General features: G+C 65.1%; 57 protein-coding genes, 2 tRNA genes and 1 pseudogene (1 of these 60 cut by a window edge). 24 read left to right on the top strand and 36 right to left on the bottom strand.

What is annotated here, in order from left to right:
* The 16 genes from HNS34_RS16510 to HNS34_RS16435 form a co-directional block, all read right to left on the bottom strand.
* Positions 1-430 carry the 5' portion of a taurine ABC transporter ATP-binding protein gene (locus HNS34_RS16510; protein ID WP_172321201.1) on the bottom strand. It extends 377 nt beyond the left edge of the window, so 430 of the gene's 807 nt are visible here — the first part of the coding sequence; the start codon lies at positions 428-430; its stop codon lies beyond the left edge, outside the window.
* Positions 431-512: 82 nt separating this feature from the next.
* A complete protein-coding gene (locus HNS34_RS16505; protein ID WP_172321200.1) occupies positions 513-1514 on the bottom strand; it encodes a taurine ABC transporter substrate-binding protein in 1002 nt (333 codons plus the stop codon).
* Between the two features lie 146 nt (positions 1515-1660).
* Positions 1661-1852: a DNA gyrase inhibitor YacG gene (locus HNS34_RS16500; protein ID WP_172321199.1), complete on the bottom strand. Its 192-nt coding sequence runs from the start codon at positions 1850-1852 to the stop codon at positions 1661-1663.
* Positions 1849-2889 carry a ribonuclease E/G gene (locus HNS34_RS16495; protein WP_172321198.1) on the bottom strand — a complete coding sequence of 347 codons (1041 nt, stop codon included), beginning with the start codon at positions 2887-2889 and terminating at the stop codon, positions 1849-1851. The genes HNS34_RS16500 and HNS34_RS16495 overlap by 4 nt, the downstream gene beginning before the upstream one ends.
* Positions 2886-3461: a Maf family protein gene (locus HNS34_RS16490; RefSeq protein WP_172321197.1), complete on the bottom strand. Its 576-nt coding sequence runs from the start codon at positions 3459-3461 to the stop codon at positions 2886-2888. The genes HNS34_RS16495 and HNS34_RS16490 overlap by 4 nt, the downstream gene beginning before the upstream one ends.
* 68 nt (positions 3462-3529) lie before the next feature.
* A complete protein-coding gene (infA, locus tag HNS34_RS16485; protein WP_008186030.1) occupies positions 3530-3748 on the bottom strand; it encodes a translation initiation factor IF-1 in 219 nt (72 codons plus the stop codon).
* A gap of 68 nt (positions 3749-3816) precedes the next feature.
* A complete protein-coding gene (locus HNS34_RS16480; RefSeq protein WP_172321196.1) occupies positions 3817-4713 on the bottom strand; it encodes a carbon-nitrogen hydrolase family protein in 897 nt (298 codons plus the stop codon).
* Positions 4714-4716: 3 nt separating this feature from the next.
* Positions 4717-5301 carry a GNAT family N-acetyltransferase gene (locus tag HNS34_RS16475; protein WP_172321195.1) on the bottom strand — a complete coding sequence of 195 codons (585 nt, stop codon included), beginning with the start codon at positions 5299-5301 and terminating at the stop codon, positions 4717-4719.
* Positions 5298-5696 (bottom strand): ketosteroid isomerase-related protein, encoded by a 399-nt coding sequence (locus tag HNS34_RS16470; RefSeq protein ID WP_172321194.1) that lies wholly within the window; start codon positions 5694-5696, stop codon positions 5298-5300. Before HNS34_RS16470 ends, HNS34_RS16475 begins: the two co-directional genes overlap by 4 nt.
* A complete protein-coding gene (locus HNS34_RS16465; RefSeq protein WP_407925875.1) occupies positions 5693-6094 on the bottom strand; it encodes an arsenate-mycothiol transferase ArsC in 402 nt (133 codons plus the stop codon). Before HNS34_RS16465 ends, HNS34_RS16470 begins: the two co-directional genes overlap by 4 nt.
* A gap of 68 nt (positions 6095-6162) precedes the next feature.
* On the bottom strand, positions 6163-6645 hold the full coding sequence (locus HNS34_RS16460; RefSeq protein ID WP_172321193.1) for a UPF0262 family protein: 483 nt from the start codon (positions 6643-6645) through the stop codon (positions 6163-6165).
* 4 nt (positions 6646-6649) lie between these two features.
* Positions 6650-7957 (bottom strand): histidinol dehydrogenase, encoded by a 1308-nt coding sequence (gene hisD / locus HNS34_RS16455; RefSeq protein ID WP_172321192.1) that lies wholly within the window; start codon positions 7955-7957, stop codon positions 6650-6652.
* Positions 7958-8007: 50 nt separating this feature from the next.
* Positions 8008-8526, bottom strand: a complete 519-nt coding sequence (locus HNS34_RS16450; protein ID WP_172321191.1) for a GNAT family N-acetyltransferase — start codon at positions 8524-8526, stop codon at positions 8008-8010.
* Positions 8523-8999: a DUF2948 family protein gene (locus HNS34_RS16445; RefSeq protein WP_172321190.1), complete on the bottom strand. Its 477-nt coding sequence runs from the start codon at positions 8997-8999 to the stop codon at positions 8523-8525. The genes HNS34_RS16450 and HNS34_RS16445 overlap by 4 nt, the downstream gene beginning before the upstream one ends.
* Positions 8986-10257 (bottom strand): UDP-N-acetylglucosamine 1-carboxyvinyltransferase, encoded by a 1272-nt coding sequence (murA, locus tag HNS34_RS16440; protein ID WP_172321189.1) that lies wholly within the window; start codon positions 10255-10257, stop codon positions 8986-8988. The genes HNS34_RS16445 and murA overlap by 14 nt, the downstream gene beginning before the upstream one ends.
* Before the next feature lie 41 nt (positions 10258-10298).
* On the bottom strand, positions 10299-10463 hold the full coding sequence (locus tag HNS34_RS16435; protein ID WP_172321188.1) for a hypothetical protein: 165 nt from the start codon (positions 10461-10463) through the stop codon (positions 10299-10301).
* 111 nt (positions 10464-10574) lie between these two features.
* Between HNS34_RS16435 and HNS34_RS16430 the strand changes: the two genes are divergently transcribed.
* The 5 genes from HNS34_RS16430 to HNS34_RS16410 all read left to right on the top strand — a co-directional run bounded on the left by HNS34_RS16430 (position 10575) and on the right by HNS34_RS16410 (position 15257).
* Positions 10575-10649 (top strand) — tRNA-Thr (locus HNS34_RS16430).
* A 139-nt stretch (positions 10650-10788) separates the two neighbouring features.
* Positions 10789-11052 (top strand): type II toxin-antitoxin system ParD family antitoxin, encoded by a 264-nt coding sequence (locus HNS34_RS16425; RefSeq protein ID WP_172321187.1) that lies wholly within the window; start codon positions 10789-10791, stop codon positions 11050-11052.
* 422 nt (positions 11053-11474) lie between these two features.
* On the top strand, positions 11475-13946 hold the full coding sequence (locus HNS34_RS16420) for an NAD-dependent epimerase/dehydratase family protein (RefSeq protein WP_172321186.1): 2472 nt from the start codon (positions 11475-11477) through the stop codon (positions 13944-13946).
* 4 nt (positions 13947-13950) lie between these two features.
* Positions 13951-14985, top strand: a complete 1035-nt coding sequence (locus HNS34_RS16415) for a sodium:calcium antiporter (protein WP_172321185.1) — start codon at positions 13951-13953, stop codon at positions 14983-14985.
* A gap of 26 nt (positions 14986-15011) precedes the next feature.
* Complete coding sequence (locus tag HNS34_RS16410) at positions 15012-15257, top strand: hypothetical protein (RefSeq protein WP_172321184.1); 246 nt, start codon at positions 15012-15014, stop codon at positions 15255-15257.
* Positions 15258-15261: 4 nt separating this feature from the next.
* Here HNS34_RS16410 and HNS34_RS16405 read toward each other — a convergent pair whose 3' ends face one another.
* From HNS34_RS16405 to HNS34_RS16365, 9 genes are all read right to left on the bottom strand, one after another.
* Complete coding sequence (locus HNS34_RS16405; RefSeq protein ID WP_235952780.1) at positions 15262-17082, bottom strand: acetyl-CoA hydrolase/transferase C-terminal domain-containing protein; 1821 nt, start codon at positions 17080-17082, stop codon at positions 15262-15264.
* The gene (locus tag HNS34_RS16400) at positions 17075-19150 is read right to left on the bottom strand and encodes a 3-hydroxyacyl-CoA dehydrogenase NAD-binding domain-containing protein (RefSeq protein ID WP_172321182.1); all 2076 of its coding nucleotides are present in this window, start codon (positions 19148-19150) and stop codon (positions 17075-17077) included. The genes HNS34_RS16405 and HNS34_RS16400 overlap by 8 nt, the downstream gene beginning before the upstream one ends.
* Positions 19150-20439, bottom strand: a complete 1290-nt coding sequence (locus HNS34_RS16395; protein ID WP_172321181.1) for an acetyl-CoA C-acetyltransferase — start codon at positions 20437-20439, stop codon at positions 19150-19152. Before HNS34_RS16395 ends, HNS34_RS16400 begins: the two co-directional genes overlap by 1 nt.
* Complete coding sequence (locus HNS34_RS16390; RefSeq protein WP_172321180.1) at positions 20436-22676, bottom strand: acyl-CoA dehydrogenase; 2241 nt, start codon at positions 22674-22676, stop codon at positions 20436-20438. The genes HNS34_RS16395 and HNS34_RS16390 overlap by 4 nt, the downstream gene beginning before the upstream one ends.
* Positions 22677-22785: 109 nt before the next feature.
* The gene (locus HNS34_RS16385) at positions 22786-24678 is read right to left on the bottom strand and encodes an acyl-CoA synthetase (RefSeq protein WP_172321179.1); all 1893 of its coding nucleotides are present in this window, start codon (positions 24676-24678) and stop codon (positions 22786-22788) included.
* A 118-nt stretch (positions 24679-24796) separates the two neighbouring features.
* The gene (locus HNS34_RS16380) at positions 24797-26611 is read right to left on the bottom strand and encodes an ABC transporter transmembrane domain-containing protein (protein ID WP_172321178.1); all 1815 of its coding nucleotides are present in this window, start codon (positions 26609-26611) and stop codon (positions 24797-24799) included.
* 94 nt (positions 26612-26705) lie between these two features.
* Complete coding sequence (locus HNS34_RS16375; RefSeq protein WP_172321177.1) at positions 26706-27503, bottom strand: metal ABC transporter permease; 798 nt, start codon at positions 27501-27503, stop codon at positions 26706-26708.
* On the bottom strand, positions 27500-28225 hold the full coding sequence (locus HNS34_RS16370; RefSeq protein WP_172321176.1) for an ATP-binding cassette domain-containing protein: 726 nt from the start codon (positions 28223-28225) through the stop codon (positions 27500-27502). Before HNS34_RS16370 ends, HNS34_RS16375 begins: the two co-directional genes overlap by 4 nt.
* Positions 28222-28704: a helix-turn-helix domain-containing protein gene (locus tag HNS34_RS16365; RefSeq protein ID WP_172321175.1), complete on the bottom strand. Its 483-nt coding sequence runs from the start codon at positions 28702-28704 to the stop codon at positions 28222-28224. The genes HNS34_RS16370 and HNS34_RS16365 overlap by 4 nt, the downstream gene beginning before the upstream one ends.
* A 90-nt stretch (positions 28705-28794) precedes the next feature.
* On the opposite strand from HNS34_RS16365, the gene HNS34_RS16360 reads away from it, so the two are divergent.
* On the top strand, positions 28795-29721 hold the full coding sequence (locus HNS34_RS16360) for a zinc ABC transporter substrate-binding protein (protein WP_172321174.1): 927 nt from the start codon (positions 28795-28797) through the stop codon (positions 29719-29721).
* 13 nt (positions 29722-29734) lie between these two features.
* Here the strand turns inward: HNS34_RS16360 and HNS34_RS16355 are convergent.
* From HNS34_RS16355 to HNS34_RS16335, 5 genes are all read right to left on the bottom strand, one after another.
* Positions 29735-29808 (bottom strand) — tRNA-Gly (locus HNS34_RS16355).
* A gap of 314 nt (positions 29809-30122) precedes the next feature.
* Positions 30123-30995 carry an aromatic amino acid exporter YddG gene (yddG, locus tag HNS34_RS16350; RefSeq protein ID WP_172321173.1) on the bottom strand — a complete coding sequence of 291 codons (873 nt, stop codon included), beginning with the start codon at positions 30993-30995 and terminating at the stop codon, positions 30123-30125.
* Entirely contained in the window at positions 30992-31666 is a 675-nt protein-coding gene (locus HNS34_RS16345) for an SOS response-associated peptidase (RefSeq protein WP_172321172.1), read from the bottom strand. The genes yddG and HNS34_RS16345 overlap by 4 nt, the downstream gene beginning before the upstream one ends.
* Positions 31667-31713: 47 nt before the next feature.
* The gene (locus tag HNS34_RS16340) at positions 31714-31875 is read right to left on the bottom strand and encodes a hypothetical protein (protein WP_172321171.1); all 162 of its coding nucleotides are present in this window, start codon (positions 31873-31875) and stop codon (positions 31714-31716) included.
* 185 nt (positions 31876-32060) lie between these two features.
* The gene (locus HNS34_RS16335) at positions 32061-33659 is read right to left on the bottom strand and encodes a bifunctional metallophosphatase/5'-nucleotidase (RefSeq protein ID WP_172321170.1); all 1599 of its coding nucleotides are present in this window, start codon (positions 33657-33659) and stop codon (positions 32061-32063) included.
* A gap of 124 nt (positions 33660-33783) precedes the next feature.
* On the opposite strand from HNS34_RS16335, the gene HNS34_RS16330 reads away from it, so the two are divergent.
* Together HNS34_RS16330 and HNS34_RS16325 are read left to right on the top strand one after the other, a co-directional pair.
* Positions 33784-34125 (top strand): DUF952 domain-containing protein, encoded by a 342-nt coding sequence (locus HNS34_RS16330; RefSeq protein ID WP_172321169.1) that lies wholly within the window; start codon positions 33784-33786, stop codon positions 34123-34125.
* Positions 34125-35177, top strand: a complete 1053-nt coding sequence (locus tag HNS34_RS16325; RefSeq protein WP_172321168.1) for a quinone-dependent dihydroorotate dehydrogenase — start codon at positions 34125-34127, stop codon at positions 35175-35177. The genes HNS34_RS16330 and HNS34_RS16325 overlap by 1 nt, the downstream gene beginning before the upstream one ends.
* Before the next feature lie 59 nt (positions 35178-35236).
* On the opposite strand, the gene HNS34_RS16320 is transcribed toward HNS34_RS16325, so the two are convergent.
* From HNS34_RS16320 to HNS34_RS16305, 4 genes are all read right to left on the bottom strand, one after another.
* Positions 35237-36169 (bottom strand): Hint domain-containing protein, encoded by a 933-nt coding sequence (locus HNS34_RS16320; RefSeq protein ID WP_235952779.1) that lies wholly within the window; start codon positions 36167-36169, stop codon positions 35237-35239.
* 102 nt (positions 36170-36271) lie between these two features.
* On the bottom strand, positions 36272-37585 hold the full coding sequence (locus HNS34_RS16315) for an MATE family efflux transporter (protein ID WP_172321167.1): 1314 nt from the start codon (positions 37583-37585) through the stop codon (positions 36272-36274).
* Positions 37578-38105, bottom strand: a complete 528-nt coding sequence (locus tag HNS34_RS16310; protein WP_172321166.1) for a PaaI family thioesterase — start codon at positions 38103-38105, stop codon at positions 37578-37580. Before HNS34_RS16310 ends, HNS34_RS16315 begins: the two co-directional genes overlap by 8 nt.
* Positions 38102-38563 (bottom strand): PaaI family thioesterase, encoded by a 462-nt coding sequence (locus HNS34_RS16305; protein WP_172321165.1) that lies wholly within the window; start codon positions 38561-38563, stop codon positions 38102-38104. The genes HNS34_RS16310 and HNS34_RS16305 overlap by 4 nt, the downstream gene beginning before the upstream one ends.
* A gap of 95 nt (positions 38564-38658) precedes the next feature.
* Here HNS34_RS16305 and HNS34_RS16300 point away from each other — a divergent pair, with 95 nt between their 5' ends.
* The 7 genes and pseudogenes from HNS34_RS16300 to HNS34_RS16270 all read left to right on the top strand — a co-directional run bounded on the left by HNS34_RS16300 (position 38659) and on the right by HNS34_RS16270 (position 46053).
* Positions 38659-39033, top strand: coding sequence for a MerR family transcriptional regulator (locus HNS34_RS16300; protein ID WP_172321164.1), 375 nt, complete (start codon positions 38659-38661; stop codon positions 39031-39033).
* Between the two features lie 170 nt (positions 39034-39203).
* Positions 39204-39574, top strand: a pseudogene (locus tag HNS34_RS16295) (MerR family transcriptional regulator); the annotation flags it as partial.
* A gap of 90 nt (positions 39575-39664) precedes the next feature.
* Positions 39665-41440 carry an acyl-CoA dehydrogenase C-terminal domain-containing protein gene (locus HNS34_RS16290; protein WP_172321163.1) on the top strand — a complete coding sequence of 592 codons (1776 nt, stop codon included), beginning with the start codon at positions 39665-39667 and terminating at the stop codon, positions 41438-41440.
* Positions 41441-41451: 11 nt separating this feature from the next.
* Positions 41452-41664 (top strand): hypothetical protein, encoded by a 213-nt coding sequence (locus HNS34_RS16285; protein WP_172321162.1) that lies wholly within the window; start codon positions 41452-41454, stop codon positions 41662-41664.
* 306 nt (positions 41665-41970) lie between these two features.
* Positions 41971-42612, top strand: coding sequence for a glutathione S-transferase family protein (locus tag HNS34_RS16280; RefSeq protein ID WP_172321161.1), 642 nt, complete (start codon positions 41971-41973; stop codon positions 42610-42612).
* Positions 42613-42624: 12 nt separating this feature from the next.
* Complete coding sequence (locus tag HNS34_RS16275) at positions 42625-43836, top strand: acetyl-CoA C-acetyltransferase (RefSeq protein ID WP_172321160.1); 1212 nt, start codon at positions 42625-42627, stop codon at positions 43834-43836.
* A gap of 12 nt (positions 43837-43848) precedes the next feature.
* On the top strand, positions 43849-46053 hold the full coding sequence (locus tag HNS34_RS16270) for a 3-hydroxyacyl-CoA dehydrogenase NAD-binding domain-containing protein (protein ID WP_172321159.1): 2205 nt from the start codon (positions 43849-43851) through the stop codon (positions 46051-46053).
* A 59-nt stretch (positions 46054-46112) separates the two neighbouring features.
* On the opposite strand, the gene HNS34_RS16265 is transcribed toward HNS34_RS16270, so the two are convergent.
* The gene (locus tag HNS34_RS16265) at positions 46113-46847 is read right to left on the bottom strand and encodes a helix-turn-helix transcriptional regulator (protein ID WP_214647516.1); all 735 of its coding nucleotides are present in this window, start codon (positions 46845-46847) and stop codon (positions 46113-46115) included.
* Between the two features lie 79 nt (positions 46848-46926).
* Between HNS34_RS16265 and HNS34_RS16260 the strand changes: the two genes are divergently transcribed.
* Positions 46927-47283 (top strand): VOC family protein, encoded by a 357-nt coding sequence (locus tag HNS34_RS16260; protein ID WP_172321158.1) that lies wholly within the window; start codon positions 46927-46929, stop codon positions 47281-47283.
* 29 nt (positions 47284-47312) lie between these two features.
* Here HNS34_RS16260 and HNS34_RS16255 read toward each other — a convergent pair whose 3' ends face one another.
* On the bottom strand, positions 47313-48230 hold the full coding sequence (locus HNS34_RS16255; protein WP_328700557.1) for an AraC family transcriptional regulator: 918 nt from the start codon (positions 48228-48230) through the stop codon (positions 47313-47315).
* A 138-nt stretch (positions 48231-48368) separates the two neighbouring features.
* On the opposite strand from HNS34_RS16255, the gene HNS34_RS16250 reads away from it, so the two are divergent.
* The 8 genes from HNS34_RS16250 to HNS34_RS16215 all read left to right on the top strand — a co-directional run bounded on the left by HNS34_RS16250 (position 48369) and on the right by HNS34_RS16215 (position 55697).
* Positions 48369-49316, top strand: coding sequence for an SDR family oxidoreductase (locus HNS34_RS16250; RefSeq protein WP_172321157.1), 948 nt, complete (start codon positions 48369-48371; stop codon positions 49314-49316).
* An 84-nt stretch (positions 49317-49400) separates the two neighbouring features.
* Positions 49401-50342: a LysR family transcriptional regulator gene (locus HNS34_RS16245; protein ID WP_172321156.1), complete on the top strand. Its 942-nt coding sequence runs from the start codon at positions 49401-49403 to the stop codon at positions 50340-50342.
* 91 nt (positions 50343-50433) lie between these two features.
* Positions 50434-52062, top strand: a complete 1629-nt coding sequence (locus tag HNS34_RS16240; protein ID WP_172321155.1) for an AMP-binding protein — start codon at positions 50434-50436, stop codon at positions 52060-52062.
* Between the two features lie 290 nt (positions 52063-52352).
* Positions 52353-53246 (top strand): SIR2 family protein, encoded by an 894-nt coding sequence (locus HNS34_RS16235; protein ID WP_172321154.1) that lies wholly within the window; start codon positions 52353-52355, stop codon positions 53244-53246.
* Positions 53247-53289: 43 nt separating this feature from the next.
* Positions 53290-54333 carry an IS5 family transposase gene (locus HNS34_RS16230; RefSeq protein WP_172321153.1) on the top strand — a complete coding sequence of 348 codons (1044 nt, stop codon included), beginning with the start codon at positions 53290-53292 and terminating at the stop codon, positions 54331-54333.
* A gap of 197 nt (positions 54334-54530) precedes the next feature.
* The gene (locus HNS34_RS16225; RefSeq protein ID WP_172321152.1) at positions 54531-54749 is read left to right on the top strand and encodes a hypothetical protein; all 219 of its coding nucleotides are present in this window, start codon (positions 54531-54533) and stop codon (positions 54747-54749) included.
* 65 nt (positions 54750-54814) lie between these two features.
* Positions 54815-55183: a hypothetical protein gene (locus HNS34_RS16220; RefSeq protein ID WP_172321151.1), complete on the top strand. Its 369-nt coding sequence runs from the start codon at positions 54815-54817 to the stop codon at positions 55181-55183.
* Between the two features lie 160 nt (positions 55184-55343).
* Entirely contained in the window at positions 55344-55697 is a 354-nt protein-coding gene (locus HNS34_RS16215; protein ID WP_172321150.1) for a hypothetical protein, read from the top strand.
* The last annotated feature ends 44 nt before the right edge of the window (positions 55698-55741 follow it).

The raw sequence follows: 55741 nt of genomic DNA, 5'->3' as shown, positions 1-55741 counted from the left end.
CGCGCTGCTGCATGCCGCCGGACAGCTCATAGACGGCCTTTTCCTTGAATTCCTGTAGGCCCACGACCTCGAGCAGGTGATCGGTGATCTGGTCACGCTCGGGTTTGGCCATGCCCTTCATGCGGGGGCCGAAATCGACGTTCTGGCGCACGCTCATCCATTCGAAAAGGGCGCCTTTCTGGAACACCATGCCGCGTTCGGCGTCGGGGCCGGTGACGTAATGGCCATTGAGTTCGATGGTGCCCTCGGTCGGCGCAAGGAAGCCCGCGAGGATGTTGAGAAGCGTGGTCTTGCCGCAGCCCGAGGGGCCGAGGACCGACATCAGCTCGCCTTCCTGGATGGTCAGGGTGATGTTCTTGAGCGCCTGCACCGCGCCGCCGTCGGGCAGGTCGAAGCGCATGGAAATCTTGTCGAGCACGAGTCCCGTCATGGCGGCCATTCCCCTTCAGGTGTTCGGCGTGGGTCGAAAAGGCGGCGCGGGAGGAAGCCCCCGCGCCGCCCGTTTCAAGGGTTTACATGTCGCCATTCGCGGCCATCAGCGGGCCGGTATTGACCGCGCTTTCATAGCTGTCGCGGGCGGCGTCGATATTGCCGGTCTCGACGAAGAAGTTGGCCACTTCCAGCAGGAACTCCTGCGTGCCGCCGCCAAGCCAGGTCTCGGAGAGCTGATCCTCGATGGAGGGAAACTCGAAGCCCGCCAGCGTGGCCGCCGTGGCCTCCTCGTCCATGCCGGCATCCTGGGCGATGACCGGCAGCATCTCGTCGGTGTTCTCGCCCGAGTTCCACATGTCGTTCATGCGGCCCGTGATGGCGAGGAAATCGGCCAGAAGCTCGGGCTCTTCCTCGGCGAAGGAGGCGGGGACGGAGGTGACGTCGAAGACATAGATGCCAAGCTCCTGCTTTTCGGCCCCCGAGAGCAGCACGTTGCCATGTTCCAGCATCCGGCGCAGCGCCCCGCCCCAGCCGCAGGCCATGTCGAGCGAGCCCTGCGCCAGAGCCGCGGCGCTGTCGGCCGGTGCCATGTCGACCACTTCGAGGCTGCTGACATCGACGCCGAAATGCTCCATCTGGCGCAGGAAGCCGTAATGCGCGGCGGTGCCGATCGGCACGCCGACGCGGGCGCCTTCCAGGTCGGCCACGTTGCTGGCGTCGATCTCCTGATCGGCATGGACGACGCAGTTGTCATTCTCGGAATAGCTGACCGCCACATCGACGACCTGGATATCCTGACCGGCGGAGGCCGCGACAACGAAGGGCGGCACGCCCTGGCTGATCGAGATGTCCACATCGCCCGAGGCCATTGCTGCCGACATCGCGGTGCCGGTGTCGAAGGCGCGCCAATTGATGGTGATGCCCAGTTCCTCTTCGTAGATGCCCATCTGCTTGGCATATTGGAACGGCATCGGCCATTCGAGGAAATAGGCAACGGTCAGTTCGTCCATGCCTTGCGCGACGCTGGCGGTCGCGGACATGGCTAGGCCGATGGCGGCCCCGGAAAGAAGCGTCTTTTTCATGAAAATCTCCCTGTGTGGTGCGGGACCGATTTCCCTGCCCGGCCCTTCGCGTGCCGTAGCTTGCGAGGGCAACTTGCCCCGCGTCAAGAAATTCGTGGAAACTGGACTGATCGTTGCCCCGGTCTGGACTGATCCGGCCACCCCGATCAGTGCAGGCGCGAAGTGTCCGTGGTCGCGGCCCCGGCGGCCTCAGCCGCCTCCTCGATATCGTCGGGATCGTCCGAGGGCACCGCGTAGCTGCCCGTCATCCAGCGCCCCAGATCGACATCGGCGCAGCGGCGCGAGCAGAAGGGGCGGTATTCGGGGTCGGTCGGCTTCTTGCAGATCGGGCAGGTCATCGCATCATCAGGTCGGTCAGGGGGGCGCGGTCGCGTTTTCTCTGCAGTTCATAAAGCCCAAGCGGGGTCCATCCCGCAAGCACTGTATCGGTGCCGTCGAGGCGAAAGGCGCGGCGCAGCGCATCCTCGAACCCGCGGCGATCCTTCTTGGGCATGGGCGCCACGTCCAGCGTGATCTGCCCGCCAAGCCCGCGCAGGCGCAACTGGCGCGGCAGGTCGCGGGCGGCGGCGAGGTTGGCCTTGAGCCCGGCGGCAAGCGAAGTATCGTTGCCGGTATTGATATCGACCGCGACGAGGGCCGAGGTCGGCTCGATGATCATCGACGCGCCCGAAATCAGCGGGACGTGCGGGCTGAGGGCCGCATCAAGCGCCTCCAGCACGCCATGCGGGCCGAACCCCTCCTCGACCGCATCGGGCGCGGGGGCGGCCCAATCGCGCCAGGCCAGGTGATGCGCGTCCGGCGCATCGACGAGCAGTTCGGGATCGCCTTCGGTGTCGGCGGTCACCGTCAGGGCGAGATCCCGCATCGCGGCAATGTCCTCGGCCAGTGCGGCCTCATCGGCGTTTTCGGCGGCAGAGCGCAGGATCAGCCCGAAATGGTCGGGGGCCGCGGCCATTTCCTCATGCGCGATTTCCAGCAGGCGATCCCGTTCCGCGTCATCCTTGATCGAGCGCGCGATGTTGAAGCCGCGCGCCTCGGGCGTGACGATGGCATAGCGGCTCTTGAAAAGAAGACGCGTGGCGACGGGCGTGGCCTTGCCGCCCTCGCCGATCCCGGTCACTTGCACCAGCAGCGTCTGGCCGGGGGCCAATCCCTTGGCCTGGCGCAGGAATCCAGGGATCCCGTCGGCCATGCGCAGCATCATGCCGCCCTGCCCCTTCATGGGCCGGTCGCAGACCGCGCGCAGGATCGCACCGGGTTGCGGCGGGGCGTCCTCGGGCGGGTCGATGCGGACATCCTCAAGACGCCCATCCACCATCAGCGCGGCGGCGGGGCGGCCGTTGAGATGATCCAGAACGACGATGCGGCCTTTCATGGTTGCCCCCAGACCGGCCAGCCCGCGGCGGCCAGAAGTTGCGCGGTTTCCGCCAGCGGCAAGCCCATGATGGCCGAATGACTGCCGGAAATCCACGGGATGAAAGCACCGGCGGGCCCCTGGATCGAATAGCCGCCCGCCTTGCCCTGCCAGTCGCCGCTGGCAAGGTAGCCGTTCAACTCGATATCGCTGAGCCGTTTCATCTGCACCCGGCTTTCCACCACCCGTTCCCGGAGCGTCCCGCCCTTGCGGACCGCAATCGCGGTATAGACCCGGTGGCGGCGTCCGGCCAGATCGGTGAGGAACTTGGCGGCCTCACCGGCATCTTGCGGCTTGCCCATGATGCGGCGGCCCATCGCGACGGTGGTATCGGCGCAGAGCACGATATCGTCGGACCCCGCCGCGACCGCCTGCACCTTGTCGCGGGTCACGCGGGCGCAATAGGCGCGCGGCAGTTCGCCTTTCAGCGGCGTTTCGTCGATATCGGGGGGCTGAATCGCATCGGGCTTGATGCCCAGAACGCCCAACAGCTCAAGCCGCCGGGGGCTTCCCGATCCCAGGATAAGACGCATTATTCAACGATCCCGCATCTTGTCCGAAAATCGGACCGCACGTTTCGGGGCGCGGGCATCCGCGCGCCTTACTTGAAGCGGTAGTTGATCCGACCCTTGGTCAGATCATAGGGGGTCATCTCGACCTGCACCTTGTCGCCTGCCAGAACGCGAATGCGGTTCTTGCGCATCTTGCCTGCCGTATGTGCGATGATCGTATGGCCGTTTTCCAGCTCGACCAGGAATGTCGCATTCGGCAGGAGTTCCTTTACGACGCCGGGAAATTCGAGCAGTTCTTCCTTGGCCATGGTTTCTCCTGAATATTATCGCCCCTTGGGGCGCGATGGCGGCTAGATGCGCCTCAACGTCAAGAATTTCAAGCTGTATTTGCGGTTTGAACGATTTCAACCCCCGATTTGGCGCGTGCGTCACTGTCGGGCCAGCGGGCATGGTTGAAAACCGCGCCACCCTTGCGCACGCGGGCAATCGCGGCGGGGTCGATATCGGCGAGTGTCCAGCCGGGGGCGTTGTGCGGGCCCAGGGCGATGATGCCGGTTTCGGGAAAGCCCAGGTCGGGGGGGCCGTAGATCGCGGCGGCGCCCTCGTTCTCATCAACGGCGGGCGACCAGGCGCAGGGGAGGACGGTGGGCGCGTGGATCACGACGCATTGGCCCTCCAGCGCGCGGGCCATCGCGCCGACGCGCACGCGCCAGTAGCCCGCGAGGGTGTCGGTGCAGGAGGGCACGGCGAGGATGTCGACACCCGCCTCGATCAGCGCGCGGGCAAGTGCTGGAAACTCGGCGTCGAAGCAGATCAGGATGCCGAGGGTGATGTCGCCGATGCGGAACGCGCGCAGGGGGCCGCCGGGGACCACATCCCAGGTCTCGGCCTCGAAACGGGTCATGATCTGCTTGTCCTGGTGACCGATAAGGCCACCGGGTCCGAACAGCATGGCGCGATTGACCGGGCGCGACCCCCCGTCGAAGACGGGGGCGGAGGCGGCGAGGATATGCAGCTTGTGCCGTGCGGCGAGGGTGGCGTGCAGCGCGGCGGCGTCCGCCATCCGGTCCGAGACGGCGTGCAGGCTGGCCTCCAGATCGGCGGCGGCCTCGCGCCCGGCCAGCGTGGCAAGCTCCATCGCGCCGTATTCGGGGAAGACCAGAAGCTCGGCCCCCTGCCCCGCGGCGTCACTGATCCAACGGGTAAGCTTATCCTCGTAAGCCTGCCAATTGTCTAGAAAATCCATGTTGTAGGCGGCGGCGGCGATGCGCATGGGTCAGAGCCTCATTGTCCAAAATTGCAGTGGCTTGGCGGTTTCGGTCTTGGAGCCGGTGTCGCGCCAGGAAAGCCGCGCGATGGCGCCCTCCAGCGGCGCATATCCCCGCGCGCGCCAGAAGGGACCAAGCGGGCGATAACCGGCGGGCCGTGCCGGGTGATCGTGGCGACGGATCACGGCGCAGAAGGCGGAATGGCTGAGGCCGAGGGCGCGGGCGTGATCCTCGCGCGCATCGAAGAAGGCATGGCCCGCGCCCTGGCCGCGAAAATCTGGCAGCAACACGGATTCGGCGCAGTAGAACACGTCCTCCAACGGGATGCCGCGAGCTTGCAATGTCGCCCCGAGCCCCTCGTCGTGATCCACCATCGGCATGCCGGTCGCGGCCCCCACCATGGTGCCGCCGTCAAAGGCGCCCGTGACGATGGCACGGGGGGTGGTATAGGCCGAGAGATAGCCTCGTTCATAAGCCGCATCGCCTTCGTAGAGATAGGGCCAGTCGCGGAAGACAGTGACGCGCAGGCGGGCGAGATCGTCCAGCACCTCGGCCACTTGCGCCCCTCGAAAGCTACGGAATTCCAGGCTCACGCCGAGACCTGGGCGATCCAGTCGGCGAGGTTGTAATAGGTGGTGACGCGGGCGATCTTGCCGCCCTCGATGTCGAAGAAGGCCCCGGCAGGCAGGCGGTAGCGCTGGCCGCGTGCGGGCGGCAGGCCCTCGTCATCGGCCAGGTATTCGCCGTTTACGGTAAATTCCGCCGCCGCGCGGGTGCCGTCCTCGGACACCATCACCACGATATCGCTCAACTCCTCGCGATAAGTGCGGGCCATGTGGTCGCAAAAGGCGCGAAACGCCTCCTGGCCGACGCGGATGCCACCCTCGTTGACGTGATGGGCCACATCCGGCGTCAGGCAGGCCAGCATCGCGTCGGTATCGCCTGCGTTGAAGGCGTCGTAATAGCGGTAGATCAAATCCCTGCTCATGTCTGCGGCTCCGTCGGTTCTCCGAATTTTCCGATCATGCGGGTGATCAGCAGGTCGCGCGTCTGCCGATAGGCGGCGAGCTTGGCCTCGCGCGTCTCGCCCAGGCCCGTGGGGTCCAGCATCGCCCAGTATTCCACGTCGACATGGAAATTCCGGGTCAGCTCCAGCGCCAGGCGCTGGCTTGCGGGCGAGAGGCAGATCACCAGGTCGAAGCCCGACAGGTCATCGCCCCATTGCTTCATCTCCTCGAAGCTGCGCGAGCGGTGGCGCGACAGCTCTACCCCCATTTCGGCGCAGACCGCGATGGCGAAGCCGTCGATTTCCAAGTCGTTATGCACCCCCGCCGATTGCACATAGGCGCGGTGGCCGTAGAATTTCTTCATCAGCCCCTCGGCCATGGGCGAGCGCACGGCGTTGTGGTCACAGCAGAACAGGACCGAACTGGGGAACTCCTCGTCATCCACGCTCAGCCACCGTAATGCAATACGCAGACCAGCGTGAAGAGGCGCCTTGCCGTGTCGTGGTCCACATCCGCCTTGCCGTCGAGCCGTTCCTGCAACACCCGCGCGCCTTCATCGTGGATGCCGCGGCGGCCCATGTCGATGGCCTCGATCTGCGAGGGGGGCAGCCGTTTCACCGCGTCGAAATAGCTTTCGCAGATCTGCCAGTAATCCTTGACCACCTGCTTGAACGGGCTGAGCGAGAGGTGAAATTCCGCCGCATCCTCGCCCGCCTCGGTGTCGATATCGAAGACAAGGCGGCGGTCGCGGATGCCCAGGTGCAGCTTGTAGGGGCCACCTGGCGCGGTACGCCCGTCCTGCGCGGGCAGCGCGAAGTTATTTGCCTCCAGCAGGTCGAAAATCGCCACCTTGCGTTCCTGCTCGATCTCGGGCGTGGGCGCAGGCAGCCCGCTGTCGTCAATCTCGATATGGCAGATATCGCCGCTCATCGTCTCACTCCCCCTCGTTCAGACGGTCCAGCCGCGCGCGGACCGAGCCCCCATGTGCCTGCAAGCTTTCGGAGTTTGCCAGCGTTTCCGCCGCCGGACCGATGGCCTTCAGGGCGGCAGGCGTCAGTTTTGCCACAGTCGTGCGCTTGAGGAAATCCATCACCGAGAGGCCGGAGGAAAACCGCGCCGAGCGTGCCGTGGGCAGAACGTGGTTGGGGCCGCCGACATAATCGCCGATGGCCTCGGGCGTCCAGGGCCCGAGGAAGAGAGCGCCCGCGTGACGGACCTTTGCGGCCAGCGCCTCCGCGTCGGCGACGCAAAGCTCCAGATGTTCGGGCGCGATCCGGTCCGAGAGGGTGGCGGCCTCATCGAGGTCGCGCACCGTGATGACCGCACCGAAATCCCGCCAGCTTGCGCCCGCGATGGCGCGCCGGTCGAGGGTTTCGAGGCGGTTTTCCACGGCTTGCGCAACGGCGCGGCCAAAATCGGCATCGTCTGTGATCAGGATCGACTGCGCGCTTTCGTCATGTTCGGCCTGGGACAGCAAGTCCAGCGCGATCCAGTCGGGGTCATTATCCTTGTCGGCGATCACCAGGATCTCGGAGGGGCCCGCGATCATGTCGATGCCGACCTTGCCGAAGACGCGCCGCTTGGCTGCCGCGACATAGGCGTTGCCCGGCCCGGTTATCTTGTCGACGGGCGCTATGGTTTCGGTGCCATAGGCCATGGCCGCGATCGCCTGCGCGCCGCCCAAGCGGTAGACGGTCTTCACGCCCGACAGATGTGCCGCCAGCAGGACCAGCGGGTTGACCTTTCCCTCCGGCGTGGGCGCGCAGATGACGAGTGTTTCGACCCCCGCCACCGCCGCCGGAATGGCGTTCATCAAGACGGAGGATGGATAGGAGGCCAGCCCCCCCGGCACGTAGAGCCCCGCCGCCGAAACCGGTGTCCAGCGCCAGCCGAGGGTGGCCCCGGTCTCATCGGTCCAGCTTTCGTCGTCAGGCATCTGGCGCGCGTGGTAGGCGCGGATGCGGGCGGCGGCCAGTTCGAGGGCGTCGCGTTCGGCCTGCGGCACCTCCTCGATGGCTTCCGCGATCTCCTCGGGGGTGAAGGCGAAGCGGTCGGGGGTCAGGGTCAGGCGGTCGAAGCGCTCGGTCAGCTCGATCAGCGCCGCATCGCCGCGCCTGCGCACATCCGCGATGATCGCGGCGACCGTGTCATCCACATCCGGCGCGTCCTCGCGCTTCATCTCCAGAAGGGCCTTGAAACGGGCATCGAAATCGGGGGCGGTGCTGTCGAGGAACTGGGGCATTTGTCTTTCATCCTTGGGCATTTGCCCAATAGCGCGCACGGCCCCCGGCCTCAAGCGCGGATGACGCGCGCCATGCGCACAAGCTCCAGCAGGCGCCCGTCACTGGCCAATGTGCGCGGTGCCTCGCCCTCGGAGCGGAACCCGGCCCGCTCGTAGAACCGGATCGCCGCCGCGTTGCTTGTGGCCACCGTCAGGCTGAGCCGGGTCATGCCCTGCGCCTTTGCCTCGACCTCGGCGGCCCGAAAGAGCGCCCGCGCAATGCCCCGCCCGCGATGGCCGGTCTTGACATAGACCGCGGTCAACTCGCCGGTTCGCGGGTCGGTTGGCATAGGGTCCAGCGCGGTGGAGCCGATCAGGGCCTGGTCCGCGAAGGCCCCCAGGATGGTGCCTTTCTCCAGCCGCGCGGCAAAGGCCGACAGCGGCTGTCCGGCCCAGTCGTCATGGCTGGAGCCATAGGCCTCGGGGTGGTGCAGCAGCGCCTCGAGCCGCAGGTCGCGCCAGATCGCGGCGTCCTCGGGGCAAAGGCGGCGGATAGCGGCGGCAGGTCTGCGCCGCCAGCGCCAGATCATGGGCCATGTCCCGGCACCTTGCCGGAGGGGGCGTAATAAGGCCGGGTCACGTCGCGCAGCGTCACCTCAAGGCATTCCACATCGACCGCCACCGCGCCGTCACCGGCCAGCACCAGCGTGATCCGGCCCGTGCCCTCCTCGCCGGCCTCCCAGTCCAGCGCCAGCAGCGACAGGACGGTGTCCTTGTCGGCCAGGTCGATGCCCTGGCTTGCCACTGCCATCGCATCCTCGATCACCAGCACCGATTGCACACGCTCGGGCGGGTGGTCGCCGACGCGGGCGCCCTCCTCCCAGCGGAAGCGGTTGATCAGGAGGGCGAAGCGGCGCTTCTTGCGGTCCCAGGTCATTTCCGTGATCGGGAACACCGCGTCCTGCGTCAGCGTCGAGATCACCTTGAGGTCATCTTGGTCCAGCGCCCGCAGCGCCATCGGCTTGGCGCCGCCATCCTCGAAACGTGCATCAGACATCGCCATGCACCCGTTCGATGCGCGCGCCGACGCCCGCCAGCTTGGCCACGACATGTTCATAGCCGCGATCCAGGTGATAGACGCGGTTGACCACGGTTTCGCCCTCGGCGGCCAGCGCCGCGAGGATCAGCGACACCGAGGCGCGCAGGTCGGTCGCCATCACCGGCGCACCGCGCAGCTTGTCGACGCCCGTGACGGTGGCATGACCGCCCTGCACGTCGATATCGGCCCCCATGCGGACCAGTTCCGGCGCGTGCATGAAGCGGTTCTCGAAGATCTTTTCCTCCAGCACGGAGACACCATCGGCGGTACACATCAGCGCCATCATCTGCGCCTGAAGATCGGTGGGGAACCCGGGGAAGGGCTCGGTCACGACATTGACCGCGCGCACCCGCCCGTTGGAGCGTTTCACCATCAACCCGCGCGGCGTTTCCGAGACGTCTATCCCGGCCTCGTCCAGCTTGGCAACGAAGCTTTCGACCAGGTCCAGCCGACCGCCCAGAAGCTCCACCTCGCCGCCCGTGATCGCGGGGGCCAGCATGTAGGTGCCAAGCTCGATCCGGTCGGTGACAACGGGGTGGGTCGCGCCATGCAGACGCTCGACGCCCTCGATGGTGATGGTCGATGTGCCCTCGCCCTCGATCTCGGCCCCCATGGCGCGCAGGCATTTCACAAGGTCGACGATCTCGGGCTCACGCGCGGCGTTCTGCAGCACGGTCGTGCCTTTCGCCAACGTCGCCGCCATGACGGTGTTCTCGGTCGCGCCGACCGAGGCGAAATCGAGCGTGATCTCGGCGCCTTTCAGCCCGCCCTGCGCCTCGGCATGGAGGTAGCCGTCGCGCAGTTCGATCGTGGCGCCCATCGCCTCCAGCGCGGTGATATGCAGGTCCATTGGCCGCGCGCCGATGGCGCAGCCGCCAGGCAGGCTCACTTCGGCGCGGTGGTGACGCGCCAGAAGCGGCCCCAGCACGAGGTTCGAGGCCCGCATCTTGCGCACGATGTCGTAATGCGCGACGTGGTTGTTCGCTTTGTGGGACGACATGGCGATGACCTTGCCGTCATTCAGCGCCGTGACCTCGGCCCCCAGCGATTGCAGCAGTTCGGTCATGGTGCGGATGTCCGAGAGGCGCGGCGCGTTGGTCAGCGTCAGCGGTTCATCCGACAGAAGCGTCGCGGGCATCAGCGTCAGGCAGGCGTTCTTGGCCCCCGCGATGGGAATCGCGCCCGAAAGCTCCGCCCCGCCCTGAATGACTATTCGATCCAACCTGTCACCTGCCTTTTCCTCATCGCCGATCCGGGTAAGGATCAGCCGTCACTCTTGTCATCATCCTGCGCTGCGCGTGCCCGTGCCTGCGCCTTGCGCCTGCCCATATTGGCCTTGAGCGCCGCCTTCAACCGCTCTTCGCGGGTCCGGGCGGGTTTCGCCGGTTTGGTCGTCCGCCCGTGCTGATCCGAGTTCGATCCGTTCATATCGGCAGTCTTACAGGCTGCGGGAAAAACCGTCCAGTTACCCCTTGCACCGATGAACAATTGCCGCTAATTCACCGCCCACGCCGCCCCGGAACAGGGGCCGCCCGGAATGCTGTGGTAGCTCAGTGGTAGAGCACACCCTTGGTAAGGGTGAGGTCGAGAGTTCAATCCTCTCTCACAGCACCATCTCCCCTTTGCCCACTCGCCCCGATACGCCCGGATAGGGCCGTAGGGCTCGACTTAAGCGTCGCGAGCGTGCTGAGGGACCGAGTTGCACCGCGCGCTCCTATTAGTTATGATCAGTTATGATAATCGGAGATATGCAATGTCACGAGTGACGATTTCCATGCCCGAACAACTGACGGCGTATGTCGAGACGCAGATCGCCGCAGGCCGCTATGGCAATGTGAGCGAATACTTCCGCGATCTCGTGCGCCATGACCAGGATCGCCGCGCGACTGCCGCGCGCGAGCTGCGGGACCTGCTGGCGCGGGCCGAAGCGAGCGGCATCGGCGAGCGCTCGAAACAGGAGCTGATCGACGCGGCGAAGCGGGAAGCGCGTGCGCAAGGACTGCTCGGTGACGCTTGACGTCAAGCTGAGCCGCGAGGCCGAACAGGACATCATCGACATCTACCTCTACACCCTCACGCAATTTGTGCGGCCAAGACCGAGGTCTATATTGATGATATTTACGATCGCTTCGCAGCTTTGGCCGAATCCCCGTCACGGGGGCGGGAGATTGGCGATATTCATCCCGGCGCGCGGCGCGCCAATCAGGGCACAGTCACGCCATTTACTTCAAACAGACCGACGGCGGCATTCTGATCCTGCGAATATTGCATCAGAGGATGGACCCCGCGCGCCATTTCGCTGATCTCGGCAATCCTTGACCCATTGGGCCGGGGCGTGCTCGGCCTCCTCACCGCCGACCAACCCCGCCCCCCACATCCCCATTTGAACCAACTCGCGCCCGATGCGTTGGGTCTGCGAATTGGTTCAATGGGGATCACATGGCAGATCAGGACAAGCCGGTTGTCGTCATCACCGGGGCCGCCGGGAATATCGGCACCAACCTCAGGAAAAAGCTCGCGCGCAGCTACAGGGTGATCGGGCTGGACCTGCCTGACCTGTGCAAGGGGCGCAAGGACATGATCGGTTGCGACATCACCGATCCTGGGTCGATGGCGCGCGCGGTCGATGAGATCGGCGAGAAGACCGAAGGCGGTCGCATCGCCTCGGTCGTCCACCTGGCCGCCTATTTCGATTTCAGCGGCGAGGAGCGCCCGCAATACGAGGCCGTGAACGAAGAGGGCACCCGCAACCTCTTGCGCGCGCTGCAAGCCGCCGAGGTCGAGCAATTCGTCTATTCCGGCACCATGCTGGTGCATGCGGCCGGCGTGCCGGGCGAGCGTATCAGCGAGGACACCCCCATCGCACCCGCCTGGGCCTATCCGCGATCCAAGGCCCGCACCGAGGAGATCATCCGCGAGGAGGCGGGCGACATTTCCACGATCTTCCTGCACCTGGCGGGGCTTTACGATGACAAGACCGCGGTGCCGACGCTGAGCCACCAGATCGCGCGCATCTATGAGCGGGATTTCAAATCCCATGTGTTTTCCGGCGACCGTCGTGCCGGGCAGGCGTTCCTGCATCAAGGCGACATGCTGGATCTCTTCAAACGCGTGATCGACCGGCGTGCCGATCTGGACACCGGCGAGGTGATCCTGGCCGGTGAGCCCGACACGATGAGCTATGAGGCGCTGCAAGACACCCTCGGCGAACTGATCCATGGCGAGGAGACCTGGGCCACGCTGGTCCTGCCCGCCCCCGTCGCAAAACTGGGCGCCAAGCTGGAGACGGAGTCTGAGCCCGTCGTGCCCGATGCGCTGGACGAGGGCGAAAAGCCCTTCATCCGGCCCTTCATGATCGACATGTCCTCGGATCACTACGCGCTGGACATTTCCAAGGCGCGCCGCCTGCTGGATTGGGAACCCGAGGACCGCATCGCCGACAAGCTGCCGGTGCTGGTCGAGGCGCTGAAAGCCGATCCGCTGGACTGGTACGAGATGAACGGGATCACGCCGCCGCCCTGGCTGCGCGCCGCCGATGCGCGGGTGGAGGATGCCGAGGCGCTGCGGCTGCGCCACGAGACGGAATACCGCGAACAGCACCGCGCCAGCCTCTGGGCCGGATGGGCCAATGCGGGGCTAGGCATCTGGCTGATGACCTCGCCGCCGATGTTGGGCTATGACGATCCGGGGATGATCCTGAGCGACGTTGTGGCCGGTCTTCTGCTGTTCCTCTTCGCGATGCTGTCCCTGTCCTGGCGCATGCCCTGGGCACGGTTTGCCGCCGCCGGGATCGGCGTCTGGATCATGTTCGCGCCGCTGGTCTTCTGGACGGCGAACGGTGCCGCCTATCTCAACGGCACCATCGTCGGGATGCTGGCGGTTGCCTTCGCGCTCTGCCTCGGGCCGATGCCGGGGGTCTCGCCCGTTGCCGCGCAGACCGGGCCGACCATCCCCGAGGGGTGGAGCTATTCGCCCTCGGACTGGTTCCAGCGCCTGCCGGTGATCATCCTGGCGGTCGTCGGCCTGCTGACCTCGCGCTACCTGACGGGCTATCAGCTGGAAAGCATAGACCAGGTCTGGGAGCCGTTCTTTCCCGGCACGCTGCAAGGGCAGAACGGGACCGAACAGATCATCACCTCGGATGTCTCGGAAAGCTGGCCGGTGCCCGATGCCGGGGTCGGCGCGCTGACCTATGCTCTGGAGATCCTGGTGGGTGCCATGGGCACCTCGGCCCGCTGGCGCACCATGCCGTGGCTGGTGGTGCTGTTCGGCATCATGATCGTGCCGCTTGGCGCGGTGTCGATCTTCTTCATCGTGATCCAGCCCATCGTGATCGGCACCTATTCGACGCTGGCCCTCATCGCCGCCGCCGCGATGGTCTGGCAGATCCCCTATTCGCTGGATGAGCTGGTCGCGACCTTCCAGTTCCTGCGCCGCCGTCACCGCGCGGGCCAGCCCTGGCTGCGCGTCTTCTTCACCGGCGACACCGATGAGGGCCCCGACAAGCGCCGCATCGACGATTTCGAGCGCGGGCCGCGCGCCATCGTCTACGACATGCTGAATGGTGGCATGACCTTTCCGTGGACGCTGATGGCCTCGCTCGGGGTCGGGGCCCTGCTGATGCTGTCGCCGCTGGTCTTCCCCTGGGGTGGCGGGGTGGCCGCGACCAACCATATCATCGGCGCGCTGGTGATCACGGTCACGGTCGCGGCGCTGGCCCCGGTGGTGCGCCTGGCCCGGTTCCTGAACATGCTGATGGGGATCGTGCTGCTGTTCGCGCCGCTGGTGGCGGGGGCGTCCTGGGGCGGGCTGGCCTTTTCGGCGGCTTGCGGCCTGGCGCTGATCGGTCTCAGCATTCCGCGCGGGCCGGTCTATAGCAGCTTCGGCGACTGGGACAGGTTCATCCGGTGACGCCATGAGCCCTTTTGCCGATCTCCCCCTCTGGATCACCGTCGCGGCCTTCATCCTGGCCGCCGACGCGGTCTGGGTCGCGGGCACGCGGCTGTCGCGCTATGCCGATGCCATCGCGCGCGAGTTCGGGATCGGGCAGGCCGTCCTCGGCGTCATCCTTCTGGGCGGGGTCACCTCGCTGCCCGAGATCGCCGTCACCGGCACGGCGGCCCTTGGCGGCAACGCGGCGCTGGCGGTGAACAACCTGCTTGGCGGCTTCGCGATGCAGGTCACGGTGCTGGCGCTGGCCGACATGGCCATTCGCAAGAGCGCCCTGACCGAGGCCGTGCCCGACCCCATCGTGCTGCTGCAGGGCGTGCTTGGCATCATCCTGGTCGCGGGCACGCTGGCGGGAATCGGGGTGGGTGACATCGCGTTTGCGGGCGCGGGCCTCTGGACCTGGGGGCTGGCGGCGCTCTTCGTCTATTGCATCCGCATGGTGGCGCGGGCCGAGGACAACCCGGCCTGGAAAGTGATCGGCGAGCCGCCCTCGTCCGAGATCGAGACCGACGACCCCAAGCGCGACCTGAGCCGCGCGCAACTTCTGGGTGCCACGGGCCTGGCCGCCCTGGCGATCCTGGTCATGGGCTATGTCCTGTCGACCAGCGGCGAGGCATTGGCCGAGCGCACCGGGCTTGGCGACAGTTTCTTCGGCGCGGTCTTCGTCGCCATCTCGACCTCGCTGCCCGAGATCAGCACCGTTCTGGCCGCCGTCAGACTGGGGCGTTACGTGATGGCGGCCTCGGATATCTTCGGCACCAACCTCTTCGATATCGGGGTGATCTTCCTGGTCGATCTGGCCTATCCGGGCGGCGCGGTCCTGAATGAGGTCGGCATGTTCTCGATCGTCGCCGGGCTGATCGGGATCCTCGTCACCGCGATCTATGTCGCCGGCCTGATCGAGCGGCGCGATCCGGCGCTGTTCGGGATCGGGCTGGATACCTACCTGGTGGCGGCGACCTATCTGGGCGGCATCGCGTTGCTCTTCACCCTGCGCTGACCCGTCCCAATTGAAAGGAGGCTGACATGACACCCGCCAAATCCCTGCCAGAAATTGGCGACGACCTCTCGCGTGAGGAGATCATGGATGTGCTGGCCGATGAGGGCTATTCCGCAGGCGACCGCAAGGGGTGGCTGAAGAAAGTGCTGACCCGCCTTGCGCAGGAGCCGCAGGACAACCCCGACGCGGATCGCGACGCCCTGGTGAGGGAGATCAAGCGGGTGCTGGACCGCAACATCCCCGGTGAGCCCGAGGCCGACGACACGCTGTAGCGCGCTATGTTTCCGTTGCCTCCAGCCGCAGCGCACCGCGCAGGGCGCGCGCGCCGATGGGTTCCAGCAGGCTGGCGCGTTCGTCGAACCCCATGCGCGACATGGCCCGCGCCTCATGCGCCGGCGCGGGGGCGCGCAGCGTCGTCCAGACCAGCCGGGCCAGCGACAGGGGGCTGTGGCTGGCCAGGTTGAGCCGCTCCAGCGCGGGCAGCAGCAGGCGTTCCACCGCATCGAAATCACTGCCGAAGGGGAAATCCGGCAACGCGTCGCGATGCGTCTTGCGCCACGACGCCAGCCGCTCGGGCGTGTTTTCCGTGTCGGGCAGGCGGTAATCCTTGCCGATCTTGCCCGCGCCCTGCGCCTTTTGCAAAAGCTCCGCCTGGAACCGCGCATCGGTGATCGCCAGCATCCGCGCCACGACCTCGTGATCGGGCTGGCCGCGCAGGTCGGCCACGCCATATTCGGTGACGATGATGTCGCGCAGGTGGTGGGGCACGGTGGCGAAGGGCAATTCCCAGGCGATGTTCGAAACCGTCTTGCCGCCGCTCTCGCGCGTCGCGGGCAGCGTGATGATCGAGCGCGCGCCTTCCAGCGCAAAGGCCTGATCGACGAAATTGACCTGCCCGCCGACACCGCTGACGGTCTGGCCATCGTCGGTGATGTCCGAGGCGACCGCGCCCAGAAGGCTGGCCTTCATCGCGCTGTTGACGAAGCGCCCATCGACGCGGGCGGCGCGCTTGGCGGGCTCATCCCCGTAAAGCGCGTTGGTGAAGCTGACGGGGCGCATCTGGATCAGGGCGCGTGTCTCGGCGGGCATCTCGCGCAGGCGGGTATAGAAATCGCGATCCTCGACAAAAAAGCCGGCATGGATGGCGGCCCCATCGACGCGGCGCGTGACGATCCCCGCCTCGAACAGTTCCAGCAAGCCGCGCACCAGCATTTCGGCGCACCCGTAGAGGCCGGTCTCGAACGGGCCGGTGTCGCCGGTATCGGGCGCAAGATCGTGCAGCACGCGCGCCAGCTGCCCCTCGTGGCGCAGGATCAGCGCATGCGCGACGGCGTCACCGGTCTGGCCAATGCCCAGTTGCAGCGTGCCACCATCCCTGACCAGCCCCGCGACATGCGCGCCGATGGCGTGATGTGCCGTCGAGACCGGCTGACGCACGGCAGAGAAGAGCTCGAACTGCGCCTCCGGCTCAAGGCAGTATTGCAGCGTCTCGGGGCCGATCTCGGCAGAGGGGCCGGGCATGAAGGGAAGCTGGTCATTGACCTCGCCCGCCATCAGGAACGCCATCCGGCCCTCTTTGCGCCGGTCCAGCAGGTCGGCGGTGATATCGGTGTTGCAGGAGAGGGAATAAAGGTCGCCCTCGCGCGCCAGAAGCTGGATCAGCACGTTCGGATTGGCCGCGATCAGAACGTCGCGGGCATGGGTGTAATTGGCCGAGATATAGCTTTGCTGCATCCGGTCGACGCCCAACCAGCGGCCCGCCAGCAGGAAGAACTCGTTCACCTCGATATTGTCGGGCAGGCGCCCCTCGCGCAGCAGCGTTGCATAGAGAATCTCGGGATAGGCCCCGAAAAGACGCTCCTTGGCGGGGTTCAGCAGGCGTTGGCCCATGTCCGAGCCCGGCGCGGGCGCCTCCAGCGTCAGCGCGGTGAAGATCGAGAGGCTGACGGAAGGGTCGTCGCAGGCGGCGCGGGTCAGCGCATTGAGCAGCGTGACCGGCTTGCCGAGGCCCAGGGGCAGGGCCAGCCTGACCTCGCCGCCCGTGGCCTCGATGATCCTTGCGGCCAGTTCGTCGGCATCCCGGAAGGTCTCAGGCAAGGTCCGACCACCCTTCATCAGGCTCGAAGCGCGGCCCGTGGCGGGCGGCAAGGTCGGACAGCGTGGCGCGCACTTCCTCGACGCCGCGCGCCTTGGCATGGTGCATCGGCCCGCCCCGGAACGGCGCGAAGCCGGTGGCGAAGATCAGCGCGGCGTCAACCTCATCGGCGTCGCGGGCAATGTCCTTGCGCAGGCATTCGACGCAGGCATCCAGCATCGGCAGGATCAGCCGGTCGGTCAGGTCGGCGGGGCCTTCATCCTCGGTGTCGGGATGCGGGGTGCCGTCCGACCAGTCATAGAACCCCTGCCCCGCCTTCTTGCCGGACTCGCCCGCCTCGACCTTGTCGCGCAAGGCGGCGGTCACGTCGGGCATGGGCTTGTCGAGATGCTCCTTGAGGCTCTCGGCGACATGCAGGCAGATATCCAGCCCCACCTGGTCGGCCAGCGTGACGGGGCCCATCGGCATGCCGAAATCAATCGCGGCACTGTCGATCACCTCTTTCGGCACGCCCTCCTCCATCAGCACCATCGCCTCCAGCAGGTAGGGCGTCAGCGCGCGGTTGACGAGGAAACCGGGATAATCCTGCACCAGGACGGGCAGCCGGTCGATGGCACCGCAAAACGCGGAAAGCCTGTCCAGCGTCGCCTTTGAGGTCTTGTCATGCGCCACGACCTCGACCAGTTCCAGCTTGGAAACAGGATTGAAGAAATGCAGCCCCGCAAAGCGTGTCGGCGTCTTGGCCTTCTTCGCCAGTTCCGCCAATGGCAGGCTTGAGGTGTTGGTGGCCAGGATCGAGCCCGGTTTCATCCCCTTGCCCAGATCGGCGTAGATCTTGCCCTTGAGATCGGGTTTCTCGGGGGCCGCCTCGATCACCAGATCGGCGCGGGCGACACCATAGCCGCGCATGTCGGGGATAAGCCGGTCCAGCGCATCGCGCGCCTCGGTGCTGCTCAGGTGCTTGTCCTTGCAGACCTTGCGCGCCTGTTTCAACGCCGCGCCGATCGGGCCGGTTTCGACATCGCCAAGCGTCACGGTCTTGCCTTGCAGCGCGGCCCAAGCGGCGATCTCGCCGCCCATGGCCCCGGCGCCGACGACATGGACATGGGCGATCTCGTCCTCGCCCCTCGCCTTGTCCTTGAGGCCCTGGCGCAGGAAGAACACCCGGCGCAGGTTCTTCGACGTCTCGGTTTTCAGCAGCTCCGCGAAGGAGGCAATCTCGCCCTCCTGCATCGCGGCGCGGTCATCGCCATGCTCTTCCCAGAGCGCAATCAGCGCCTCGGGGGCGGGGTAATGTTCCGGCGGGGCCTGCTTGGCGGCTTCGCTGCGCATCCGGCGCGCGGCGAGATTTCGGGCGGGGCCGAGCCTGAACGCGTGCGAGGACAGCCCCGCGCCGTGTTTTTCGACGTCACCGGCGATGATGGCCTCGATAGCCGCCTCGACATGGCGCTCCTCGCAGACGACATCGGCGATGCCGAGCGATTTCGCCTTTTTCGTATGGGCCGATTTGCCGGTCAACATCAGGGTCATCGCCTCGGTCGGCTCGATCAGCGCAGGCAGGCGGAAGGTGCCGCCAAGACCGGGATGCAGGCCGAGGCGCACCTCGGGAAAGCCGAAGGAGGCCCCGTCAACGGCAATGCGCCAGTCGCAGGCCAGCGCCAGTTCGAAGCCCGCGCCAAGCGCCGCGCCATGGGTGACGCAGATCGTCGGGCAATCCAGCGCCTCCAGCCGGACCAGCACGTCATGGCCTTGACGCAGCAGGTCTTCCGCGCCCTCCTCCGACATCGCGTCGAAGCCGGTGATGTCGGCCCCGGCGGCGAAGCCTGCGGGCTTGGCGGATCGGATCACCAGCGCCTTGGGCGTGTCGGCCTCAAGCGCGTCGAGGTGACCCGCGAGGCCCTTCAGCACGCCTTCGGAAATCGTGTTGACGCTGCTGCCCTTTCGGTCGAGCGCCAGCCAGACGGTGCCCCCCTCATCGACTGCGTGGTGCCAGTCGCCATCGCCCGCGCCGGTGATCGGCCCAAGCGCCAGTTTGGTCTCTCCCAGATGGTCCAGAACGGGTTTGGTCATCACACAGCCTCCAGCAACATCGCGCCGCCCAATCCGCCGCCGATACATTCCGTCGCCACGCCGATCTTGTCGCCGCGCCGTTTCATGGCATTGGCCAGGTGCAGCACGATGCGGTTGCCGCTGGTGCCGACCGGATGGCCAAGCGAGATCGCGCCGCCATCGACGTTGAGCCTGTCGCGGTCAATCAGGCCGAAGGCCCCCTCCAGCCCCAGAATATCGCGGCAGAAATCGGCGTCGTTCCAGGCCGCAATGCAGGACAGCACCTGTGCCGCGAAGGCCTCGTTCAATTCCCACAGGTCGATCCCGTCGAGAGCGTAGCCGTTGCGCATGACCAGCGGCGTGGCGCACAAGACCGGCCCGAGCCCCATGACGGAAGGGTCCAGCCCCGCCCATTCGCTGTCGACGATGCGGGCGATGGGTTTCAGCCCGTGTTCCTCGACCGCGGCCTCGGAGGCGACGATCACCCAGGACGCGCCATCGGTGATCTGGCTGGAATTGCCGGGGGTGACCTGGCCATAGGGTTTCTCGAAGGCGGGCGAGAGCTTGGCCAGCGACTCCATGTCATTGTCGGGTCGCACGCCGTCATCATGGTCATAGACCTCCCCATCCTCGCTGTCGAAGGCGGTCATGACCTCGTCGTCAAGCCAGCCTTCCTCCTGCGCTTTCGCAAGCCGGTGGTGGCTGTCCATCGCATAGGCATCGGCGGTCTTCCGGTCGATCCCGAAGCGATGCGCCAGAACCTCGGCCGTCTGCCCCATGTTCAGCGTGGTGATCGGGTCGGTCAGGCCACGTTCCAGCCCGATGACGGGTTTGAAGAAATCGGGCCGCAGCCCTGCCATGGCGCGCGCCTGCGCCACCGGCCCCCTGGCGCGGTTCATCTCGGCGAACCATTCGACCGCGCCCTGGCGCAGGACCAGCGGCGCATGGCTCAGCGCCTCGGCGCCGCCGGCAAGGATCAGATCCTGCTTGCCCTCGCGGATATAGCGAAAGGCGGTGTCGATGGATTGCATCCCCGAGCCGCAATTGATCTGCGTCGTGAAGGCGACCATGTCCTCGCCCATGCCAAGACGCAGGGCGGCGACACGGGCGGGGTTCATTTCGTCCGCGATGACATTGACGCAGCCCAGGATCACCAGGTCGAAGGCATCGCGCGCGAAGGGCTGGCGCATGAGCAGGGGTCTGCCCGCCTGCACCGCCAGATCGACGGGAGTAAAGGGCCCCGGCCCGCCGCGCGCCTTGAGAAAGGGGGTTCTGGCCCCATCGACAAGATAGACAGGACGATCGTTCATTCCGCAGCCCTCGCCGTTGGTTGATGCAGGTTCGGGAAAAGCGTGGCGAGGTCTTCGGGGGAATAATCATCCACCGCGACGACCTCATCCACCAGGGCCTGCATGTCGTTGATCTGTTGCATGTCACTTTCGCCGATGATCCCGGCCTCGAGCGCCTGCTCGGGCGTCTTTCCGGCCTCGCGCAGCTTCTTCATCAGGGGCGCGGCCCCGGTCACGGCGGCGTAGCAGCGGTTGAGCGTCTCGATACCGTCCGAATGGCAGCCCTCGAAGATGCGCCCGACGATGCGGTCGCGGGTGTCGGAGGGCTCGAATATCAGGTCCGAGCACTCCGCGACCAGCCGGTCATCGGGCGTTTTCGGGGCCGATCCGGTCAGGGTCACAAAGCGCAAAATCCATGCCGCCCACCGGGCCGGGAAATTTGCCAGAACCCCATCCAGCGCCTCCTGCATCCGGCCAAAGCCACGCTCGGCGGCGTAGCGGACCACGGGCAGGTCGGCCTCGTTCCGCCCCTCGTCCTGCCAGCGTTTCAGCGTGGCCGAGAGGATATACATCTCGGACAGCACATCGCCCATTCTCCCCGAAATCATCTCCTTGCGCTTGAGCGCGCCGCCGAGCGTCAGGAACGCGAAATCGGCGGTCAGGGCATAGGCCGCGGACCAGCGTGAGAGCTTGCGATAGATGGGCGCGACCGGCCCGACGCCTTTTGGCGCGGGCGCGAAGAGGCCGCCGGTCCAGGCCCGGCCCCAGGCGCGGAAGAACGTCTTGGTCGTGTGGCCGATATGGGCCCAGAGGCTCTTGTCGAAGCGGGCGAGCGATTCCTCCTCGTCCTCGACGCCAAGCGATTGAATATTCTCCAGCATATGCGGATGCGCACGGATCGAGCCCTGGCCGAAGATGATCAGGCTTCGGGTGACGATATTGGCCCCCTCGACGGTAATCCCGATCGGCACGGCGCGGTAGAAGGGCAGCAGGTAATTCGACGGCCCGTCGATCACCGCCTTGCCCGAATGCACGTCCATCGCGTCATTCAGCGCCTCCCGCATCCGGTAGGTCGCATGCGCCTTCATGATCGCGGAAATCACGCTGAGGGCGCGGCCTTCGTCCAGTCCGGCGCAGGTCAGGTGGCGCGCGGCGTCCATCGAATAGGCATCGGCAGCCAGGCGGCCCATGCGCGACTGCACCCCGCCGAACATGCCGATGGGCAGGTTGAACTGCTCGCGGATGCGGGCATAAGCCCCGGTGGTATGCGCCGACAGCGCGATGGCGGCACAGCCCATCGAGGGCAGCGAAATGCCCCGGCCCGCGGCCAGCGCGGTCATCAGCATCATCCAGCCCTGCCCGGCATAGTCCTTGCCGCCGATGATGTTGGACAGCGGGATGAACACGTCCTTGCCGGTGGTCGGCCCGTTCATGAACATGGTCGAGGATGGCAGGTGCCGCCGCCCGGTCTCGACCCCGTCCAGATCGGTGGGGACAAGGGCGCAGGTGATGCCGATCTCCTCCTCGTCGCCCAGAAGCCCATCGGGATCGCGCAGCTTGAAGGCCAGCCCCAGCACGGTGCAGACGGGGGCAAGGGTGATATAGCGCTTGGCCCAGTTGAGGCGGATACCCAACACCTCCTCGCCGTTCCACTCGCCCTTGCACACGACGCCCTCGTCGCGCATCGCCGAGGCGTCCGACCCGGCCTCGGCGCTGGTCAGGCCGAAGGCGGGCAACTCCTCGCCGCTGGCCAGGCGTGGCAGCCAGTCGTCCTTCTGCGCGTCGGTGCCGAAATGCAGCATCAACTCGCCCGGCCCCAGCGAGTTGGGCACCATGACGGTGACGGCAACCGCGACCGAGCGGGTCGAGAGGAAACGCACGACCTCGGAATGGGCGAAGGCCGAGAAACCCAGACCGCCATGGGATTCGGGGATGATCATCCCGAAGAATTTCTTCTCGCGCAGGAAGGTCCAGATCTCGGGGGGCAGGTCGGCATCGAGCTGGTTGATCTTCCAGTCGTCGATCATGCCGCATAATTCGCGGCAGGGGCCATCGAGAAAGGCCTGTTCCTTGTCGCTGAGGCGCGGTGCCTTGACCGCGTGCAGCATGTCCCAGTCCGGGTTGCCGGAGAAAAGCTCCGCCTCCCACCAGACATCCCCCGCTTCAAGCGCGTCACGCTCGGTATCGGAGAGGGTTGGCAGGGCGGTCCTGGCCCATTTGTGGATCGGCGCGGTCAGTTTTTGGCGAAAGGTTCCCATCTAGGCAGAACCAACGGGGGCGGGTTTGGTTCCATGGCAGGGCTGTGCAAACCAAAAAAGGGCCACCCGGTCCGGATGGCCCCCTGTTCCATGCTAGCGCGCGCGGTGCTCAGGCGTCGTCCCATTCCCATGGCCGGGTAAACTCGCCCAGGACGCGGGTGACGTCGGCCTCTTCCACATTGCCGGTCTTCTTGACCTGCGCCACAAGCCCGCGGTTCTTGCTCTCGACCACCCGGACCACCTCGGCGGCCAGCCCCGCCTCCTTCAGCGCGGCATTGTAGACCCGCGTGATGGCGCGTTTGCGCAGGTCGGGCTTGAAGACCTTGCCAACGGCGGTCTTGGGCAATTCATCCATGATCTCGATATGCTTGGGCCGCGCCGCGCGTTCGTGGACATGTTCGTCGCAATGGGCCTTGAGCTCCTCGATGGTGACTTTGCCGCCATCGACCAGTTCGACATAGACGCAAGGCAGTTCACCCGCGAAGGCGTCGGGCTGGCCGATCGCGCCGGCCATGGCGACGGCCTCGTGTCCGGCCAGCGCCTCCTCGATCTCGGCGGGGTCGATATTGTGGCCGCCGCGGATGATCAGGTCCTTGGCGCGGCCCGTGATCCAAAGATAGCCATCCTCGTCGATGCGGCCCAGATCGCCGGTGCGCAGGTAGATGTCGTCGTGGAACAGGTCGATATTCTTGTCGCTCTCGGTATAGGTCGAGCCTTCGAAGACACCGGGATTGTCGATGCAGATCTCGCCCACCTCATCGGTGTCGCAGACAATCACCCCGTCAGGCGTGTGTTTGAGGATGCGCACCTCGGTATGGGGCAGCGGCACGCCGACCGAGCCCACCTTCTTGGTGCCCTCGACCGGGTTCACCGAGACAAGGCAGGTCGCCTCGGTCAACCCGTAGCCCTCGACCAGGGTCACGCCGGTGGCCTTCTCGAAGCGGCGGAACAGCTCCAGCGGCAGCGGAGATGACCCGGAAAAAGCGGTCTTGACGGTCGAGACATCGGCATTGACCGGGCGCTGCATCATCGCCGAGATTGCGGTCGGTACGGTGATGATGAAGGTCACGCCCCAGCGTTCGACCAGCTTCCAGAAATTGTCGAACACGCCCTCGCCGCGATAGCCCTGCGGGGTCGGAAAGACGACATGCGCGCCAGAGGCGATCATCGCCATCAGGATCACGTGGCAGGCGAAGACGTGGAACAGCGGCAGCGGGCAGATGATGGTGTCGGTGTCGTCGAACAGAAGCGTATGGCCAAGCCAGCCATTGTAGATCATGCCGGAATACTTGTGCTGCGCGACCTTGGGCATGCCCGTGGTGCCGCCGGTGTGGAAATAGGCCGCGACGCGGTCTTCCTTGCTGTCATCGAAACTCAGGCGGTCGGCGGGCTGCCTGGCCACTTCTGCGGTGAAATCCAGCAACTTGGCGTGATGGCTGACCGGGTTCTTGGGCCGGATCAGCGGCACGATCCAGCTTTTTGGCGGGGTCAGATAGCGCAGCAGGTCGACCTCCAGCACATGGGTGACGCCGGGGGCATCCGCCACCGCCTCGGCCACTTTCTGCGCCACATCCGTCTTGGGGAAGGCGCGCAGGGTCACGACCAGTTTGGCCTTGGTCTCGCGCAGGATGGAGGCGATGTGCTCGGGCTCCAGGAGCGGGTTGATCGGGTTGGCGATACCCGCGACGCAGCCGCCGATCAGCACGGTCGTCGCCTCGTTGCAGTTCGGCAGGACATAGGCGACGACATCCCCCTCGCCCACGCCGAGCGAGCGGAAGAGATTGGCGACCTGCGTGACCTTGCCGTGATACTGTTTCCAGGTCATCGTCTCGGCCTTGTCCTTGGGCCCGGAGAGCAGCTGGAAACTGACCGCCCTGTTGTTCGGCACCCGTGCGGCGGTCTGCGACAGAAGCTGGTAGAGCGTCACCGCCGGCTGGCTCTCGGGCCATGGGTTCGCTTCCTCGATCGCGCGCACGTCGGCAATATTCGCAAATCGCGACATTCCGGTTCTCCTCCCCTGATTCCGGCGTCGGCCCTCATGCGTGGCACGGGGCCCGTTTTGCGGGCAGGATGGAAGGATTGCGCCTGCAAGGCAAGCATTTCGGGGCCCGCCGCGCGGATTACTCTGCGGCAAGCCCTTCGGTGAACTGAAGCCGCGCCAGTCGGGCGTAGAGGCCACCGCCCGCCACCAGATCCTCATGCGTGCCCTCGGCCACGATCTGGCCTGCCTCGAACACCACGATCCGGTCGGCCTGTTTCACCGTCGCCAACCGATGCGCGACGATCAGCGTGGTGCGGTCGGCGGAAAGCTCGGTCACCGCCTGCTGCACGGCGCGTTCGCTTTCGGCGTCCAGCGCGCTGGTGGCCTCGTCGAGCAGCAGCACCGGCGCATCGCGCAAGATGGCACGGGCGATGGCGATGCGCTGTTTCTGTCCGCCCGACAGCATGATGCCGCGCTCGCCGACATAAGTGTCATAGCCCTCCGGCAGGGCGGTCAGGAAGTCATGCGCGGCGGCGGCGCGGGCGGCGTCCTCGACCTCGGCATCCGACGCATCGGGGCGACCGAAACGGATGTTCTCGCGCGCCGAGGCCGCGAAGATCACCGGATCCTGCGGCACCAGCGCGATGGATTTGCGGAAATGCGCGCGGGTCATGTCGCGCAGATCGACGCCATCGAGGCTGACCTTGCCCGAGATCGGATCGTAGAAGCGCAGGAGCAGCTGGAAGATGGTGGATTTGCCCGCGCCCGAGGGGCCGACCAGCGCCACGGTCTCGCCCGGTCTTATGGTCAGGCTGACACCCGCAAGCGCCGCGGCATCGGGGCGGGTGGGGTAGTGGAAATGCACATCCTCGAAGGCAATCTGCCCGCGCCCGCCCTGCGGCAGGGTCTGGCCCTGAACCGGGTCGGCCACGCTGTCATCGTCGCCGAGCAGCTCCACCAGCCGCTCGGTCGCGCCCGAGGCGCGCTGCAACTCGCCCCAGATCTCGGACAGGGCACCGACCGAGCCCGCCACCATGATCGCGTAGATCAGGAACTGGATCAGCTCGCCCACGCTCATCGCCTCGGCCCGCACGTCGCGCGCGCCGATCCAGAGCACACCGACCACACCGGCAAAGACCAGCGCGATGACGATCACGGTCATGATGGCGCGGGTGCGGATGCGGGTCTTGGCGCTCTCGAAGCTCAGCTCGGTCACATCGTCGAACTGCCCCGCCGTGGCGCGTTCATTGGTGAAGGCCTGCACCGCCTGCGCCGAGAGAAGCGCCTCGGACGCCTTGCCCGAGCTTTCCGCGATCCAGTCCTGGTTCTGGCGGCTGAGCATCCGCAAGCGCCGTCCCAGGAGGACGATCGGCACGATGACAACCGGAACGATCAGCAGCACGAGGCCGGTCAGCTTGGGCGAGGTATAGAGCATCATGCCAAGCCCGCCGAGGAACAGCAGCACGTTGCGCAGGGCGACGGAAACGGACGAGCCGATGACCGACAGCAGCAGCGTGGTGTCGGTGGTGATGCGGCTCAGGACCTCGCCGGTCATGATGCGCTCGAAGAAAGCGGGGCTCATGTGAATCATGCGGCTGAACACCGCCTTGCGGATATCGGCGACGACACGCTCGCCCAGGCGGGTGACGAGGTAGTAACGCAGCCCCGTGCCAAGCGCGAGCAGCCCGGCGATGGCCAGCGCGGCGACAAAATACTGGTCCAGCAGGGCGACGGATTCGGTCTCGAACCCGTCAACGACGCGGCGCACGGCCAGCGGCAGCAGCAGCGAGACGGTCGCGGTCAGGACAAGCGCCGCGATGGCGGCGAAGACCAGGCCCTTATAGGGGGCCATGAAGGGCGCCAGCGCCTTGAGCGAGCCGATGCGGCGCGATTTCTCGCGCTCCTCTTCCGACCGCTTGGGGGCGGGTGTGCTGGCGGCGGTGCTGTCGGACATGCGCGACCTTCTTTGGTTGACCTGGCCCGCACGGGGATACTGCCGTGTCGGCCCACGCACAAGACCGCAAGCCCCTGCAACGCGGTCGCAGGGGTCAGCGGCGCAGCAGGCGGGCCGCGATGGCGGTCAGGGCGAAGAGGACAGCGGCGGCGCTGACGATGCTCGGCCCCGTCGGCGTGTCATAGCTCAGCGAGGCCTGGAGGCCGCCGAAGACAGACAGCGCTCCGATCCCGGCGGCGAACGCGGCCATGCGTTCGGGCGTGTCACCCACCGCGCGGGCGGCGGCGGCGGGGATGATGAGCATCGCGCCGATCAAGAGCGCGCCAACCACCTTGATCGCGACCGCGACGACAAGGGCCAGCGCCAGCGTCAGCACCATCTGCTCGCGCCTTGGGTCGATGCCGCTGGCATAGGCCAGATCGGGATTGACCGTGGCGGTCAGCAGCGCCTGCCAGCGCCAGGCCAGCAGCGCCAGAATCGCCGCCGCGCCACCCCAGATCAGCGCCAGGTCGCCGCGCCCGACCGACAGGATATCGCCGAAGAGATAGGCCATCGGGTCGATCCGCACGCCCGAGATCAGCGATACCGCGACCAGCCCCGCCGCCAGCGCCGAATGTGCCGCGACCCCCAGAAGCGTATCCATCGCATGGCCCCGGCTGGTCAGGGTCGAGACCGCAAGCGCCATGATCCCGGCGACAGCCAGAACGCCCAAGAAGACATTGACCGAAAGCGCCAGCGCCAGCGCCACGCCCAGGATCGCGGCATGCGCCGTTGCGTCGCTGAAATAGGCCATGCGCCGCCAGACCACGAAACAGCCCAGGGGGGCGGCGGCCAGCGCCACGCCAAGCCCGGCCAGAAGGGCGCGGATCACGAAACTGTCGAGAAGGCTCATTCAGGCGCCCCATGGTCATGGCTGTGGCTATGTTCATGCCGGTAAAGCGCCAGCGCGCCGCCCGTGCCGGTGCCAAAGAGCGCCCGGTATTCGGGGGCCGAGGCGACATGCTCCGGCGCGCCTTCACAACAGACATGGCCGTTGAGGCAGATTACCCTGTCCGACGCCGCCATCACCACGTGCAATTCATGGCTGACCATCAGCACGGCGCAGCCCAAGCGGTCGCGCAGGTCGGCGATGCGCTGGTAGAAAGCCGCCGATCCCGGCTGGTCCAGCCCTTGCGTCGCCTCGTCGAGGATCAGGAGCTCCGGGGCGTTCAACAGCGCACGCGCCAGCAACACGCGCTGGAATTGCCCGCCCGACAGGTCCGTCATCTGGCGGCTGGCCAGCGCCCCCGCCCCCGCCTCCTCCAGCGTCTGACGCGCGGTGGCGGCGTCCACCCGGCGCGGCAGGTCGAGGAAGCGGCGCACCGTAAGGGGCAAGGTCGGGTCGATATGCAGTTTCTGCGGCACATATCCGATGCGCAGGTTCGGGCTGCGCGTGACACGGCCCGCCTCGGGCCGGATCGCCCCGATGATGGCGCGCAGAAGGGTGGATTTGCCCGACCCGTTGGGGCCGACGACCGTGACGATCTCGCCGGGATCAATGGAAAAATCGACATGGTGCAGGACCGTGTTGCCGCCCAGGCGAACGCTCATGCCGTCGATGCGCACAAGGCTCATGCTGGGGCCTCCTCGCGGCAATTGGGGCAGATGCCCTGCGCCTCGGTCACGGTGCGTTCGATGACAAAGCCCGTTTCCGCCGCCGCCCGGCCCAGGTTGCCGCGCGCGGGTTCGGCGATGGCCTCGGCCACCGAATGACAGATGCGGCAGATCAGGAAAGCCGCCGCGTGATCGGTGCCGGGATGGGTGCAGGCGATGAAGGCGTTGAGCTGCTCGATCTTGTGCGCGAAGCCATGCTTGACGAGGAAATCCAGCGCCCGATAGGCCACCGGGGGCTGGCGGCCCATGCCCTCGTCGCGCAGCCGGTCGAGGATCTCATAGGCCCCGAGCGCCCGGTGTTCCTCAAGCAGAATCTCCAGCACGCGGCGGCGCACCGGCGTCAGGTGCAGCCCTTGCGTGGCGCATCGCCGCTCCACCTCGGCCAACCCGCCCTTGCGGCAGGCGGCGTGGTCATGCTGTTCGAATCCGATCGGGTCCATGGCGGTGCATCCGGTTGGGGCATTTCCTGCTTGCTATGCTATAACATCACAAATAGAAAGCCGCTATGTGATAATATAACGGAGGCCCCGATGTTTCGCCCTGCCCTCGCCGCGCTCTTTCTGTTCGCCACCCCCTTGCAGGCCGAAGTGCCCCGGATCGCGGTCGATATCGCGCCGGTCTACGGGCTGGTCGAGCAGGTCCTGGGCGATCTGGGGCGGCCCGACCTGGTGATCCGACCCGGCGCCTTGCCGCATGATTTCGCGCTGCGCCCCTCGCAGGCGGCGGTTCTGGAACAGGCCGATCTCGTGATCTGGGTCGGCCCCGGCCTGACACCGTGGCTGGAGGACAGCCTCGAAACCCTCGCCGGCGATGCCGATCAGCTCAGGTTGCTGGAGGTGGAGGGCACGCGGCTTCTGGAGATGCGCGAGGGGGCCAATTTCGCCGGTCATGAGGACGCGGCAGAGCACGAGGGCGAGGGCGAGGGCGAGCCTGACAGCGGGTCAATCAACCCCCATGCCTGGCTGGACCCGGAAAACGCCCGCATCTGGCTGCTGGCCATTGCCGATGCGCTTGCAGACGCGGACCCCCGGAACGCCCGGACCTACCTGGACAACGCCGAGGCCGCCGCAAACGATCTCGGCGCCCTGGTCGCGGAGGTCGATGCGCAACTGGCCCCGGTCCGTGACGCCCGCTTTGTCGTGCTGCATGACGCCTATCACTATTTCGAGGACCGTTTCGGCCTTCAGGCCATCGGGGCCATCGCCGATGGTGAAGCCACCCCGCCGGGTGCCGCCCGCATCATGGAACTGCTGGAGGGCATGGCCGACGGCGATGTCGCCTGCCTGTTCTACGAACCGCAAAGCGATATCAACCTGGCCTATGCGGTGCTGGAAACGGGCCTTCCTACCGCCAGCCTCGATCCGCTCGGGATGAGCCTGCTGCCAGAGCCGGATTTCTACACCGCCCTGATCCGCGACATGGCCGATACCGCGCTGGATTGCCTGTCAGAGAGCTGAGCAGTTTGGGGATTGGAGCGGGCGACGGGAATCGAACCCGTATCTTCAGATTGGAAATCTGAGGTCTTACCATTACACAACGCCCGCGTTGCGAAGTGGTTGCTATTTCATGGGCCATTCGAGGTCAAGGGCCGAGGCCGCCGGGCGATCCCCCGGGGGTCGGATGACTCGTGTCCCTGCCCGGAAACGCGCGCCTTGCACCCCCGGAACGAGGGGCGCTTTCTTCGACGCGCCGCGGCCATCGTCGTACAAACCGAAACAATCGCCCCATTTTCGCCCCATTATGCGGCTAGGCTGATCTCAGGCGGCAGAAAGACAACAAGATCGAGCACGCTGCCTGACACTTTCCTCCCTGGACCTAGAACCGGGCCGCCCCCTCTCCCAGGCGGCCCGTTTTCTTGTCAGCGCTTCCTGAAGATCATGTCGCGCGCGGCGATCACCGCGCCGCCGGTGATCAGCACGCAGGCCAGGCCAATGGCCCAGGTAAACGCGCCCAGGCCAAGCGCGATCAGCACCAGCGTGGACAGAAGCGGCGCGCAGTAGCTGGCCGCACCCAAAACCTGGATGTCGCCATGCTTGACGCCGGTATCCCAGACGAAGAAGGCCAGCCCGACCGGGCCGATACCCAGGCCCAGGACCGCCAGCCACTGGGTCGCGCCCTGCGGCCAGACGGTCGCCTCAAGCCCCAGATGCGCCACCAGTGCCAGCCCCGCCGTGACAAGGCAGAAGCCGGTGACGATATCCGAGGGCACGGCATGGAACCGGCGCGACAGCACGGAATAGGACGACCAGAAGAAAGCCGCCACCAGCGCCAGCGCGTAACCGTCCAGATAGGCCGGATCAATCGCAAACCCGCGCCCGCCCGTAACGATCAGCGCGGCCCCCGCCAGCCCCATAAGCGCCCCGATGACGTGATGGGCGCGCAGCCTCTCACCGGGGGCAAGCGCGGAGAGCAGCACGATCAGCAGGGGCCAGAGATAGGCAATCAGGCTTGCCTCGATCGCGGGGGCCGCGCGCAGGGCCGAGAAATAGAGGAAGTGATACCCGAAGAGGCCGCCGACGCCCACGGCCCAGACCGGCCAGCCATGGCGCAGCGCGGCGATCCCATGCGGCCGCCACGCCCAGCTTGCCGCCCCGGCCAGCCCGCCGATGGCAAAGCTCATCGCCATGAGCTGGAACGGCGGCACCGCGCCGCTGGCTGCCGTGAAGGCCGCCAGAAGCGCCCAGAGCAGGATCGCGACGAAGCCCAACAGCGTGGCCGGACCCCGCCTCATTCGCCCCCGTCATCGAGGGGTTCGATCAGCTCCGGCCCCTGCGCGCGGTTGGAATTGACGGCAGGGTCGACGCGGTAAGCTTCAAAGCGGTCCTTGGGTGCTGCCTGCATCAGGGGCGCCGCGCCCTTGCCCTCCTCGCCCAGCCACTTGGCCCAGTCGTCGGGTGCCAGGCTGACGGGTTCGCGGTGGTGGATATGGTCCAGCCCCGCCCCCGCCGCACAGGTCACGATGGCCAGCGTGGTCAGGCTTTCGTCGCCCCGCTGCCAGTCCTGCCAGATGCCCGCCAGCACCAGCGCGCCGCCGTCTTTCGGGTGGATATACCAGGGCAGCCGGTTGTCCCTGGCGTCCTTGGTCCATTCGTAGAACCCGCTGATCGGCACCAGGCACCGGCGTTCGCGCACGGCGGAACGAAAGGCGGGTTTCTCGGCGATCGTCTCGGCCCGCGCGTTGATCAGCAAGGGCCCGTCCGTGGGCGTCTTGTACCAATGCGGCACCAGCCCCCAGCGCATCGGGCGGTAGCGCCGTTGGCCTCCATCCGAGGTGACGACGCCCACGGCTTGCGTCGGGCAGATATTGTAGCGGGGGCTGTCGGGAAGGTCGTTGGCGGGTGCAGCCCCGAAGAGCTGCACCATCGCGTCATGGGGGAGGGTCAGGGCCATGCGTCCACACATGGGCGCGAGACTAGGCAGCCCGCGGGGCGCTGAAAAGCCCCAATCCCTCAGGCGCCGTAAACGGCCTTTTGGGCAATGCGCGGGATGTCGCCCTCGTAGATGTCGAGGTCCAGCCTGGTATTGCGGTCGAGCGCGCCCAGTTCCCGCACGGTACGGCGGTAGGCGGCGCGTTTGCGGGCGCGGTTCATCAGCTCTGCTGCATAGGTCATGTCGTGTCTCCTTCGCGTTACAGGGCCAATATGATAGCGCTACCGGAACGCACAACCGACGCTTTTCGAAAGCCGCCATGACGGGCTTGCATGGCGGGAAAATCCCGCCGCCCCCGCTGGACTGACCGACAGGAAAAGGGCCGGACAGTTTCCCGTCCGGCCCCTTCCCATCCCAGGCAGGCGGGTTATTCGGCCTGCATGATCCGATCTTCCAGATGCGGTGTATAGGGGGAGTTCTCGGCCAGGTAGTCGGCGACCACCTGCTCCAGGCCAGGACCGAAATCATAGGCGTTCATGCCCTCGCTGGCGAAGACCGCGTAGCCGTCGCCGCCACCGCGCATGTAGTCGTTGGACACGACGCCATAGGTTGCCTCGGGGTCGATCGGCTCATAGCCGTTTTCCGTTTCGATCTCGACCGAGACGATGCGGCTGCCCGGCTCCGCCTCGGGATCCCACGTGTAGCGCATGCCCGCGACCTGCGGGAAGCGGCCCGCGCCTTCCTCGACCTGGCTGACGCCATTTTCCAGCGCCGCGACGATGTCGGCCCCGGTCAGTTGGAACGTGGCCAGCGTGTTCTGGAACGGAAGCACCGTCAGCACCTCGCCCATCGTCACCTCGCCCGCGTCGATCGAGGCACGCAGACCGCCGCCGTTCTGGATCGCGACGTCGATGCCCTGGTCGCGCACCCGCTCCAGCATCGCGGTCGCTACGAGGACGCCCATTTCGCATTCCTGCACACGGCAGCTCGACCGGTCGCCGTCAATGGAGGCCTCGGACTCACCGACCACCTCGGCCATCGCTTCTTCGATCGGGGCGGTCAGCTCAGCGATGCGCTCGCTCAACTCCGCGTCCGGCTCAAAGGAGGCATCCAGCAGGATCGTGTCTCCCTCGGCCCAGACCACGTTGCCGTCATCGTCGATGGTCAGCTCCAGATGGCCCATGTACTTGGAATAGGCATAGGCCGAGACCACGGGCACCAGATCGCCCTCCGGGCCGGTGATGAAGTTCGGATAGGCAAAGTCGCGGTCGGGGTCGTCCACCGAATAAAAGGTGTTGGAATGGCCGCCGATCACCGCATCCAGGCCCGAGACCTGGGCCGCCAGCATGTCATCCAGCACCTGGCCCACATGGGTCACGGCAATGATCACGTCGATGCCCTGCTCGCGCAATTCATCGACATCCTGCTGCATCGCCTCGATCTCATCCTGGAACACGACATTGGGGCCGGGCGCCGCGATATCGACCGTATCGGTGGTCAGCGAGGCCACGAAGCCGACCTGGATACCGCCGATTTCCATCACGTAGCTGTTGCCGACACGTTCCTGCAAGGGATCCGAGCCGGACAGGTCCAGGTTGCCGGCAATCACCGGGAAGTCCATCATGTCGATGACCCGGGCCAGGTTTTCCGGGCCGTCGTCAAACTCATGGTTGCCAAGCGCCAGCAGGTCCAGCCCGATGGCATTCATCATCTCGGCTTCGACATCCCCCTTGAAGGTGGTGTACATCAGCGAGCCCTGGAACAGGTCGCCCGCCGCGACAACGGCCACGTTCTCCGCGCCGTGTTCGGCTTCGATCTGTTCGATCACGGTTTCCATCCGCGCGGCGCCGCCAAAGCATTCGCCCGCCGCGTCATCCTCGGCGTTGCAGGTGTTGTTGAAACGCGTGATCGGCTGCACCCGGCTGTGGAAGTCGTTGAAATGAAGGATATGGATGGTGGTGTCAGCGGCTGCCATGCCACCCATGGTGGTCAGCAGTGCCGTCGAACACAGGATTCGAGCAAACATCGGTAGTCTCCCTGTCGGTCTTTGTTATGATCGCAGCTTGGCGGGGGCCGCCCCCCATGTAAAGCGATTCAATCGCGCGGGCGGCCCCTTGACGTGGCGGCGCTGACGGGCCAATGGCTGGCCCATGCTGATTTTCAAGATATTGCGGTCCGAGGAATGGGCCGAACTGCGCGCCAAGGGCGAAACCGACGGCGCGCCGGTCGATCTGGCGGATGGTTTCGTGCATTTCTCGACCGCAGAGCAGCTGGCCGGGACCGCCGCCAAACATTTCGCGGGCGCGGAGGGCCTGGAGCTGCTGGCGGTGGAGGCCGCGCGGCTTGGCGATGCGCTGAAATGGGAGGTCTCGCGCGGCGGGGCGGAATTCCCGCATCTCTATGCCAGTTTGCGGCTGGAGGATGTCCTCTGGCACAAGCCCCTGCCCTGGGACGGCACCCGCCATATCATCCCCGAATTGGCGACGCCCTGATGCTGGAGCGGCTCGGCCTCAGCCTCATGCACCGGCTGGACCCGGAGCGGGCGCACGCGCTGGCGCTGACCGCCCTGCGCACCGGGCTTGCCCCGCTGCCCGGCCCCGTCACCTCGCCGCGCCTTGCCACGACCGTGGCGGGCATGACGCTGCTCAACCCCGTCGGGCTGGCGGCGGGCTTCGACAAGAACGCCACCGCCTTCGGGCCGCTGATGCGGGCGGGCTTCGGCTTTCTGGAGGTCGGCGCCGCGACCCCGCGCCCGCAGCCGGGCAACCCGCGCCCGCGCCTCTTCCGCCTGGCGCAAGACCGCGCCGCGATCAACCGGTTCGGCTTCAACAATGATGGGATGGACGCGATCACCGACCGCCTCGCCGCGCGCCATCACGAGATCCCCGTGGGCCTCAACCTCGGGGCCAACAAGGACAGCATCGACCGCGCCGCCGATTTCGCCACCGTGCTGCGCCATGCCGGGGCGCATGTCGATTTCGCCACGGTCAATGTCTCCTCGCCCAACACCGAGCGTCTGCGCGACCTGCAAGGCAAGGACGCGCTCAAGGGGCTGCTGGAAGGCGTGATCGCGGTGCGTGAGGGCATGGCGCGCCCGATCCCGGTTTTCCTCAAGATCGCCCCCGACCTGGAGGCGCGCGAGATCGAGGATATCGCCGAGGTTGCGCACGAAACCCGCATTTCCGGCCTCATCGCCACCAATACCACCCGCGCCCGCGATGGGCTGCACGGGGCCCATCGGAATGAGGCGGGCGGGCTCTCCGGTCAGCCGCTCTTTGCGATGTCCACGGCCGTGCTGGCGCGGCTTTCCGACCTCACCGATGGCCGGATGCCGATCATCGGTGTCGGCGGTGTCGCCACCGCCGAGCAGGCCTATCAGAAGATCCGCGCCGGCGCCTCGGCGGTGCAGCTCTATACCGGGCTGGTCTATGGCGGGCTGTCGCTGGCCGCCGAGATCGCGCGCGGGCTGGACGGGCTCCTTGCGCGCGACGGGTTCGCCAGCGTGGCCGAGGCCGTGGGCACGGGCCGCGCCGACTGGCTATAGCGGGGGGCCGCCCGTCGACGGGCGGCGGTCAAAAATCGTCGACGATTTTGCCCCCGCTATCACGCAACGACGCGCATGCCGATCCCCAACCGCGCCCGGATCGCCTCGGGCAAGAGCCGCGCCGTGCTGATCCGGGGCCGCTCCATCTCGGGGATGATGCGCTCGCAACCGTAAAGCGCGACATATTCGGCATGGTTGTCGAACGCCTGACGTCCGACATAGTCGATAAAGGTCTCGGCAGGCGCGCCATTGGCTAGGATCACGTCGTGGTTCTCGGTTTCGACATGGTAGTAGGTGACAGACTCGGGCAGTTCGGCCAGCGGAACGAAAGCGATGCTGTCGCCGTTCACCAACGCGCTTGCATTGATCACAAGCCCCTCCACGATCATCCCGTGATCGGCACTGACATAGAGGTCGGAGTGGTTGCCCAACGCCCCCGCGCGGATCCGCACCGGCGCGCGTTTTTCGTCCAGCGCCAGGTTCACGGCGGCGGGCGTGACGCGCTGCTTGCCCAGCCATTTGACCGGCACGGCGCGGCCATCAGACGTCATCACGAAGTCGCCGATGCCAATATCCTCGACCCGCCGTTCGCCCTTGGGCATCGCGATCAAAGTGCCGCCCATGAAGCAGAAATTCGCCACCCCGGCATTGTCGCCCGCATTGGTGATGACCTGGGTAACCGCGGTGCCATCGAGGCCGGAGAGATCCGCGAAGCTGCTGGTGTAGGGCACGTAATAGATACCCGGAGTAAGCGTATCCTCGAAAATGGCGTAGTCATGGCCGTTGATCGAGATCGTGAACCCGGAATAGGGAAAGGCCGGACCAAAATAGTGATCCGCCGGGGGGGCCGCATCCGCATTGCCGTCGCTATTGACGTCATTCACATTGGAGCCGGGGATGAAATCATCGAAAAAAACCGTCGTTGGCGTCAATGTGCCGCCACCGGAGATGGCCTCGAATTCCAGATATCCGGTCATCGGGTACAGTGTCATCGGCTTGGCACTTCCTCGTTACCTGTAGGGCTTCATCAAAGCGCACCCAATCCGTGGAGGTTAAACGGCCCCGGCATACCTGACAATCCGCTGATGATCCCCTCACGCCGCCGCCCGCTCCAGCGCCGGGTAGCGCGCGGCCAGCGTCACCGCGCGCAGCACGAAGAAGATCATCAGCGCCGCCCAGAGCCCGTGGTTTTCCAGCCCCGGCACAAGCACGACCAGCGCCAGCACGTAACCGGCGAAGCTCAGCACCATCATGTTGCGCATGTCGCGGGTGCGCGTGGCCCCGATGAAGATGCCGTCCAGCATGAAGGACGGCATGCCCAGCGCCGGGGCCAGCGCGACCCAGACCAGGTAATCGCGCGCCACCTCGCGCACGCCTTCCGCCGTGGTCATCACGTCGATGATCAGCCCACCCAACAGCGCATAGCCCGCCATCAGCCCGACACAGATGCCCAGGCCCCAGAGGCTGGTCAGCACCGCGCCTTGTCTGACACGCGCCCGGCTGCGTGCACCCATCGCCTGGCCCACCAAGGTCTCGGCGGCCAGCGCGAAACCGTCCAGCGCGTGGGCCGTGACATAGACGAACTGGATCAGGATCTGATTGCCCGCCAGCGTCACATCCCCGAACCGCGCGCCCAGGAACATGAAGGCGGCGAAGCCCGTGGTCAGCAGGACCGAGCGGATCATGATGTCGGTATTGACCGCCGCCATGTGAATAAGCCGCGCCCGGTCGAAGACCCGCGCCCAGTCGCGCCAGTCCGGCACCCGGAACGCGGCGCGGCAGAGCCAGAGGCCGAAGGCAAGCCCGCTCCATTCGGCCAGGAACGTGGCCCCGGCAACACCTGCCACGCCCCAGCCCAGGCCCAGCACGAAGACCAGGTCCAGCACGATGTTCAGCCCGTTCATCCAGATTTGCAGCAGCAGGATCGAGGCTGTACGTTCCCGCGCGATGAGCCAGCCATTGATGCCGAAGATCGCGATGGCGGCGGGCGCGGACCAGATGCGGATCGAGATGTAGCGCTGCGCCAGCCCCTCGACCTCGTCCGAGCCTTCCGCCAGCCCCATCGCGGCAGCCACAATGGGCCATTGCAGCACGATCAGGACCAGCCCGCCCATGAGCCCGATCATCAGCACGCGGGTCAGCATCGCGGCGACCTCGGCCCGGTTGCCCGCCCCCATCGCCTGCGCCGTCAGCCCCGTGGTGCCCATGCGCAGGAACCCGAAGATCCAGTAGACCGCGCTGAGGACCACCGCGCCCAGACCCACCGCGCCGATCGGGGCGGCTTCGCCCATCTGGCCCACCACGCCGGTATCGACCAGGCCCAGCAGCGGCACCGTGATGTTCGAGATCATGATCGGCAGCGCGATGGTCAGAACCCTGGAATGGGTCAGGGCCACGGTGTCAGCCATCGGAACCGGGTCCGGCCTGCGGCATCAGGAAATGCCCGGTCGCCTGCGCGAAGAGCCTGTCGCGGTGATCCTGCCACGCCTCGACATGAACGCTGGCATAGCGCCGCCCCGACCGGTTCACCCGCGCCCGCGCATAGCAGTCGCGCGGCAGGCCGGTGCGCAGGTAATCGACGGTGAAATCAATCGTCTTGGGCAGGCGCGGCATGGTCGCGGGCGTCATCTCCTCGGGCGCGATGCGGCCCGACTCGATCTCGGTCCAGATCGTCTGCCAGCTGAGTTGCACGATCGACGTCACCTCGAGGAACGAGGCAATCGCCCCGCCATGCAGCGCGGGCAGCAGCGGGTTGCCGATCAGCTTCTCGTCGAAATGCATCACCGCCGTCAATTCGTCGCCGCGCCGGTCGAAGCCGATGCCCAGAAAGCGGGCATAGGGCATGCCCTCGACAAGCGCCTTCAGCGCGCCGTCGCGGCGTTCCTTGACGACCTGGACGGGTTCGGGGCGCGCGGGCTTCCGGCTCATGTCGTGGCCTCTTTCGGACGCTCGATGGTAAAGGCGCCCGCGGCGGTCGCCACGGGACGCTCCTCGTCCTCGTCCCAGGCGCTGGCGCGCACGAAGCCGACCGAGCGGGTGACATGGAAACACTCGGCCCGCGTCACGATGAGCTGGCCGGGCGCGGCGGGGCGCATGTAGTCGATGCGCAGGTCGATGGTGGCGGTGCCCGCCGGGGCCTCGGGGTGGGTCATCACCGCCGCCCCGCCGCAGGTATCCATCAGCGCCGAGACCGCGCCGCCATGAATGACCCCGGTGCGCGGATCGCCGACCAGGTCGTCGGACCACGGCATCGCGATCACGGCCACCCCCTCGCCGATATCCTGAACTTCCATCTTCAGGCTATGCGCAAATGGCAGCGCCTCGATGAACTGCTTGGCAATGCGTCGTTTCTCGGCTGCGTCCAACGCCTCGGTCCTCTCGCCCATGCGGATTTTTCCGCCCCAGAGGGACCATGGTTTTGCATTCCCTGCAAGCCTGTTGCACAGTCGAAACGACCTGGTAACGGCGAGAGCCTCACGCGATGAATGACGAGCGGCTGGATTTCAAGGCGATGTGCGCGCGGTTCGACGTGACGCCGCGTACCCTGCGCCATTACGAATATATCGAATTGCTGGCGCCCGAACGCGAGGGCCGCGCGCGGTTCTACGGCCCCCGCGAGGTCGCCCGCATGACCCTGATCCTGCGCGGCCGCCGCTTCGGATTCGCGCTCGAGGAAATCCGGCAATGGCTGGAAATGTATGATGCCGACCCCGAGGGCCGCTTGCAGCAACAGGTCTGGATCGACATGGCCGACCGCCAGCTGGACGAGCTGAAGGCCCGCCGCGTCGAGTTGGACGAGGTCATCGACGAGCTGCAAAACCTGCGCAACGTGGTCTGGAACGCACAGGATCCGTGATCGAAACCCCGTGTTTTGTTACAGAATCGGCCATTTCTTGCTGACGTTGCGTCAATCAAAAAAGTGACGCGACGTTTCATTTACGTCAACGTAAGTTTATCTTGTAGAGTGGTCCCAGACGCCACAGATCGGGGACCAGCAAGGCAATGTATGATGCGATAGGTGATCTCATGGATCCTGAAACCATGACCATCCGCGAAATGTGCGACGCGTTCGACGTGACGCCGCGCACCCTGCGGTTCTATGAATCGCGCGCACCCTGCGGTTCTATGAATCGAAAGAATTGCTGTTTCCGATCCGTGACGGACAGAAACGCCTCTTCACCCGGCGCGACCGGGCCCGGCTCAAGCTGATCCTGCGCGGCAAGCGCTTCGGTTTCAGCCTCGAGGAGATCCGGCAATTGCTGGAGCTTTACCATGTCGGCGACCAGCAGGAGACGCAGCTCAAGCGCACGCTCGAGGTGGCCCAGACCCGGCTTGAGGATCTGGAGCAGCGCCGCACCGAACTGGATGCCGCCATCTCCGAGATGAAATCCCAGATGGACCTGGTCCGCGACATGCTTGGCGATGTCCCGGAAGACGACCGGGACGCCTGACCCCCTCTACACTTCTCCGCAAGGACCCGTATCATCATGCCCGACTATACCGCCCCCACCAAGGACATGGCCTATGTGCTGCACGACGTTCTGAAAGTGCAGGACCGTGACATCCCCGGCTATGCCGATCTGGAGCCCGATTTCACCACCGCCATCCTCGACGAGGCCGCCAAGATCGCAAGCGATGTGCTGGCGCCCCTGAACGCGGTCGGCGACCAGGAGGGCTGCACCCTCGAAAACGGGGTCGTGCGCACGCCCAAGGGCTTCAGGGACGCGTTCGAGCAGGTCAAGGAAGGCGGCTGGACCGGCCTCGACATGCCCGAGGAATACGGCGGTCAGAACCTGCCCTACGTGATGGGCCTCGCGCTGACCGAGATGCTGTCCGCCGCCAACCAGGCCTTCGCCATGTACCAGGGCCTGACCCATGGCGCGGCAGCGGCGATCCTGGCGCATGGCACCGAGGCGCAGAAGCAGACCTACCTGCCCGACATGATCTCGTGCAACTGGACCGGCACCATGAACCTGACGGAATCGCATTGCGGCACCGATCTGGGCCTGATGCGCACCAAGGCCGTGCCGCAGGACGATGGCAGCTACCGCATCTCGGGCGAGAAGATCTTCATCTCCTCGGGCGAACATGACATGGCCGAGAACATCATCCACCTGGTGCTGGCCAAGATCCCCGGCGGCCCGGATGGCATCAAGGGCGTCTCTCTCTTCATCGTGCCGAAATTCCTGGTCAAGGACGACGGCAACGTCGGTGAAAGGAACGGCGTCGCCTGCGGCTCGATCGAGGAAAAGATGGGAATCCACGGCAATTCCACCTGCGTGATGAACTACGACGAGGCGCAGGGCTGGCTGCTGGGGGAGGAACATAAAGGCATGCGCGCCATGTTCACGATGATGAACGAGGCCCGCATCGGCGTCGGCATCCAGGGCCTGGCGCAGGCCGACGTGGCCTACCAGAACGCGCTGACCTACGCGAAGGAGCGCCTGCAGGGCCGCGCCGTCACCGGCACGGAGAATCCCGAAGGTCCTGCCGACCCGCTGATCGTGCATCCCGATATCCGCCGCGCGCTGATGGACCAGAAGAGCTTTGTCGAGGGCGGCCGCGCCTTCGTCCTCTGGGGGGCCACGCTAATCGACCAGGCGCATCGCGCCAAGGATGCCGATGCCGACGGTCTGATCTCGCTGATGACCCCGGTGATCAAGGGTTTCCTGACTGACCAGGGCTACGACATGACCGTGCTGGCGCAACAGATCTACGGCGGCCACGGCTATATCGAGGAACATGGCATGAGCCAGTTCACCCGCGATGCCCGCATCGCCATGATCTACGAAGGGGCCAACGGCGTGCAGGCGCTGGACCTCGTGGGCCGCAAGCTGGCCCAGGATGGCGGCAAGCACGTCATGGCCTTCTTCGAGATGGTCAAGAGCTTCATCAAGGACAATGCCGAGGTCGAGGGGATGGAGCCGATCCTGACCCCGCTCAAGCAGGCGTCGAAGGAATTGCAATCGGCCGGCATGTTCTTCATGCAAGAAGGCATGAAGAACCCCAACGCGGCCCTGTCGGGATCCTATGACTTCATGCACATGATGGGCCATGTCTGCCTGGGACTGATGTGGGCCCGGATGGCCCGCGCCTCGCTCGATGCCCTTGCAAACGGCACGTCCGATCCCGACTTCCACAAGACGAAACTGGCCACCGCGCGCTACTACATGGCCCGCCGCCTGCCCGCGACGACAATGCACCTGGCGCGCATCCAATCCGGCGCCGATCCGGTGATGGGTCTGGCCGCCGATCAGTTCTGAGGGGAGAACCCATGCCCAAACGCCTGCGCCTGACCCGCCGTCCCAACATCGCCATGAGCGAGGAGGGCTACCGCAAGCTGCGCGGTCTGGCGCAGGAGGCGGGACTGGATGAGGGGGAGTTTCTCTCCTTCCTCTTCGAGAACTGGAAAAGCGTGATGGATGAGGACAATTTCACCCACCGCATCCGGCTGTTCAATTCGGAGCTTGAGGACAGGAAGCGCTGAAGTCGCAAAGGACGGCGCGGGTATCGAGGACAGGATTTTGAGTATTTGGACCAAGAAGATGGGAGCAGGTTGCTTTCAGAAGAGAACCCTCTGCCACCCGCATAGCCGGTCCGAAGACCGGGGTCGGGCACGCAGAGGGCCATCTCCTTGGGCGGTCATCGGCTCTCCAGCCTGTACCGCACCTGCTACGATGGCACGTTAACGTTAATGCTTCGTTACGTGCCATCTTCTTGGTGAAAATACTCCACGGGGGGTGTGGGGGGTGTGAAACCCCCCACCCGCGCAACGCTGAAACTGGGAGGGACGATGACACTGAAACTCTACTGCTTCGGAGAAAGCGGCAATGCCTACAAGGCGGCGCTGACGCTTGAATTGGCCGGGCTCGACTGGCAGCCGGTCTTTGTCGATTTCTTTGGCGGCGAAACCCGGAGCCCCGATTTCCGCGCCATCAACCCGATGGGCGAGGTGCCGGTGCTGGTCGATACCGACCATGACTACACCCTGACCCAATCCGGCGCGATCCAGGACTATGCCGTGCACCTGTCGGGCAAGCTGACCGGTGCCACGCGCGAGGCCCGCCGCGAAATCCTGCGCTGGATCCTGTGGGACAATCACAAGCTCAGCAGCCAGGCCGGCATGACCCGCTTCTTGATGAACTTTCTCCCCGAGGACAAGCGCCCCGCCGAGGTGATCGGCTTCATGCAGGGCCGCCTCAAATCCGCCTATGCGACGCTGGATGCCGCGCTGGAAACCCGCGACTGGCTGGTGGGCGACGCGATCACCACCGCTGACATCGCCTGCTGCGGCTATCTCTTCTACCCCGAACCCTTCGGATTCGACCGATCCGACTGGCCCCATATCGACGCCTGGCTGACCCGCATCAGCGAAACGCCCGGCTGGAAACACCCCTATGACCTGATGCCCGGCAGCCCTGCCGACCGCACCTGAAAGGACCAAGACATGACCGACGCCTTTATCTACGATGCCGTGCGCACCCCCCGCGGCAAGGGCCGCAAGGACGGAAGCCTGCACGAGGTCTCCGCCCCGCGCCTCTCGGCGATCGCGCTCAACGCGCTGAAATCGCGCAACAACCTCGAAGGCCACGCCGTCGAGGACGTGATCTGGGGCAATGTCACGCAAGTGGGCGAACAGGGCGCCTGTCTTGCGCGGACCGCCGTGCTGGCCTCCGAGCTCGACGAAAGCATCCCCGGCCTCGCCATCAACCGCTTCTGCGCCTCCGGGCTGGAGGCTGTGAACCTCGCCGCCAACCAGGTGCGCGGCGGTGCAGGGTCCGCCTATATCGCGGGCGGGGTGGAATGCATGTCCCGCGTGCCGATGGGCATGGATGGCGGCGCAATCGCCGTCGACCCGTCCATCGCCATCGACAATTACTTCGTGCCGCAGGGCATCTCGGCCGACATCATCGCCACCGAATACGGCTTCACCCGCGATCAGGCCGACGCGCTGGCCGTCGAAAGCCAGAAACGCGCCAAGGCCGCCTGGGACGCAGGGCATTTCGCGGGTTCCGTCGTGCCTGTCAACGATATCAACGGCTTGCCGATCCTGGCCCATGACGAATACATGCGCCCCCAGACCGATATGCAGTCGCTTGGCGGGCTCAAGCCCTCGTTCAAGGACATGGGCGAGACCATGCCCGGTTTCGACGCCATCGCGCTGATGAAATACCCCCATCTTGAGCGGATCAACCACATCCACCACGCCGGCAACTCCTCGGGCATCGTCGATGGCGCTGCCGCCGTACTCATCGGCAACAGGGAATTTGGCGAGGCGATGGGCCTCAAGCCCCGCGCCCGGATCAGGGCCACGGCCAAGATCGGCACCGACCCCACCATCATGCTGACCGGGCCGGTTCCGGTCACGCAGAAGATCCTCGCCGAAAGCGGCATGGAGATCGGCGATATCGACCTTTTCGAGGTCAACGAGGCCTTCGCGAGCGTGGTCATGCGGTTCCAGCAGGCGTTTGACGCGGATTGGGACAAGATCAACGTCAATGGCGGCTCAATCGCCATGGGTCACCCGCTTGGCGCGACCGGCGCGATGATCCTCGGCACGCTCTTGGATGAGCTTGAGCGCAGCGGCAAGGGCACCGGCCTCGCCACTCTTTGCATCGGCTCCGGTATGGGCGCCGCAACCATCATCGAACGCGTGTAAGGAACCAGACCAATGGCTGATTTCACCATGAAGACGGACGCCGACGGCGTCGCCATCATCACCTGGGACACCCAGGGCAAGAGCATGAACGTGCTGAACCTCGACGCGCTGGCCGAGCTGGAGGCTTGCATCGACGAGGCGCTGGCCGATGACGCCGTCAAGGGCGTCATCGTCACCTCCGGCAAGGAGGGAAGTTTCGCGGGCGGCATGGACCTCAACGTCATCGCCAAGATGAAGGAAATGGCGGGCGACAATCCGGCGCGAGGTTTGATGGACGGCATCATGCACATGCACACCGTGCTCAGGAAAATCGAGCGCGCGGGCATGGACCCCAAGACCAACAAGGGCGGCAAGCCCGTGGCCTGCGCCATGCCCGGCACCGGTCTGGGCATCGGCTTCGAGATCCCGCTGGCCTGCCACCGCATTTTCGTCGCCGACAACCCGAAGGCCAAGATCGGCCTGCCCGAGATCATGGTCGGCATCTTCCCCGGCGCGGGCGGCACGACGCGGCTTGTGCGCAAGATGGGCGCGATGACGGCCAGCCCCTTCCTTCTGGAAGGCAAGCTGAGCGACCCCAAGAAAGCCCTCTCCGCCGGTCTGATCGACGAGGTGGTGCCCGCCGACGAGCTGATGGCCAAGGCGAAGGACTGGGTTCTGTCCGAGCCCAGGATCGTCCAGCCCTGGGATGAAAAGGGCTACAAGATGCCCGGCGGCGCGCCCTATCACCCCGCCGGTTTCATGACCTTCGTGGGGGCTTCCGCGATGGTGCATGGCAAGACCAAGGGCGTCTACCCGGCGGCCAAGGCGCTGCTGCAGGCCGTCTATGAGGGCGCGCTGGTGCCCTTCGACACCGCGCTGAAGGTCGAGGCACGCAATTTCGTCAACGTGCTGATGAACCCCTCCTCCGCCGCGATGATCCGCTCGCTTTTCATCAACAAGGAGGCGCTGGAAAAAGGCGCGAACCGCCCCGACGTGGCCGACCAGACGGTCAGACGCGTCGGCATCCTCGGCGCGGGCATGATGGGCGCGGGCATCGCCTATGTCAGCGCGAATGCGGGCATCGAAGTGGTGCTGATCGACGCCAGGCAGGACGCCGCCGACAAGGGCAAGTCCTATTCCGAGGGTATCCTCGACAAGGGCATTTCCCGCAAGAAGGTGACGGAAGAGAAGAAACAGGAGGTTCTGGACCGCATCACCGCAACCACCGATTACGCCGCCCTTGAAGGCTGCGACCTGATCGTCGAGGCGGTGTTCGAGGATGTCGGCGTCAAGGCCGGTGTGACCGAAAAGACCGAGGCCGTGATCCCGGCAGATGCGATCTTCGCCACCAACACCTCGACCCTGCCGATCACCGAGCTTGCCAAGGCGTCCAAGCGCCCCGATCAGTTCATCGGCATCCACTTCTTCAGCCCCGTCGACAAGATGCTGCTGGTCGAGATCATCAAGGGCGAGAAGACCGGCGATGTGGCTGTGGCCAAGGCGCTCGATTTCGTGCGCCAGATCCGCAAGACGCCGATCGTCGTCAATGACGCCCGCTTCTTCTACGCCAACCGCTGCATCATCCCCTACATCAACGAAGGGGTGCGGATGGTCACCGAAGGCGTCTCGCCGGTGCTGATCGAGAATGCCGCCAAGCTGGTCGGCATGCCTCTGGGTCCGCTGCAACTGACCGACGAGACCTCCATCGACCTCGGCGTCAAGATCGCCAAGGCCACCCGCGCGGCGATGGGCGACGACTATGACAACGACGCCGCCGATGAGGTGCTGTTCTGGTTGGAGGGCGAAGGCCGGTTGGGCCGCAAGTCCAATGCGGGCTTCTACGCCTATGACGACAAGGGCAAGCGCGAGGGGATCTGGGAGGGCATCGCCGCCAAATACAAGGAGGCCGACGACCAGCCGAGCCTGACCGAGGTGCAGCATCGCCTGCTCTTCGCGCAGGTGCTGGAGGCGGTGCGCGCATTGAAGGATGGCGTGCTGGAAGACATCCGCGAAGGCGATGTCGGCGCGATCCTCGGCTGGGGCTTCGCGCCCTGGTCCGGCGGGCCGTTCTCCTGGCTCGACATCCTCGGCACGCCCTACGCCGCCGAGCGTTGCGACGAGTTGGCCAAGACCTATGGCGACCGCTTCGCGACCCCTGCCCTCCTGCGCGAGATGGCCGACAAGGGGCAGAGCTTCTACGGCCGCTTCGGCGAAGGTGTGGACAGCAAGGCCGCCTGAACCAAGGGGCAAGACAGGATCAAGCGGGCGTTCCTCGGGGCGCCCGTTTTCGTTGACCCTCACAGCGCCAGGTCGTCACCCTCCATCGCGGATCGGAACGCAGGCTTCGGCAACAGGCGAAACGGATCGGCCGTCCGGCTGGCGGCAATCATCCGGTCACATCGGAAGGTCCGTGGCGCTTGCCTGAGATGGTCGACCGCGACGACATACCAGACGGGATATTTCAGCAAAAGGTAATGCGGCTCGATCCGGCGTTCGGAGACCGCGCCATCCTCGCGCCGGTATCGGATCTCCAGCACCTCCTGATCGACAAAAGCCTGGTGCAACGCCTGCACGACCCGTTTCGGCGGCGCGCTGACCCCGGCCTGCACATAGGTCGAGGCGGTGACACCGATCACGACGCGCGATTTCAGCCGGTTCACCCTGTCGCGCTTTTCCGGCGAGAACGAGGCCACCAACTGCCGCCGCACCGATCCCTGGCTGGCCAGGAACAGGGGCGACTCCATCCGCTCCGCCACCGCGATGCTGATCAGAAGATCGACCGCCTCGGGATAGGAGAGGTTCATCCGGCCCACGCCCCATCTCCGGTCCAGCCGCACACCCCCGCCGCGCCCGCGATCGGCGTCGATCGGCAGGCCCTGTTCGCGCATCAGCGCCAGGTCGCGCGCGATCGTGCGGGTGCTGACCCCATGGGTGCGCGCGAGATCCCGGACCGTGCAATGCCCCTCCTGCTTGAGCTCTGCGCCAAGCAGGTCCATCCGCCTGAGCCTGTCCTGTGCGTTTGTCCGGGCCATGCAACAAATAGGACATAAAATGTCATATTTGGCAATATCGGGTGACCTACATCGAAACGGCAGACAAGGAGATCACGCCATGAAGATGAACTACGTCACCCTCGGCACGAATGACATGCAGGCCGCAAAGGCCTTCTACGATGCGCTCTTCGCGGGGGCGGGGCTGCAATGCGCCTCCCCCTCGGAGAGGATGACCTACTGGTTCGGCACGGATTTCGCCTTCGCGACAGCGATCCCCTTCGACACGACCCCCGCCACCAGCGGCAACGGCACCATGGTGGGCTTCCGCGCCGGGACCGAGGAGGACGTCAGACGATTGCACGCGCTGGCCCTCACCCTCGGCGCCACCTGCGAAGGCACGCCCGGCCAACGCGGGCCGAAATTCTCGGCCTATATCCGCGATCTCGACGGGAACAAGCTGTGCCTCTCCGACTAAGTTCACACTGGCGGCCCGAACAGGGGCCGTCACATCCCCCCTGCGGGGAGGTCTTGCGCATCGCTCCATTGCCTTGGCGACTGACCATAGAGCCGCTTGAACTCGCGGCTGAACTGGGACGGGCTGAGATAGCCGACATCCATCGCCGCTTCGCTTACCGGCATGCCCCCGGCAATCTTCATCGCGGCACTGTTCAGGCGCATCGACTTGACGAACTGGATCGGCGGCAATGTCGTCACCTGCTTGAACTTGCGATGAAACACCGCCCGGCTCATGCCCGCGCGGCTGGCCATGTCGTCGATCGAGATCGGCGCGTCCAGATTGGACGATACATGCGCAATGGCTCGCGCAATGGCATTGCCCGCACCGAAGGCCTGCCGCGCGACGCCGCCCGCCTCCCCCTTCAGGATCGCGTAATAGAGCTCGCGCAGCCGCGCCTCGCCCAGAACGGCGGTATCCGTCTTGCTGTCGCCCAGTTGCAGGAGCCTCAGCAGGGCCTCCGAAAATGCCGCGTCCCACCGCGCAAACCGGATGCCCTGCGACACCGGCCCGGGGTCAGGCGCCGTGATCGCGCCGCCTGCGGTCTCCATCTCGATGGCCAGCCCGGCCATCAGGCGCGGATCGAGCGCGATGTAGACACCGAAAAGTGGCGTATCGGGCGAGGCGGTCGGCGTCCCCGCCTTCACCGGCATCGACATGGGGCAGAGCAGATACCGGCTGTTGTCATAGACATATCGCGCGCCGTCCAGCACCGCCTCCTTGGCCCCGCTGGCGATGGCGATGACAGAGGGTTCATAGACCGCCGGGGCGCAGGGCACGGCTTTCGTCGCACGGAACAGCCTGACCCCCGCAACGCCGGTTTCCATCAGCCCGTCTTCCTGCATGCGGCCCGCGATAAGCTGCCTGATCCGATCCTGTGTCATGCCGCCAAAGTAGCGCAGATCCACCACCCGCAACAACCCAACCGATACAATCAGGCAAGTATACGCGCCAATATCGCCCGTTTTTTGACGGACCTGAGAGCTATCTCACATTGCAGGTTGAAACCGCACGCCCCCTCGACCCGTGCTGGAAGGAGCATGACAATGGCAGACACGACATTCGGACCCGATGGCTGGACGCCCGACCACCTCGGCACCCTCGCAGGCAAGACCTTTGTCATTACCGGCGCCAATGCCGGTGCGGGTTTCCAAGTCGCGCGCATCCTTCTGTCCAAGGGCGCCGCGGTGGTGATGCTGAACCGCAGCGCCCAGAAATCGACCGGGGCCATCGCGGATATGAAGCAGGAATTCGGGCCGCGCGCCGAGGTCGGATTTATCCGCATGGACCTGGCCGAGCTTGCCAGCGTGCGCGCAGCGGCGGAGGAGCTTCTCAGGACCGTTCCCCGGATCAACGCGCTGATCTGCAACGCCGCCATCGCGCAGGTGCCGACGCGAGAGCTTACCGTTGACGGGTTCGAAAGCCAGCTTGGCACCAACCATTACGGCCATTTCGTCCTCGGCGGGATGCTCTTCGACCGCATCGAGGCGTCGATGGGCCGGATCGTTGTCGTGGCCAGCCTTGGCTACAGGATGGGGCTCCGGACGATCCAGTTCGACGACATGAACTGGGACAAGGCCTATCGCGCCAATCCGGCCTACAGCCAGAGCAAGCTGGCGCAGATGATGTTCGCCTATGAATTGCAGGACCGGGTCAGGGCCGCCGGCAGGAAAGTCGGGGTCTATGTCTGCCACCCCGGGGCCTCCGCGACCTCGCTGATAAGCACCAGCGGGGGGCTTTTGACGCGGGCAACATGGTGGCTGATGAGCAAGACTCCGTTGGTGCAGACCGCCGAAAAAGGCGCTTACCCGGAAGTCATGTGCGCGACCCAGGGCGGGTTGGACCAGCGCGCCCTTCATGGTCCCACGGGGTGGATGCAAACTGGTGGCCCTGTCGGCAAGGGTACGCTGGAACCCTACGCCCATGACAAGCCCGTCATGACCAGATTGTGGGAACGATCTGAACAGGAAACGGGGTTCAGCTGGCGCTTGTGACCGGAGGCTTGTTCCGGCACGGCGCATCAGGCAGGGTTGTTGAACAGAATTCAACAGGCCCGACCCGAGGCAATCTCATGCACCATGACTGACAGTCAGCTCCACCGGCTCGACCTCAATCTTCTCGTGACCTTCGAGGCGCTCATGACCGAGGGCAGCGTCGCGAAAGCCGCCGAGAGGTTGAACAAGACCCCCTCGGCGGTCAGCCACGCGCTGGCGCGGCTGCGCGACCAGCTTGGCGATCCGCTGATGGTCAAGGTCGGTGGCCGGATGCAGCCCTCGCCCTTCGCCCGGACCCTGATCGAGGATGTCCGCCCGATCCTGCGCAGCATCCAGCGCGTCGTCGCGCCGCCCCAGCCCTTCGATCCCGAGACCAGCACCCGCACCTTCCGCATCGCCGTGCCCGCGATCACGGCCCTCATCGCCGAGGTCTTCGCGCGGATCAACCGCGACGCGCCGGGAGTATCGCTGGAATGGGTGGGCCTGGGCCCACATCTCTATACCGCCGTGGCGGATGAACAGGTCGATCTTGCCCTTCTGGGGGCCGACAGCCCCCTGCCCGACGGGCTGATGGAGCAGAAGATGCCGACCCTGCACCGCCTCACCTTCCTGCGCGCGGGCCATCCGGCGGCGGAAAACTGGACCAGGCAGGCCTGGCTGGACTGGCCGCATGTGATGGTGGGCCTGTCCAGCGCCGCGCGCGAGACCGTCGAGGACCGCGTCGCCCGCGACGGGTTGCAGCGCCGCATCGGCGCGCATCTGCCCGAGTTCTCCGGCGTCGCGCCGCTGCTGGCCCGCACCGACATGCTGGGAACGACCGTGCCGCCCTTCATCGCCGAGGCCATGCGCACCTACGGCCTGATCGCCAGACGCCCGCCGGTGGACCTGCCCGACATCACATTCCGCTTTTTCTGGAGCGCCCGCCTGTCGCAGGATCCCGGCGGCAAATGGCTCCGCGCCCTGGTGATCGACGCCTACCGGGCCGTCCACGACCGGGCGCTGGAGATCTGCCAGCCCTCCGGCTGAGACCCGCGCGAAAGATCGCCTTCCCTCCCCCCCTTTCCTTTTTCGTCCCACCCGCCCAATACTCGTCCCCACCAATGGGGGGAGGACCACGATGGGCTGGATGAAGGACGAAACCGGGCTGGAGAAACGCGCCGCGAATTACGTGCCGCTGACCCCGCTCAGCCACCTGGCCCGCGCGGCGCAGGTCTTTCCCACCCACGATGCCCTGGTCTACGGCACGTTCCGCAAGACCTATGCCGAATACCATGCCCGCGTCTCCCGCCTCGCCTCGGCCCTTGCCGCGCGTGGCGTGCGCCCCGGCGATGTGGTCGCCACCGTGATGCCCAACATCCCCGCCCAGGCCGAGGCGCTCTTCGGCGTGCCGGCCTGCGGGGGCGTCCTCAACACCATCAACACGCGGCTCGATATCGGCACCATCTCCTACATCCTCGATCACGGCGAGGCGGCGGTGGTCCTCGTCGATACCCAGTTCCTCGGCACGGTCGAGGAGGCCATCCGCGCCCAGGAGGCCGACACCCTCCCCCTCATCGTCGAGGTGCCGGACGAGCAGGCCGGCTACCCCGCCTCGACCCGCCACCTGACCTATGAGGAGCTGCTGGCCGAAGGCGACCCCGACGCGCCCTGGCAGATGCCGCAAGATGAATGGGAATCCATCGCGCTCAACTACACCTCCGGCACCACCGGGCGGCCCAAGGGCGTCGTCTACCACCATCGCGGGGCCTACCTGATCACGCTCGGCACGCCGATTTCCTGGCGCATGATTCTGCACCCGCGCCTCCTGACCATCGTGCCCTTCTTCCACTGCAACAACTGGTGCCACACCTGGATGCTGCCCGCGCTCGGCGGCACCGCCATCTTCTGCCGCGACGTGACCGCCAAGGCCATCTACGACGCCATCGCGGATGAGGGCGTGACCCATTTCGGCGGTGCCCCCATCGTGCTCAACGCCATCGTCAACGCAAACCCCGCCGACCGCCGCGACTTCGACCATACCGTCGAGGTCTTCACCGCCGGCGCGCCACCCGCCGCCGCCACGCTGGCCCGGATCGAGACCATGGGCTTCAACGTCACCCAGGTCTACGGGCTGACCGAAACCTATGGCCACGCCACCGAATGCGTCTGGAAGGATACGGATTGGGCCGATCTGCCCCAGGACGACATCGCCGCGATGAAGGCCCGCCAGGGCGTCGCGCTCCCCAATATGGAGCCCGTGGTCGTGACCGCTGACGACATGACCCCGGTGCCCCGCGACGGCGCAACCCTGGGCGAGGTCATGATCCGCGGCAATTCGGTGATGAAGGGCTATTACAAGAACCCCCGCGCCACCGCCGAGGCGTTCCGGGGCGGCTATTTCCACTCCGGCGACATCGCCGTGCAGCATCCCGACAGCTACATCCAGATCGCCGACCGCGCCAAGGACATCATCATTTCGGGCGGCGAGAACGTGAGTTCGGTCGAGGTCGAGGGCGCCCTCATGCACCACCCCGCCGTCCTGCTCTGCGCCGTGGTGGCGAAGCCGGACGAGAAATGGGGCGAGGTGCCCTGCGCGTTTGTCGAGTTGAAGGAAGGCGCCGAGGTGACCGAGGCCGACCTCATCGCCTTCGCCCGCGAACGCCTGGCAGGCTTCAAGACGCCGAAACAGGTGGTGTTCCAGGAGCTGCCCAAGACGTCGACGGGGAAGATCCAGAAGTTTGAATTGCGGAAGCTGGTTGTGGAGTAAGAGAAACTGCAAAACTCCACGCTTCCACGCAGCATCAAAGCCGCGCATCGCCGGGCCGCGGTGCGGCGATCAAGCTTGCGACCGACAGCGCTCGATACCCCCCAAACACATCCGCCCTCCGAGCGTCGCGCAGGAGGCAGCCAATCGCCGTGCCGGGGGGCTCTCACACATCACCTCTGCGATGTGTTGCCGACAGGCGATTGCCTTGCAATCGCCGAAAGGCCAGCACTGCGCGGCGCGAAGCATTGCAAGAGAACATGTTCTTCGCATAAAGTTCACGGAAGCCAATAGTGGGGGACACTGTGCTTACGATTGAAAACGAAGCAAGCTTCAAAGCGGCACTCAAGAAAGAAATCAACTTATTTGTGGGCGCTGGGTTCTCAATATTGGCAGAGAACAAGATCGGCCAGACGCTTCCTACGGGCCAAGAGCTAGTTGATGAACTTTGCGCTGAGTTTTCAGAGTCAGGGCTTTCTGGACAACAACTACCGCTCGTATCACAGGTTATCAAATCAAAGGATCGAATCAGGTTCAACGAATTTTTGAAAAAGCGATTCATCGTAGGAGATTACGATGAAAGATATGACACGATATCAAAATTCTCGATAGCGAGGATATTTACTACAAACATTGATGACCTCTTAGGGAAGGTATTCGAAAAAGCGTCAGGTAAGTATCTCAACGACTTGATTCTTCAAGGCGCTACGTTTCGTGACATCACTGCCGTGGAATACCTTCCGTTACATGGTAGCGTCACTTATCCCAATACTGACTTTACGTTTACACCGATCGAAATAGCTTCGGCATTCTCTAATAATCCAACCCAATTTCAATACCTTGTCTCCTGCCTGAATAAATCTCCAACAGTTTTTTTGGGGTACTCTCTCCAAGATGCTGGCGCATTGCAGTCTTTGAATACGACATTTTCGTCCGGCCCTCAGGACAAGGCGCGATGGATTCAGTTACGGCAACGTGATGCCGCTGCAGAATCATATTTTAGATCTCTGGGCTTCCAGATAATCATTGGTGATACGGATGCGCTGCTCGACTTCTTCGCGAACGAATCTCAGAATATCGATCCAAAGCAGGCACAGGAGCTAACAGCGAAAGATTTCGGCTCCGGCGGCATTCCTACACTACAACAAACTGCCGGGCACCTCGAAAAATTGCTCTGCCCTTGCTGACGGGGTATTGTTTCTGGGGTGTTTCGCAGCTGGGGGTGTGTCGATGGCGCAGATGGGCTTCTTTGATCTTTCAGACCGCTATGCGAGCCTGGACGCCAAGAAGGACCCGTTGATCGAGATCGACGCTGTCGTGCCCTGGGAGGAATTTCGCCCGACCCTGGAACGGGTCTGGCGCAAGCCGGATGCGGAGCGCAAGTCCCGCGCGGGGCGCAAGCCGATTGACGCGGTGCTGATGTTCAAGACGCTGGTGCTGAGCGCGCTTTACAACCTGTCCGACGACCAGATCGAGTATCAGGTGCGGGACCGGCTGTCCTTCATGCGGTTCCTGGGCCTCGGCCTGGAGGACCGGGTCCCGGATGCAAAGACGGTGTGGCTCTATCGCGAGGCGCTGGCGCAGGCGGGCAAGGTGGAGGAACTGTTCCAGCAGTTCGACCGGCATCTGGCGCGTCAGGGCTACATCGCGCGGGGTGGTCAAATCCTCGATGCGTCCATCGTTCCGGTGCCACGCAACCACAACAGCCGCGAGGAAAACAAGGCCATCAAGAACGGCGAGGTGCCAGATGCGTGGGCTGACAAGCCGGCCAAGCGATCGCAGAAGGACGTGGATGCCCGCTGGACCAAGAAGCATGGCAAGAGCCATTACGGCTACAAGAACCACGTAAATGTGGATCGCAAGCACAAGCTGGTGCGGCGCTATCACGTCAGTGACGCGGCGCAGCATGACAGCCAAGCGGTGGATCACCTGCTGATCAAGGGGAATACCGGCTCCGGCGTATGGGCGGATGCGGCCTATCGGTCCGAGGAGACGGAGACCAAGCTGCGCGCGCGAAAGCTGAAAAGCCACATTCACCGTAAGGGGAAACGGGGCAAGCCGTTGACCGAGCAGGCCAACGGCAGCAACCGGACGAAATCCTCGGTGCGCGTGCGCGTCGAGCATGTGTTCGGTGCACAGGCCAACGATATGGGCGGCACGCTGGTGCGCACGATCGGCATGGTGCGGGCCCGCGCGAAGATCGGGATGAAAAACCTTGCTTACAACATGCGCCGTCTCGGCCAGTTGCGCCGCCTGAACCCGCGCCCTGCATGACCCTGGCGCGTTGAAATCAGGCCGTGAGGCCGGAAACACAACACTTCAAAGGCGGGCGACCGCCATCCTTGGGACACGCACAGCGGCGTCCGCTGAAATAATGTGCGCCTCATGCGGCGATGAGCTTTACGAGCCGGCGGAAACAGTCAAAAATTCGAGGTGCCCCCAAGTTAGATTTTGAAGGAAGCGGGTAATCCATGAATAAAACACCGAATAAGGTCTGGCGAGTCGGTGCCCATGGCAACATCAGCCGGACTCTTGATGTCACTCCGATTGGCCTCCATGAGCAGGACTTTGAAGGGCTGAGCGCGGAAGAGGCGAGCGCCCGTCGAACAGCTTTTCTAAGTGCTGGTAGTCGATTTGAACCAGGGATCCTGTCGGTCAACTCAATGGCTTCCGTGCGCAACGAAGCGTGACAGTGGTCGCGACTTCGCAGTCGATGCCTGACAAATAACGCGAATGATAAAAAAACGATGCACAAATGAAATCCCTTTTTCTTCTCATTTTCGGAGCTGTGGCAATCATAGGCATCTCAGGTTGGGGTTCGATGATTTTGGTTGCTGCTCTTTTCCCGGCGTTTAACTTCAAGGATGAATTTGTTGAGTTTTATGAAAAAACAACGGGCGCTCCTCCTTCGCGAAGAAGGTTAATTCTTAACGCCTACGGCGCTACCAACTACTTTTTTTTGACTGAAATGTGCTGGAGGCCCTTGACGCAGAATTCAATACGAATAGTTCCAACAGCCTCATTCATACGAGTTTTATTGATGGCGTGGATTGCAATATTTACCAGTTTGATTTTATGGGCTATTGTTTTAGTATTATTTATTCTGCTTAGGACTTACCTTTGACTCTAACACTCGCCATTTTTGCACTTCTGAAATACTCAGTAATCGCAACAATTCTTCACTAGCCCTCGAACTACAGACCACAGGCATTTTTTCGTAACAAGGTAAGGAGTTCAATATGACTTGTCCAAACTCAAATTCCGAAAGCACAAACCCAGACTGGATGCCGCAGGGACTCGCCGATTCGATCGACGAAATCTTGCTGAATATAGATGAGTATGTGGCCGGTGCCCGAGACGAATTGATAGCTGCCGGTGTGAATATGAGCGGCATTAACTCGATCGGTGTCTATGTCGGAGGCGGCGGCGGCGGCGTGCTCGCGGATGGAACGACATCAGTCACGATACTGGCCGATCCAAATAACCCTGAGAATTATACCATATATTGGTCAGGTGAAGCCGGACTGGGTCCAGGCTTGAGCTTGATTGGTTTTATTGGGGAGGCAGGTGCCGTCGGCTATACCGGAATCCACGATGAATATGATTGGACCTGTCACGGTTTGATGCCGCTCCTTTGATAGCATTTACTGCAACAAAGGAGACTGACTATGGGACTGAAACG

It is taken from the genome of Alterinioella nitratireducens (assembly GCF_013155465.1).
GTDB classification, from domain to species: domain Bacteria; phylum Pseudomonadota; class Alphaproteobacteria; order Rhodobacterales; family Rhodobacteraceae; genus Alterinioella; species Alterinioella nitratireducens.
Note: the sequence above shows the minus strand (reverse complement) of the source record. Positions and strands in the feature narration are given on the sequence as shown.

Excerpts from the sequence above, each read along its gene's own strand:
- HNS34_RS16505 (WP_172321200.1), bottom strand. The coding sequence starts at position 1,514 with ATGAAAAAGACGCTTCTTTCCGGGGCCGCCATCGGCCTAGCCATGTCC.
- HNS34_RS16500 (WP_172321199.1), bottom strand. The coding sequence starts at position 1,852 with ATGACCTGCCCGATCTGCAAGAAGCCGACCGACCCCGAATACCGCCCC.
- HNS34_RS16495 (WP_172321198.1), bottom strand. The coding sequence starts at position 2,889 with ATGAAAGGCCGCATCGTCGTTCTGGATCATCTCAACGGCCGCCCCGCC.
- HNS34_RS16490 (WP_172321197.1), bottom strand. The coding sequence starts at position 3,461 with ATGCGTCTTATCCTGGGATCGGGAAGCCCCCGGCGGCTTGAGCTGTTG.
- infA (WP_008186030.1), bottom strand. The coding sequence starts at position 3,748 with ATGGCCAAGGAAGAACTGCTCGAATTTCCCGGCGTCGTAAAGGAACTC.
- HNS34_RS16480 (WP_172321196.1), bottom strand. The coding sequence starts at position 4,713 with ATGCGCATCGCCGCCGCCGCCTACAACATGGATTTTCTAGACAATTGG.
- HNS34_RS16470 (WP_172321194.1), bottom strand. The coding sequence starts at position 5,696 with ATGAGCAGGGATTTGATCTACCGCTATTACGACGCCTTCAACGCAGGC.
- HNS34_RS16465 (WP_407925875.1), bottom strand. The coding sequence starts at position 6,094 with ATGGCCGAGGGGCTGATGAAGAAATTCTACGGCCACCGCGCCTATGTG.
- HNS34_RS16460 (WP_172321193.1), bottom strand. The coding sequence starts at position 6,645 with ATGAGCGGCGATATCTGCCATATCGAGATTGACGACAGCGGGCTGCCT.
- hisD (WP_172321192.1), bottom strand. The coding sequence starts at position 7,957 with ATGCCCCAGTTCCTCGACAGCACCGCCCCCGATTTCGATGCCCGTTTC.
- HNS34_RS16450 (WP_172321191.1), bottom strand. The coding sequence starts at position 8,526 with ATGATCTGGCGCTGGCGGCGCAGACCTGCCGCCGCTATCCGCCGCCTT.
- HNS34_RS16445 (WP_172321190.1), bottom strand. The coding sequence starts at position 8,999 with ATGGCGATGTCTGATGCACGTTTCGAGGATGGCGGCGCCAAGCCGATG.
- HNS34_RS16435 (WP_172321188.1), bottom strand. The coding sequence starts at position 10,463 with ATGAACGGATCGAACTCGGATCAGCACGGGCGGACGACCAAACCGGCG.
- HNS34_RS16425 (WP_172321187.1), top strand. The coding sequence starts at position 10,789 with ATGTCACGAGTGACGATTTCCATGCCCGAACAACTGACGGCGTATGTC.
- HNS34_RS16420 (WP_172321186.1), top strand. The coding sequence starts at position 11,475 with ATGGCAGATCAGGACAAGCCGGTTGTCGTCATCACCGGGGCCGCCGGG.
- HNS34_RS16415 (WP_172321185.1), top strand. The coding sequence starts at position 13,951 with ATGAGCCCTTTTGCCGATCTCCCCCTCTGGATCACCGTCGCGGCCTTC.
- HNS34_RS16410 (WP_172321184.1), top strand. The coding sequence starts at position 15,012 with ATGACACCCGCCAAATCCCTGCCAGAAATTGGCGACGACCTCTCGCGT.
- HNS34_RS16400 (WP_172321182.1), bottom strand. The coding sequence starts at position 19,150 with ATGACCAAACCCGTTCTGGACCATCTGGGAGAGACCAAACTGGCGCTT.
- HNS34_RS16395 (WP_172321181.1), bottom strand. The coding sequence starts at position 20,439 with ATGAACGATCGTCCTGTCTATCTTGTCGATGGGGCCAGAACCCCCTTT.
- HNS34_RS16390 (WP_172321180.1), bottom strand. The coding sequence starts at position 22,676 with ATGGGAACCTTTCGCCAAAAACTGACCGCGCCGATCCACAAATGGGCC.
- HNS34_RS16385 (WP_172321179.1), bottom strand. The coding sequence starts at position 24,678 with ATGTCGCGATTTGCGAATATTGCCGACGTGCGCGCGATCGAGGAAGCG.
- HNS34_RS16380 (WP_172321178.1), bottom strand. The coding sequence starts at position 26,611 with ATGTCCGACAGCACCGCCGCCAGCACACCCGCCCCCAAGCGGTCGGAA.
- HNS34_RS16375 (WP_172321177.1), bottom strand. The coding sequence starts at position 27,503 with ATGAGCCTTCTCGACAGTTTCGTGATCCGCGCCCTTCTGGCCGGGCTT.
- HNS34_RS16370 (WP_172321176.1), bottom strand. The coding sequence starts at position 28,225 with ATGAGCCTTGTGCGCATCGACGGCATGAGCGTTCGCCTGGGCGGCAAC.
- HNS34_RS16365 (WP_172321175.1), bottom strand. The coding sequence starts at position 28,704 with ATGGACCCGATCGGATTCGAACAGCATGACCACGCCGCCTGCCGCAAG.
- HNS34_RS16360 (WP_172321174.1), top strand. The coding sequence starts at position 28,795 with ATGTTTCGCCCTGCCCTCGCCGCGCTCTTTCTGTTCGCCACCCCCTTG.
- yddG (WP_172321173.1), bottom strand. The coding sequence starts at position 30,995 with ATGAGGCGGGGTCCGGCCACGCTGTTGGGCTTCGTCGCGATCCTGCTC.
- HNS34_RS16345 (WP_172321172.1), bottom strand. The coding sequence starts at position 31,666 with ATGTGTGGACGCATGGCCCTGACCCTCCCCCATGACGCGATGGTGCAG.
- HNS34_RS16340 (WP_172321171.1), bottom strand. The coding sequence starts at position 31,875 with ATGACCTATGCAGCAGAGCTGATGAACCGCGCCCGCAAACGCGCCGCC.
- HNS34_RS16335 (WP_172321170.1), bottom strand. The coding sequence starts at position 33,659 with ATGTTTGCTCGAATCCTGTGTTCGACGGCACTGCTGACCACCATGGGT.
- HNS34_RS16330 (WP_172321169.1), top strand. The coding sequence starts at position 33,784 with ATGCTGATTTTCAAGATATTGCGGTCCGAGGAATGGGCCGAACTGCGC.
- HNS34_RS16325 (WP_172321168.1), top strand. The coding sequence starts at position 34,125 with ATGCTGGAGCGGCTCGGCCTCAGCCTCATGCACCGGCTGGACCCGGAG.
- HNS34_RS16320 (WP_235952779.1), bottom strand. The coding sequence starts at position 36,169 with ATGACACTGTACCCGATGACCGGATATCTGGAATTCGAGGCCATCTCC.
- HNS34_RS16315 (WP_172321167.1), bottom strand. The coding sequence starts at position 37,585 with ATGGCTGACACCGTGGCCCTGACCCATTCCAGGGTTCTGACCATCGCG.
- HNS34_RS16310 (WP_172321166.1), bottom strand. The coding sequence starts at position 38,105 with ATGAGCCGGAAGCCCGCGCGCCCCGAACCCGTCCAGGTCGTCAAGGAA.
- HNS34_RS16305 (WP_172321165.1), bottom strand. The coding sequence starts at position 38,563 with ATGGGCGAGAGGACCGAGGCGTTGGACGCAGCCGAGAAACGACGCATT.
- HNS34_RS16300 (WP_172321164.1), top strand. The coding sequence starts at position 38,659 with ATGAATGACGAGCGGCTGGATTTCAAGGCGATGTGCGCGCGGTTCGAC.
- HNS34_RS16290 (WP_172321163.1), top strand. The coding sequence starts at position 39,665 with ATGCCCGACTATACCGCCCCCACCAAGGACATGGCCTATGTGCTGCAC.
- HNS34_RS16285 (WP_172321162.1), top strand. The coding sequence starts at position 41,452 with ATGCCCAAACGCCTGCGCCTGACCCGCCGTCCCAACATCGCCATGAGC.
- HNS34_RS16280 (WP_172321161.1), top strand. The coding sequence starts at position 41,971 with ATGACACTGAAACTCTACTGCTTCGGAGAAAGCGGCAATGCCTACAAG.
- HNS34_RS16275 (WP_172321160.1), top strand. The coding sequence starts at position 42,625 with ATGACCGACGCCTTTATCTACGATGCCGTGCGCACCCCCCGCGGCAAG.
- HNS34_RS16270 (WP_172321159.1), top strand. The coding sequence starts at position 43,849 with ATGGCTGATTTCACCATGAAGACGGACGCCGACGGCGTCGCCATCATC.
- HNS34_RS16265 (WP_214647516.1), bottom strand. The coding sequence starts at position 46,847 with ATGGCCCGGACAAACGCACAGGACAGGCTCAGGCGGATGGACCTGCTT.
- HNS34_RS16260 (WP_172321158.1), top strand. The coding sequence starts at position 46,927 with ATGAAGATGAACTACGTCACCCTCGGCACGAATGACATGCAGGCCGCA.
- HNS34_RS16250 (WP_172321157.1), top strand. The coding sequence starts at position 48,369 with ATGGCAGACACGACATTCGGACCCGATGGCTGGACGCCCGACCACCTC.
- HNS34_RS16245 (WP_172321156.1), top strand. The coding sequence starts at position 49,401 with ATGACTGACAGTCAGCTCCACCGGCTCGACCTCAATCTTCTCGTGACC.
- HNS34_RS16240 (WP_172321155.1), top strand. The coding sequence starts at position 50,434 with ATGGGCTGGATGAAGGACGAAACCGGGCTGGAGAAACGCGCCGCGAAT.
- HNS34_RS16230 (WP_172321153.1), top strand. The coding sequence starts at position 53,290 with ATGGCGCAGATGGGCTTCTTTGATCTTTCAGACCGCTATGCGAGCCTG.
- HNS34_RS16225 (WP_172321152.1), top strand. The coding sequence starts at position 54,531 with ATGAATAAAACACCGAATAAGGTCTGGCGAGTCGGTGCCCATGGCAAC.
- HNS34_RS16220 (WP_172321151.1), top strand. The coding sequence starts at position 54,815 with ATGAAATCCCTTTTTCTTCTCATTTTCGGAGCTGTGGCAATCATAGGC.
- HNS34_RS16215 (WP_172321150.1), top strand. The coding sequence starts at position 55,344 with ATGCCGCAGGGACTCGCCGATTCGATCGACGAAATCTTGCTGAATATA.